Below are 55,972 nucleotides of genomic sequence, written 5' to 3' on the forward strand. Positions count from 1 at the left end.
GATAAATTTTGGATTGGCTGCCAGTGCACGGGCGATCTCTACCCGGCGGCGTTCACCACCGGACAGGGCCATACCGGCACTTTTACGGATGTGCTGGATATGGAACTCATCAAGCAGGTCTTCGAGCCTGTCCTGGCGTTCTTCACGGGTCAGCTCTGAGCGGGTTTCCAGCACGGCCATGATGTTATCTTCAACTGAGAGCTTACGGAAGATGGAGGCTTCCTGAGGCAGGTATCCGATCCCCAGTTTTGAGCGGCTGTGCATTGGCAGAATACTGATGTCTTTGTCATCAATGCTGATCATCCCTTCATCCCGCGGGACCAGACCAACAATCATGTAAAACGAGGTGGTTTTACCCGCGCCGTTTGGGCCGAGCAGGCCAACGATCTGACCGGAGTTTACCTCCAGGCTGACGTCAGACACCACTTTGCGCTTTTTATAGCTCTTCGCCAGGTTTTGTGCTTTTAGTACGGCCATGAGTTACTTTTCTGTCTGAATTTGGTTAGGTTGCAGAACCGTGGAAACGCGTTCGCCTTTCTTACCGTCCGCAACCAGCTGCTGGGAAGAAATCTGGTAGCGGATCGAGGTGCCTTTCACCAGGCTGTCGTCCTGAGCCAGGATAGCATCGCCGTTCATGGTCAGCAGATCCTTGGTAACCATGTAGCGCAGGGTCTTACCCTGACCGCTGAGAGTTTTGCCTTCATCAGTCAGCTGGGTAAAGGTCGCAGGCTTGCCGTAGGCTTCAATCTGCTCTACCTCTTCCGTTTCCTTATTACGCAGGATCACGATCTTATCGGCTTCAATATTGATGCTGCCCTGTTTAAGGGTTACGTCACCAATAAAGGTCACCCGGTTACTGATCATATCCAGGTTCTGGCTGTCTGAATCGATATAAATAGGTTGTTCCGTGTCGTTGCTCAGCGCCCATGCCGGGCTGGTGAGCAGCAGACATCCGAGTAAACTAACGAGCCTGAATTTCATATTTGCCTTGTACATGTTCAGACAGGGTGGCGATATTTTGGCTTAAGTTCCCTTTCATCGCGTTGCCTGTGTTTATAAATTGGGGACCGGTCAGGGTTACTTTCTGATCGGTATAGAAATCTTTGCTTTCCAGCTGAATATACAGCTCATCGGTGCTCATGGTATCAAATGCGGATTCCGGCAGCTGGTTTCTCATTACAACGTTGCCGCTCAGATGCAGCAGGTATTCTTTATCCAGCACACCTTTGTTGGCAGAGACTGCCCATTCGACTATTTCACCATCCCGGTAGATATCCAGTTTGAGCTTTTCAAACACCGTATTACCGCTTCTGGAATAGTGGTCCATATAGCCGGAGCGGATGACAAAGTTGCGTACTCCGCTCGGGTCATAATTGGTATTAGTCAGGGCTCTGCCACTGAATGCCGGCAGTTCCACATCCGGGGTTACCTGCATCACCTGCCTGTTGTTGTGATCCCACAGGTAATACAGGGACCAGCAGGAGGCAAAAAACATCAGCAGGTAGACGGGACGGGGCAGGGTCATATACTCAGGCCCTTATGTGCATCCAGTTCGCCGCGGGCTTCCAGGATAAGGTCACACACTTCCCGGACGGCACCATGGCCGCCGCGAATATGGGTGACGTAGTTGGCGCGTTTTGCCAGCAGCGGGTGACCATCGGCGACGCACACTTTCAGCGCGACTTTTTCCATCACCGGCCAGTCAATCAGGTCATCTCCGATATAGCCGGTCTGCTCCGGAGCAATGCCCAGTTTGTCGCAGATATCCTGATACGCCTTTACTTTATCATCCTGTCCCTGATAGATCAGTGAGATCCCCAGTGCACGCATGCGGTTTTCCACGATTTGAGAGCGGCGTCCGGTAATAATAGCGATCTCCACACCGGCGTTCATCAGGCACTTGATACCGTAACCATCCCGGGTGTGGAAGGTTTTCAGCTCTTCACCCTGGTTGCCCATGTAGATCAGGCCGTCAGAGAACACGCCGTCGACATCGCAGATCAGCAGCTTGATCTTTTCTGCGATGGCCATGATTTCCTTGCTGGCTGTTCCGTACAGGGTAGGCACCATTTCGCTCATTACATAACTCCCGCTTTCAGCAGATGATGGATGTTCAGCGCGCCGGCCAGGCGGCCTTCTTCACACAGCAGCAATCCGGTGATGCTTTTCTCCTGCATCATGTTGACCGCTTCAACTGCCAGCATGTTTGGTGACGCCATGGTTGGGTTTTGGGTCATCACCTCGCCAATCTCGGTGGTGTGAACATCAATGCGCTTATCCAGCAGGCGGCGCAGATCGCCGTCGGTAAAGATGCCCAGAACCTGGTCGTTTTCACCAACAATCGCCGTCATGCCCAGCCCTTTCTGTGAGATCTCCAGCAGGGCGTCTTTTACCAGCGCATCCGGAGATACTTTAGGCAAAGCTTCTCCGGTTTGCATAATATCGCTCAGTTTTAGAAGCAATTTACGTCCCAGTGCGCCACCCGGATGAGACAGGGCAAAGTCATCGGCAGTAAAGCCGCGTGCCTGCAGCAGGGTCACGGCCAGTGCGTCGCCCATGACCAGGGTAGCGGTGGTGCTGGTGGTTGGCGCAAGGCCAAGCGGACAGGCTTCTTCCGGGACGGAAATACACAGGTGAAGTTCCGATAATTTAGCCATGTTTGAGGATGGCTTACCAGTCATGCTGATGATTTGGATTCCGCGGCGCTTTAATACCGGGAACAGCGACAGAATTTCTGAAGATTCACCGGAGTTTGAGATCGCCAGTACCACGTCGCCCTGTTCAATCATGCCCAGGTCACCGTGGCTCGCTTCTCCCGGGTGCACAAAAAATGCCGGGGTACCGGTACTGGCCAGGCTGGCAGCTATTTTTTTTCCGATATGGCCGGATTTCCCCATCCCCATCACCACGACTTTGCCGCGGGCTTTCAGGATCAGTTCACACGCCTCGCTGAAGGTGTGGTCAATATACTGTGACAGTTGTTGCAGGCCGGCAATCTCAATTTCCAGAACCCGTTTGGCAGTATGACAGTAGTCGAATGACATGGTGTGGTTTTCCTTAATAAACAGCGATTAAGCGGCCAGATTGTAAAACAGGTAACCCTGATATGCGATAAAGAAGACAAACAGCACCGCACCTTCAATACGGTTTACGCTGCGTGATTTACCCAGCGCCATCACCACCAGCAACAGGGATACCGCCAGCATGACCCAGAAGTCCCGCCCCATTGCGTTTTCGTTAAGAAATGACGGGTTAAGGATCCCCGGGATGCCCATTACCGCCAGAATGTTAAATACGTTTGAGCCAATGATATTACCGACCGCCATGTCGTCTTCGCCTTTCATCACGCCAGCCAGTGACGCGGCCAGTTCCGGCAGGCTGGTACCGATGGCGATGATGGTCAGGCCGATCACGAGGTCACTCATGCCAAAGTACTTGGCGATGACAACTGCATTATCCACCAGCATATCGGCAGCAAACGGCAGCAGCAGCAGACCGGCGATCACCCAGAATACGGCTTTGCCGTTCGGGACGTCGTTGGGAATTTCGGCTTCCTGTTCTTCGACAAACGCATCGCCTTTTTGTTTCTCACTCTGGCTGATTCTCAGCATGGCGATAATAAAGCAGGCAAACAGCACAAACAGCAGCACGCCTTCATAGAAACCCAGGTGGTGGTCGTACATCAGCAGGCCGGCCAGTACGGTGACGACCATCATCAGTGGCAGTTCCCGGCGGATCACCGCAGAGCTGATGGAAAGTGGTTTGATCATCGCGGTGATACCCAGGATCAGTGCGATGTTGGCGATGTTGGAGCCGAGCACGTTACCCACAGCGGTATCGGTCTTACCTTCCAGCGCGGCAGTGGCGGAAACCATCATTTCCGGAGCTGAAGAGCCCATGGCCAGAATCGTCATGCCGATAACCAGTGGTGAGATACCCATATTTCTGGCGAGTGCGGCTGCGCCAAATACCAGTTTATCCGCGCTCCAGACGAGCAGTGTTAAGCCTACGACCAGCAAGGCAACAGCTTCGAGCATGACTTTCCCTTTGATGTGTGAATTTTTTGATAAGTAACCGCTGATTTTGACAAAACTGGGCTCTAAAGTACATAACCACGCGGTTAATTCTGTCTGCTATCATTGTTAAATTCTGTATGTCAGCAAAGTAAGACCGGGGTTAATTTGGCGTGAAATTCTGCTGCTTTGTTTTGAACTTCAACATCTTTGTGCTTATGATTGCTGTTCAAACCCAGCTCATGTTCATATTCAATAGGATTTTATGTCGGCTACGGACCTGGTCACTATCAATCATCTGACGTTTTCCCGTGGAAAGAGGAAGATCTTTGACGACGTCTCTTTAACAGTACCACGCGGGAAGATCACTGCCATTATGGGGCCTTCCGGGATCGGTAAAACCACCCTGCTGCGTCTTATTGGCGGGCAGATCGTGCCTGAGCTGGGAGAAATCCTGTTTGATGGCCAGGATATTCCCCGCCTGGGCCGCAGTGCGCTGTATCAGGCGCGCAAGAAAATGAGCATGCTGTTCCAGTCCGGCGCTCTGTTTACCGACCTTGATGTATATGAAAATGTGGCTTTCCCGCTGCGTGAGCACACTCAGTTGCCGGAATCACTGATCCGCACCATTGTCAGCCTGAAGCTGGAAGCGGTGGGTCTGCGTGGTGCTCAGGAACTGATGCCTGGTGAGCTGTCTGGTGGTATGGCGCGTCGCGCTGCGCTGGCAAGAGCCATCGCGCTGGACCCTGAAATGATCATGTACGATGAACCGTTTGTTGGCCAGGACCCGATCACTATGGGGGTACTGGTTTCGCTGATCAGCAACCTGAACAAGGCGCTGGGGCTGACATCTGTCGTGGTTTCCCATGACGTGCCGGAAGTGATGAGCATCGCGGATAAGGCCTATATTCTGGCGGACGGCAAAGTCATCGCCGAGGGAACGCCGCAGGCGCTGCGCGATAATCCGGATCCCCGGGTTCAGCAGTTTCTTCAGGGGCACGCAGACGGACCGGTGCCGTTTCGTCATCCGGCGCAGCCACTGAGTGAGGAGCTGTTTAACCATGTTTGATTCCCTGTTTCAGGCGGTGGCCAGTGTTGGCTCGAGAACCCTTTCCCTGTGCCGGGCATGGGGACGGGCATCGCTGATGCTGTTTGGCGCCCTGGTGGCAAAGCCGCAACCGGTGAAGCATTTTCCGCTGCTGATGAAGCAGCTGTACAGCGTTGGCGTACAGTCGGTGATGATCATCATCCTCTCCGGCCTGTTTATCGGTATGGTACTGAGCCTGCAGGGCTACGTAGTACTGATCGACTTTGGCGCAGAAGGCGCGCTTGGCCAGATGGTAGCCCTGTCGCTGCTGCGTGAGCTGGGCCCTGTGGTGACCGCGTTGCTGTTTGCCGGGAGGGCGGGCTCTGCCCTGACTGCTGAAATCGGCCTGATGAAAGCCACCGAGCAGCTTTCCAGCCTGGAAATGATGGCGGTTGACCCGCTGAGAAGGGTGATTGCACCGCGTTTCTGGGCCGGTTTTATCTCCATGCCTTTGCTGGCGCTGATATTTATGGCGGTCGGTATCTGGGGCGGGCAGCTGGTGGGCGTGGACTGGAAAGGCATCGACCACGGCAGCTTCTGGGCTTCGATGCAGGCCAGCGTTGAGCTGGGACAGGATATTGGCAACAGCCTGATCAAGAGCATGGTGTTTGCTGTCACCGTGACCTGGATTGCGCTGTTTAACGGTTATGACGCGATCCCGACTTCTGAGGGGATCAGCCAGGCGACCACCCGAACGGTGGTGCACTCATCCCTGGCTATACTGGGACTGGACTTTGTCCTTACCGCATTCATGTTTGGGAATTAAAAACGCATGCAACAAACAAAAAAACTGGAATTTACCGTGGGTGCTTTTGTGCTGGCTGGGGTGATTGCCCTGCTGGTGATGATTTTTGAAGTCGCGGATGTCAAAAGCTTTGGCAGCGGTGATACCTATCAGCTTAAAGCGGAGTTCGATAACATCGGCAGCCTCAAGCCCCGTTCACCAGTCAAAATTGGCGGTGTGGTGGTAGGCCGGGTCAGTCATATCGGACTGGATACCGAGCTGTATACACCGGTGGTCACTATGCAGATCAGCCGTGATTACGGTTATTTTCCGGAAACTTCCAGTGCCCAGATCCTGACATCCGGTCTGATCGGAGAGCAGTACATAGGCCTGGTGCCGGGCTTTGTCGATGAAGACATTGAAATGCTCAAAGACGGTGACTTTATTCCGGATACCAAGTCTGCACTGGTACTCGAAGACCTGATAGGCCAGGTGCTCTACCGGGTCGGCGGAGACAGTGCGGATAAAGGAGAAAAATAATGAAACAGTGGGCAGTTAAGTTTCTGGTTCTGGCCAGCGCGCTGTTTACCGCAGCAGGCTACGCGGTGCCGGCGCAGAAAGTGGATCAGCAGGACCCGTATCAGATGATGCGTGAAGTAGCTGAGAAAACGTTCGAGCGCCTGAAGAATGAACAGGATGTGGTTCGTGAGCAGCCTGAGCAGCTGAAAGTGATCGTCGAAGAAGAGCTGATGCCTTACGTGAACTATCGTTACGCAGCGCTCAAACTACTCGGTTCTCATCTGAAAAAAGCAGATAAGAAAGAGGTTGGTCAGTTTATTGATGCTTTCCGTTCCTATCTGGTGACCACGTACGCCCAGGTGCTGACACAGTACCGGGATCAGGAAGTGTTGTTTGCGCCAGAGCGCAAAGTGGATGAGCAGGACAGGATCATTTCCATTGCGGTGGAAATCGTCGATAAGCCAAACCCGAACATTAAGCTGGACTTCAAACTGCGCAAAGACAAGAAGAGCGGCGACTGGGCTGCCTTTGACATGGTTGCCGAGGGTGTCAGCCTGCTGTCGAGTAAACGTTCAGAGTGGAACGGTAAAATTCGTCAGCAGGGGATTGCTTCGGTAGCCGGTGAGCTGCAGGAGCTGGCTGAGCAGCCAATCGTATTTAAGGAAAGGTAAGATGGCTGGTGCGCAGTATCAGGAAAATTCAGAACAGAATCTTGAGCTTAGCGGAGATCTTGACCGTGACAGCGTTCCCGGGGTGTGGCAGGCGCTCAGCCGCTGGACACCGGTCCGTGAACAGGTCGAGGTGAATTTGTCCGCCCTGACCCGGGTTGACTCCGCCGGGCTTGCGATGTTGATCCACTTAATAGGGCATGCAAAAAAACAAAACTGTCATATAATGCTCAGCTTTGTGCCTGAGCAGCTTCGGACTCTGTGCCGTTTGAGCAACGCCGAAGTGTTTTTGTCCGAACATATTAAAAGCCAGCAGGGGTGAACCGTGGACTGCGTAGAAGTAAAAAAGTTACTGGATGATGCACTCAATCTGGAAGAAGTGCACGTAAAAGGAGAAGGCAACCACTACGAAGTGATTGCTGTAGATGCAAGCTTCGACGGTATGAACCGGGTGAAGAAGCAGCAGCTGATTTACGGCCCGCTGATGGACCATATTCAACGCAATGATATTCATGCATTGTCGATAAAGACCTACACGCCAGACGAGTGGGCACGCGATAAGAAGTTGATGTCGTTATAAGGTTTTTTAATGGAAAAGTTTCGAGTAAAAGGCGCTGGCCCACTGTGTGGTGAAGTGTCAATTTCAGGGGCAAAAAATGCGGCTTTGCCTATTTTGTTTGCCTCTATTCTGGCTGAAGAGCCGGTTGAGGTCGCCAATGTCCCTAAACTGCGTGACATTGATACCACCATGGAACTGCTGTCCCGCCTTGGGGCGAAAGTGGAGCGTAATGGCTCTGTGTATGTGGATGGCAGTGCGATTGACCAGTACTGCGCGCCGTATGACCTGGTGAAAACCATGCGCGCTTCTATCTGGGCGCTGGGTCCGCTGGTGGCCCGTTTTGGTCAGGGACAGGTCTCCCTGCCTGGCGGTTGTGCTATCGGTGCCCGTCCGGTTGATCTGCACATCCATGGCCTTGAACAGCTGGGCGCAACCATTACCCTGGAAGAGGGTTATGTAAAAGCTGAAGTTGACGGCCGTCTGAAAGGCGCACACATCGTAATGGATAAAGTCAGCGTAGGCGCGACGATCACCATCATGTGTGCTGCAACCCTGGCGGAAGGTACCACGGTACTGGATAATGCCGCGCGTGAGCCGGAAATCGTAGATACTGCGGACTTTCTGAATAAGCTGGGCGCGAAAATCAGCGGCGCAGGCACCGACACCATTACCATCGAGGGCGTTGAGCGTCTGGGCGGTGGCAAACACTCTGTGGTCGCTGACCGCATCGAAACCGGTACTTTCCTGGTCGCGGCAGCGGTATCCGGCGGTAAAGTAGTTTGCCGTAACACCAAAGCTTCCCTGCTGGAAGCCGTACTGGCCAAGCTGGAAGAAGCGGGCGCCAACGTGGAAACCGGTGAAGACTGGATCAGTCTGGATATGACCGGCCGTGAGCTGAAAGCGGTATCGGTGCGCACCGCACCACATCCGGGATTCCCGACCGACATGCAGGCTCAGTTTACCCTGCTGAATATGATGGCCAAAGGTGGCGGCGTTATTACCGAAACCATTTTTGAGAACCGTTTTATGCATGTACCTGAGCTGATGCGTATGGGTGCCAAAGCGGAAATCGAAGGCAACACCGTGATTTGCGGGGACACCGAAGGCCTGAGCGGCGCTCAGGTAATGGCAACTGACCTGCGTGCATCAGCCAGTCTGGTGATCGCCGGTTGTATTGCCAGCGGTGAGACCATCGTTGACCGTATTTACCACATCGACCGTGGTTACGATAAAATAGAGAACAAACTGGCTCAGCTGGGCGCGAACATTGAGCGCTTCCGAGAGTCGGAGTAACTCTTAAAATAAAGCCGGGGCAGACTGGAGTGAATCAGGATCTGGCACCGGCTTTTTTATTTTCCGGAGAAGCATGGGATAATGGCTCTCCCGGGGCAGAACTGGAATACCGAAATGATTGCGTTATTGCGTATTATCGCTGTGGCACTGTTTGCCGTTGTGATGTTTGTGTTTGGCTGTGGCTATTGCCTGCTGAGCCCGAGAAATCCTAAGCATGTGTTTACTTTTGGCCGTTACTTTGGCCGGATGTCGAAAATATTTGGCATCAAGCTGGAGCTGAGACTGCCGGAAGACGCTTACGAGCGTGGTCAGCACATCTATATTGCCAATCACCAGAACTCCTGGGACCTGTTCACCGTATCATCGGCGGTAACGCCAAACGTGGTAACGGTGGGTAAAAAGAGCCTGGTGTGGCTGCCGTTGTTTGGCCAGCTTTACTGGCTGACAGGCAATATCCTGATCGACCGTGCTAACCGCAGCCGTGCGATGGGTACTATTAATCAGGTAGTGGACAAGGTCAAAGAGCTTGGCGTATCAGTATGGATGTTCCCGGAAGGCACCCGTTCACGTGGCCGTGGCCTGATGCCGTTTAAGACCGGCGCATTCCACGCTGCGATTGGTGCAGGTGTGCCAATTGTACCTATCGTGTGCAGCACCACTCAGGACAACATCAAACTCAACCGCTGGGATAACGGCCTGGTGATCGTTGAAATGCTCCCGCCGGTGAGCGTTGAGGGTTATGGCAAAGAGAACGTACGTGAGCTGGCTGAGCTTTGCCGTGAGCAGATGAAAGCCAAGCTGGAAGAGCTGGATGCTGAAGTGGCTGAGCGTAACTCAGAGCGGGCGCAGGCGAAAGCGTAACAGTCTGATTTCAGATATAAAAAAGGGAGTGCCACTGCACTCCCTTTTTAGTTTTCAGGCGTATTGCTGTTGCAGGTAAATCACTTGCGCACTGCGATCGCTTCGATTTCGATCATTACATCTTTTGGCAGACGGGCGACTTCCACGCATGAGCGCGCCGGGTAGTTGGCTACCTTGTGCTCATCAAAGAAAGCGCCGTACACTTCGTTTACTGCACCAAAGTCGTTCAGATCTTTCACAAATACAGTCATCTTCACGATGTCGCTTACGTTAAGGCCAGAAGCCTCAACCACAGCTTTTACGTTATCCAGAGACTGGCGCGCCTGCTCAGCAATCGCAGCAGGTACTTCGCCGGTTTGCGGGTTTACCGGGATCTGGCCTGAAGTCAGGACCATGTTGCCCAGGTCAACACCCTGTACATAAGGGCCGATAGCTGCTGGTGCTGATTCAGTGTGCAGAACTTTAGTCATTTTATTTATCCGTTTTAGGTTAATGGAAACAGGAGTGGTAACAATTACAGATTTTTTTTAATTTGTTCAAGTACGTGATTGATTTCCTGTTCATTCATTTCGCCATCTTTGACAAACAGTACCTGACCCTGCTGGTCCAGCAGAACAATCGCTGAGCTCTCTTCATCCAGCTGCCAGGCTTTGGCTACAGTGCCTTCTTCATCCAGCACCATCGAAGACCAGGAGAACTCTTTTTTGCTGTCTTCAGCGGAAGATTTCACGAAAGAGCCGGTACCCCACATGGCGTCGTCCTGGTTGATGATGGTGGTGGTCTGGTATTTGTCAGCCGGCAGGTTGGCGGCCTTGATAGCATCAATCATCGGCGCGTTCAGTTTTTTGGCGCTTTTACGGCCTGCGATGGCCTGGATTACGCGCATTTTTCCGGTCAGTTGTTCACTGCTCCACTGCTGGTAGCGAACCTCATCGCCTTCAAGCATCAGTTCACCATGGCTGGCAACGCTGACCTGAGGCAGCTTCTGGCCGGTTTCGATATTGTGTGCCAGAGCGATGGCTGGCAGTGCGCTCAGCATCAGCGCGGCTAGGGTAACTTTTCTCATTTTGATATCCGTTATGGGAGGCTCTGAATGGCTGCTTATTTGGTGTCAGTGACCAAAGCATCATTTGTGTCTTTGATTCAACAGGGTAGCGCATTATCAGAAAAATGTTAGGCAGCGGCAATGAAATTGGCGTTAAATTTGCACTCTTCTGTCACACCGTTTTTCTGTTGACGGCAGGATCAACAGGTACGGAAGTTTCCAGTCATATCCCGGCAGAGAGGTTGCTATGGACAGAGTGTTTCAGCAATATCACCCAAGGCAGGTTGCCAAGTTTGTTAAGGTGCTGTTTAAAGGTTCTTTTTATATCGCAAACATCGGGCTTTTCTATTTTGAGCGCGGCAGGGTACAGCTGCCGGACCTGACCAATAAACGCATGCTCAGCGTGATGAAAGAGGTCAATCTGATGATCGACCAGCTTTCCGGGCATCCTGCCTGACAGGCAACGCAGGTTGAGGGCCGGGCGTCGGTTTATTGAGGAGGCATGCAAATGCCGGTACCACCAAGGCCGCAGTAACCGTCCGGATTCTTTGCCAGATACTGCTGATGGTACTCCTCGGCCAGATAATAGTGACCGGCAGGGGCAACTTCTGTGGTGACAGGACCAAGTCCGCCGGCATCGAGCTGGCACTGGTATGTCTGCATTGAGCTTTGCACCTGTTGTTCCTGCTCCGGGCTGAAAGTATATATCGCTGAGCGGTACTGAGTACCGAGGTCATTGCCCTGGCGCATGCCCTGAGTCGGGTCATGGTTTTCCCAGAACAGGTTCAGCAGTTTGCTGAGTGGCAGCTCACGGGGACTGAATATCACCCGTACCACTTCACAGTGTCCGGTCCGGCCACTGCACACTTCCTCATAAGTGGGATTGGGGGTAAATCCACCGCTGTAGCCCACGCTGGTAGAGACGATACCGGCCTGTTGCCAGAACAGACGTTCTGCCCCCCAGAAACAGCCCATGCCGAGCAGTATCTGTTGTTGTTCACCGTGCGGTGCTGCGGTAAGATCACTCTGATTTACGAAGTGTTTTCCGCTCTTCAGTATCGGTTGTTCCCGGCCAGGTAAGGCGTGCTCGCGGGCGATAAGGATGGTTTTATCTGTCATATTTGTCTTCCCTGAGTACAGTTGTCCGTTTACCGGCCGGAAACTGTGGCATTCATTCATCAATTTTGTTGTAACACACAATTATCAGTATGTTAAACCTCAAACGGCGCCTTCTGCTTCCACTATCCCTGCTCATCCTGCCATACACCGCGCAGGCTGAGGTCAGCCTTGAAATCAGGGGGCTTGACGGCGAGCTTCAGGCCAACGTGGATGCCTATATTTCTGCGATAGCGAAGAAAGACTATTCGGTTTCATTGCGTTTTCAGTCCCGCCTTGAGGATAACATCAGCAAAGCGCTGCGGGCGCTGGGACACTACAACCCGGTGATTCACTTTAACGTGGCTGAAGACCTGTCATCCCTGACTGTGGATGTGGACCCCGGCCCGCCAACCCGGCTGAGCCAGGTGCAGATCGACGTGCTGGGTGAAGCGGGCAGCGACCCTGACTTTCAGAAGTTGATCCAGGAATCTCCGGTTAAAACCGGTGCTGTGCTTAATCATGCCAACTACGATGCGCTTAAGTCCGGTATGCGTAATCTTGCACTGCAGAAAGGCTATTTTTCCGGTCAGTTTGTTTCTACCAAACTTAAAGTCTCTGCGCCCAATAATGACGCCATCATTGAGCTGATTTACGACAGCGGTATCCGCTATCACTTTGGTGATGTCTCCGTCACCGGCAGTCAGATTGAAGAGACCCGTGTGCGCTCGCTGATCCCGTTTGAAGATAACCAGCCTTACGAGGCGAAGCTGATTGGCGAGCTGAACCAGAAACTGTCGAACACCGAGTGGTTCTCTTCGGTACACGTTGAGCCGGAGCTGACAAATATTGCCACTGAACGCCGTTTGCCGGTGAAAGTGATCCTGGCGCCACAGGCGGAAAACCAGGTGGAAACCGGTTTGGGTTATTCAACCGATATTGGGGTAAAAGGCACCCTGAACTGGAAGAAACCGTGGATCAACGAGTACGGCCACAGTCTGAAAACCAGTCTGTCACTTTCGGTGCCGGAGCAGAGTGTGACTGCCAGTTACAAGATTCCGCTTGAAGATGTGCTCAATGAGTACTATCAGATCCAGTACGGGATGAAAAACACCGATAAACAGGATACCGAGAGTTTTGAGAGCAACCTGGCGCTGGAGCGTCACTGGCAGCTTGAATCCGGCTGGCACCGGACGGTGTTTGTGCGCTACCTGCTGGAAGACTATACCCAGGCCGATGTAAGTAACCGCTCACAAATGGTGTTGCCGGGGATCTCTTTCTCCCGTGCCCGAACCCGGGGCGGGGCGATGCCGTACTGGGGGGATAAGCAGGTTGTGACCATGGAGATGTCCTCAAAAGAAGCACTCTCTGATGCTGGCGTGCTTAAAGTTCAGGGCCGGACCGCCTGGGTGCGCAGCATCGGTGAAAACCACCGCGGCCTGGCCAGGATAGATGGCGGCGCTGTCTATACCGAAGATTACGACCTTGTCCCTCCTTCCCTGCGTCTCTTTGCCGGTGGTGATAACAGCCTGCGTGGTTACGGCTATGAAACCATTTCTCCCAAAGACAGTAACGGTAAGCTGACCGGCGCGCAGTATATGGTCACCTCCACCCTGGAGTATCAGTACCGGGTGTATGGCGACTGGTGGCTGGCGGCATTTGTCGATGGCGGTGATGCCTGGAACAAGATGCCGGAGTGGAAATATGGCAGTGGTGTGGGTGTACGCTGGGCATCGCCGGTAGGACCTATTCGTCTCGACTTTGCCTGGGCGGATACCGCCAAAGAATGGAGCGACTTCCGGATCCACTTTACCCTGGGGCCTGAACTATGACCAAACGACTGGCTAAGTGGCTGGTTCGTCTGGCTATCGCAATTCCTTCCACAATTCTGGTTCTGCTTCTGATGCTCGGCGCTTTGCTGCTGACTCCGCCAGGCCTGAAACTCATTATCTGGGGGGCGGAGAAAGCTCTGCCCCAGTTGCAAATCGCCCGCTCCGAAGGGGCATTGCTGAGTGGTTTTCATCTCTATGAGGTGAAGTTTAACGATCCTGCTCTGTTTATTGAGCTGAGCGCCCGGGAACTGGAGCTGAACCTGGATGTGGGCTGCCTGACGACACCCGCAGTGTGTGTCGACAAACTGGCGCTTAACGGGCTCGATTTTGTTTTGAGTGATGTGGCGCCCGGTGATGACTCTGCCCCGCCATCTGAGCCGGTGACCGAAGTGGTTCTGCCCCTGCCGGTAGAGATAAGTGAAGTCATACTCGACGACATTAAGCTCGATATTCTGGGCACCAAAATCGCCTGGCAGACTTTTCACAGTGGTATCGGTATGACCGGCCGGGTCGCGACCCTGAGTCCGACCGAGTGGCAGAGCATTGAACTGACCCTGCCAGAATCTGAGCCCGATCCTGAACCGTCACAGCCTGTTACCTCTGAGCCAGCGCCGGTTAAACTGCCGGAAGTACTGATCCCGCTGGATGCGCATATTGAGCAAATCAACGTATGGGATTTTCGTATGCATGGCGACTCGCCGGTGGTGGTCAATCACCTCGGGCTGCGCGGTTTTGCGGCCGATCATCTGGTGAAAGTAGGCAAGCTGGAACTGGACATCCCTGAGGTGAATGCCGATCTCAGTGGTGATATCGAACTCATTGGCGGATATCCTCTGGATGCCGCACTGAACGCCCGGCTGAAACAGACCGAACTCAAAGGCCAGAAACTGGCCATGAACGTTACCGGAAGCGTTGAGCAGCTCAGCCTGGATGCGAAGCTCAGTGGCGTGATCCCGGCTCTTCTGAAAGGGGAGCTGTCACCACTGGACCCGGATCTGCTGTTTGACGCGACCCTGTCTGAGGCCAGTGTGCAGTGGCCGCTGACCGGAGAGGCGGATTATCAGGCGCAGATCAGCCGCTTTAACGCCAGCGGCAGCCTGAAAGGGTATCAGCTGGATGGCAGGCTCCAGGCACAGGGCAAAGAGAGCCCGGACCTGGCACTGACACTGGCCGGTAAAGGCGATCTGGGCGAGCTTGACCTTAAGCTGGTGAAGCTGGGCACCCTGGGTGGTCAGGTGCTTGGCGATGCCTGGGCCAGCTGGGAGAAGCAGGTGCGCTGGCGGGCCCACCTGACGCTGGAAAACATTCAGCCAGGTCTGCAATGGCCGGAAGCTGAAGGTAATATCAGCGGCTCTCTGGCGACCAGTGGCTACCTGACAGACAAAGGGGGCTGGTTTGCGGATCTGCCACTTCTGGCCCTGCAGGGGGATTTCCGTGGTTACCCGCTGAAAATCAATGGTGACATTCAGGCTCAGGATTTGGCCGGAAAGGGTGACATTAAGCTGGTGACTGACAGTATCAGCCTTGCCCATGGCCCGAATACCCTGTTTGCCAGCGGCAGGCTGGATAAAGAGTGGCGAATGGAGCTGGCGCTGAACCTGCCCGACTTTGCCAAATCGGTGCAGGACCTTGAGGGGCACGCCCGGGGCGATGTTACGGTACGTGGCCCGCTGAAAACCCCGCGTATTGGTCTGGATCTGAATATAGGAGATGCGGACTGGAAACAGGAAGCGACCATTAAGCGCCTCAGCCTGAAAGGCCAGCTTACGCCACTGCCGGTTCCAACCGGCGATCTGACCCTGAAAGCAGACGGTCTGGCGTATCAGGATCAGAGTGTGGATTCCGTTACGCTCGCTTTCGACGGAAACGAGCAGCAGCATCAGCTGACGCTGGATCTGCTGTCCGAGATAGCAGAGGCGAGCCTGGCGATTGACGGTTCACTCACTCAGGAGCCACATCTGGCCTGGAGCGGGGCGTTGTCGCGCGCCAGACTGAAAACCGTTCAGGGGCCATGGCAGCTGGAGAATCCGGCGAAAGTGAGCTTTGACGGCAGCAACAACCGGGTTTCGGTTCAGGCACATTGCTGGCTTCAGGCGGACTCATCCCTCTGCCTGAGCGAAGATATTGACGTGGGTGAAAGCGGTGAAGCCTCATTGGCGCTGAACAATTTCAGCTTTGCTCAGCTGGCGCAGCTGTTGCCGGCTAAAACCCTGCTTCAGGGCGGGGCAAATGCCAGCGTGTGGGCCAAATGGGCACCAGGCCAGCTGCCGGAAGTCAAAGCAGAGGTCGGGTTATCTGAAGGGCAGGTGACCCGTCAGCTGGAAGCACCGCTGACCGTGGGCTGGCAAAAAGTCAGTCTGGGTGCGGAGCTGAAAGAAGACAGGCTGAGTCTGAGCTGGCTGCTGGATCTGACCGATAACGGCAGCCTTAAGGGCCGGGCGGCAATCGATCAAGTGCAGGCGGATGAGCCGAACATTGAAGGTGAACTGGCGCTGGCCGGTCTGCATCCGGGAATGCTGAAACCGCTGCTTGGCGAGTTCAGCAGGCTGGATGCGGACATTCACTCTGACCTGAAATTCTCCGGTCCGGTACGTCATCCTAAGGTGTTTGGTGACTTTACCGTTGAGAAGCTGACCGCAACCGGTGAGATCACCCCGGTGGATATTGAAAACGGTAAACTGGAAGCGAAGTTTAATGGTTACTCCGGTACCCTTACAGCCAGTATTCCTACCCCTGATGGGGTGCTGAACCTTGACGGTGACGGAGACTGGCATGATCTCAGCGCCTGGAACACCCGGGTAAAAGTGTTTGCTGACGAAATAAACGTGAATCTGCCGCCGGTGGTACAGATGAAAGTCATACCGGATATGACTATCACTGCTAACCCTCAGCTGGCGCGGATTGATGGTGACATCGCGCTGCCGTGGGCCCGGATTGAAGTGGAAGAGCTGCCGGAGAGTGCGATTGGCGTATCTGCTGATGAAGTGATGCTGGATGAAAACTATCAGGTAGTGGAGCGTGAGCAGGCGTTACCGATGACGGTGGAAACCAACATCAATATCAAAATCGGCGATGACTTTAAGCTTAAGGCGTTTGGCCTGGAAGGCGGTCTGAAAGGTCAGCTGAAAGTGTCTCAGAAAGACAAAGGTCCGTATGTGGTCGGCGAGGTGAACATCACCGACGGTACTTACCGCTCCTTTGGTCAGGACCTGCTGATCAATAAAGGTAAGATCCTGATGAATGGCCCGGTTGACCTGCCATACGTCTCGATTGAGGCGATCCGTAACCCGGATAATACCCGCGATGGCGTAACGGCCGGTATCCGGGTTGACGGCCCGGCCAGTGAGCCTTCGGTGACGATTTTCTCAGACCCGTCTATGCCACAGGCGAACCAGCTCTCCTATCTGCTGCGTGGTCAGGATATCGACGCAGAAACCGGCGGCAATATGATGACCACCACCCTGATCGGCCTGAGTCTGGCCAAAAGCGGTAAGTTAGTGGGTGAGCTCGGGCAGGCCTTCGGGGTGCAGGATCTGCAGCTCGATACAGCCGGTTCCGGTGATGAATCTCAGGTTACTGTGAGCGGGTACATCCTTCCGGGCTTGCAGGTGAAGTACGGAGTTGGCATATTTAACTCACTTGGTGAGTTTACCGTTCGTTACCGCCTGATGACCGACCTGTATCTGGAAGCGGTCTCCGGCACCACCAGTGCGGTTGATTTGCTTTACCAGTTTGAGTTTGATTAGAGGCGTGATATGGAACAGTTGGTCTTTGTATACGGAACGCTCCGTCAGGGAGAAGAGAATCACCATTTTCTGGAAGGGTGTGAACTGGTGGCGCAGTACCGTACCGCAGCTGATTACGCGCTTTACGATCTGGGGAGCTATCCCGGATTGTCTGAAGGTCAGCAGGAAGTGTGTGGGGAGATCTACCGTATTACCCCACAAACCCTGGTCCGGCTCGATCATCTGGAAGACGTACCTTACGAGTATCGCCGGGAGAAGATCGATACCCCTTACGGTGAAGCCTGGATTTACCTGTACCAGGATGGCAGTAAGCTTTCTGAACGAATCGATTCCGGTGACTGGTGTCAGCGTTTTTAACCTCTTAAGATTCAAACAAAAACAGCCGGGAACTCCCGGCTGTTTTTTTATTCTTCCTTACTGGCGGTCCATATCCCGGTAGAACTCAAGAAAGGATTCGACTTTGCGCACCATATTTTTTGAGCCGACGAAGAATGGCACCCGCTGGTGCAGTTCGGTCGGTTCAATATCCATGATCCGGCGCGCACCGTCTGAGGCCATACCGCCTGCCTGCTCAATCAGGAATGCCATTGGGTTGCACTCATACAGCAGGCGCAGCTTACCATTAGGGTAGGCTTCGGTGCTCGGGTAGAGGTAGATGCCGCCGTGAAGCAGGTTGCGGTGGAAATCCGACACCAGCGAACCGATATAACGTGAAGTATATGGGCGGCCTTTTTCCGGCACACTCTCCTGGCAGTACTTGATGTACTTCTTCACACCGGTCGGGAACTTGATGTAGTTACCTTCGTTGATCGAGTAGATACGGCCATCTTCCGGGGTCTGCATGCTTTCGTGAGACAGGCAGAACACACCAAGGGACGGGTCGTAGGTAAAGCCGTGTACGCCTTTACCCGTGGTGTATACCAGCATGGTCGAAGAACCGTAGATGATGTAACCCGCTGCGACCTGCTTGTTACCCGGCTGAAGGAAGTCTTCTTCGGTCGGGGTGGTGCCAATCGGGGATACCCGGCGGTAGATGGAGAAGATGGTACCAACGGAAACGTTTACGTCTATGTTCGAAGAACCATCCAGTGGATCCATCAACACCACGTATTTGGCGTTTTTGTTCAGCTCTTTATTGAACACCACCGCTTCGTCTTCTTCTTCACTGGCGACGCCACATACCTGGTCGCGGGCCTCCAGTGCAGCCTTAAATTTGTCATTGGCATAGACATCCAGCTTTTGCTGGGCTTCGCCCTGAACGTTTTCTGAGCCAACTGCACCGGCAATATCCACCAGGCCAGCTTTGTTGATTTCGCGGTTAACAATTTTAGCAGCCAGTTTAATCGAACCGAGCAGAGAGGAAAGTTCGCCGCTGGCATGGGGGAAATCATGCTGTTTCTCGACGATAAACTCACCTAAGGTACGAATTTCAGACATCTTTTTTCCTTTTTAACAGATGTTGGGGGTTATTCTGACGTAACTCACTTGAATGGGGAGGGGGTTTTAGCCAAGATAAGCACAGTTCCACAGCCAGGCGAAAGTTGTGTCAGTTACATTGCGATAACCTTCTTTGGGTTATTCGTCAGTTCTCATATTGTATCGCCCTGATCTTTTTAATGGTAATGAAGTAACTCAGTTGTTAACGGGGTGTTTCGGCTTCTCCGGCCGGTTTTCGCAGGCAGTGATATGCCACTCAATAACGCCGCAAGCTGTCGCTTCGGTGAGCAAACAGGACGTCTTTTTATGCATATTCATATTCTCGGTATCTGTGGCACATTTATGGGCGGGATTGCCATGCTGGCCCGTCAGCTCGGACACAAAGTGACCGGCAGTGACGCTAATGTCTACCCGCCGATGAGCACCATGCTGGAAGAGCAGGGGATTGAGATCATCCAGGGATTTGATCCGGCTCAGCTGAAGCCGGAGCCAGACCTGGTGGTGGTTGGTAACGCCATGAGCCGGGGAAATCCGTGCGTTGAGCACGTGCTGAACCACAACCTGAGATACACATCCGGCCCTCAGTGGCTGCAGGATCACCTGCTGCATGACCGCTGGGTTTTGGCAGTCGCAGGTACTCACGGCAAGACGACTACTTCCAGTATGCTGGCGTGGATTTTAGAGGATTGCGGCTATCAGCCAGGCTTTCTGGTTGGTGGCGTTCTGGGCAACTTTGGCATCTCCGCCCGGCTGGGTGAGAGTATGTTCTTTGTGGTCGAAGCCGATGAATATGACAGTGCTTTTTTCGACAAGCGATCTAAGTTTGTTCACTACCATCCGCGCACTCTGGTGCTGAACAATCTGGAGTTTGACCACGCCGATATCTTTGACGATCTGGAAGCGATTAAGCGCCAGTTCCATCACCTTGTGCGTACCGTGCCGGGTAACGGCCGGTTGCTGGTTCCTGAGCAGGATGAAGCCCTGCATGACGTGCTGGAGCGCGGCTGCTGGACGGAGAAAGAGCTGGTCAATGGCCGTGGTGACTGGCAGGCGCATAAACATCAGCGCGATGGCAGTGACTTTGACGTTTCGTTCAAAGGCGAAGTCGTGGGCCGGGTGCAATGGGATCTGGTCGGAGAGCACAACGTCAGCAATGCGCTGATGGCGGTGGCGGCTGCCCGCCATGTTGGTGTGACCCCGGATCTGGCCTGTGAAGCCCTGGGCCGGTTTATCAACACCAAACGCCGTCTGGAGCACAAAGGTTCAGTGAACGACATTGAGCTCTACGATGATTTTGCCCATCACCCAACCGCGATCAGGCTGACGCTGCAGGGGCTGAGAGACAAAGTGGGCAACGACCGCATTCTTGCGGTACTGGAACCCCGCTCCAGCACCATGAAGCTGGGCGTTCATAAGGACGATTTGGCTGGTGCCCTCAGTCAGGCTGATGAAGTGTTTATGTTCCAGCCCGACAACATTCAGTGGGAAGTGAGCGAAGTGACCGACCGCTGCCTGCAAACCGCACACCATGAGCACGACCTGGACCGTTTGGTCAGCAGGGTGACAGAGAGTGCCCGCGCAGGCGATAAGATCCTGGTGATGAGCAATGGAGGATTCGGCGGTATTCACCAGAAAATCCTGGACCAGCTGGCTAATCGCTGAGTTAAGCGCGAAAATAGAGATCAGACTCCGGAAAAGAGAGGCAGTGTGGAGTGAGTCGAATATGCTCCTCCCAGGACCCAGGACCCAGGACCCAGGACCCAGGACCCAGGACCCAGGACCCAGGACCCAGGATCACTGTCTCCACCAAAAAGTTGAACTATGAAAGATAAAAACAAATCCATCACCCTTGCCTGGACCGGTGCCTCCGGTGCCCCTTATGGTCTTAAGCTGCTGCAGACCCTGCTGGCAGCAGAGTACCAGGTTTACCTGCTTATCTCATCGGCCGCGCGGGTGGTGTTGGCGACCGAGCACGGCCTGAAACTGCCGGCCGGGCCGGACGCGGCTAAAAAAGCCCTGGTGGAGCACCTTGGCTGTGAAGCGGACAGGCTGACGGTTTGTGGCAAAGAGGACTGGTTCTCACCGGTCGCTTCTGGCTCGGCTGCGCCAAAACAGATGGTGGTCTGCCCGTGCAGTGCCGGCAGCGTAGCGGCGATCGCCCACGGCATGTCGGACAATCTGACTGAACGGGCGGCAGATGTGGTGCTCAAAGAGCGCGGCCAGCTTATTCTGGTGGTGCGCGAAACCCCGCTTTCCACTCTGCATCTTGAGAATATGCACAAGCTCTCTCAGATGGGGGTGACCATTATGCCGGCGTCCCCGGGTTTTTATCATCAGCCGAAGTCGGTTGAGGATCTGGTCGATTTTATGGTGGCGCGCGTGCTGGATCACCTCGGTATCGACAACACGCTTATCCCCCGCTGGGGTTATGACAGCCGCGGCTAAAATCAACCCGGCATATAGCAGCTTTGTGAAGATAAGGTTACAATGCGTCTGAACTCAACGGGGTGCCGCGTACGAGCGTGGCTGAGAGAATACCCGTCGACCTGAACCAGATAATGCTGGCGTAGGAATTGAGTAACTGATCTCAACCCCTGTGCCGCTCACCTATCAAGGAGCGAACAGTGAACAAAACACTGCTGCCGGTAGCTATTGCTGCCGCATTCTCATCTGCTGCGCTGGCAGCCCAACCAACCCTGACCGTTTATACCTACGACTCTTTTGCCGCTGACTGGGGCCCGGGCCCGGTTATAACCAAAGCGTTTGAAGCTGAGTGTGACTGCACCCTGAATCTGGTGGCGCTGGATGATGGCGTTTCCATTCTTAACCGCCTGCGCCTTGAAGGTAAGAACAGCAAAGCGGACGTGGTTCTGGGGCTGGATAACAACCTGATCGACGAAGCAAAGAAAACCGGCCTGCTGGCTGAGCACAGTGTCGACACCGCTAAACTGACCCTGCCAGGTGGCTGGCAGGACAAGACTTTTGTACCTTATGACTACGGCTATTTTGCGTTTGTTTACAACAAGCAGAAGCTGACGAACCCGCCGGCGAGTCTGAAAGAGCTGATCGAAGAGCGTGATGACCTGAAAGTGATCTACCAGGACCCGCGCACGTCTACGCCGGGTCAGGGCCTGATGCTGTGGATGAAGTCGGTGTATGGCGATGGTGCGTCTTCTGCCTGGCAGCAACTGGCAAAGAAAACCGTGACCGTCACCAAGGGCTGGAGCGAAGCTTACTCTATGTTCCTGAAAGGGGAGTCGGACATGGTGCTTTCGTACACCACCTCGCCGGCTTATCACCTGATCGCTGAGAGCGATGATAACTACGCCGCGGCGGACTTTGCTGAAGGTCACTACACCCAGGTGGAAGTCGCCGCTAAAGTAGCTTCTTCGCAGCAGCCTGAGCTGGCTGAGCGCTTTATGCAGTTTATCCTGAGCGATGCCTTCCAGGGTGCGATGCCTACTGGTAACTGGATGTACCCGGTGACCGGTGTGGCTCAGCCTAAAGGTTTTGAAAGTCTGACCCTGCCACAAAAAGCACTGGCGTTCAGCCCGGAAGAAGTGGCGAAAAACCGCCGTTCGTGGATCCGTGAATGGCAGTCGGCGCTGGTTAACTGATCCGATAAAGTCAATCCCGGCCATGCCCTGGAGGCATGGCCATTTTTTTGAGTGAGATATGGGCAAGATACCCAAAACAGGGCTGGTGGTTGTACTGGCGATCCTGCTGCTGGTCGGGCTGGCACTGACCAGCCTGATCCGCTTTGCACCCGGGCTGAATCCGGCGCAGGTGATTGGCGACCCTTACTACCTGCATGTAACCCGGTTCAGTTTTTATCAGGCGCTGCTCTCAACCCTGCTCAGCGTCGGCTTTGCGCTGCCGGTCGCCCACGCCCTGTCCCGGCGGCACTTTCGTGGCAAAGGGCTGCTGCTCAAACTTTTCTCCTCAACCCTGGTTTTGCCGGTGTTGGTGGGGGTATTTGGCCTGCTGGCCATCTATGGCAACAGTGGTCTGCTGGCCGGGCTGTTTGACTGGGACCTCTCCATTTACGGCCTGAGCGGTATTCTGCTGGCACATGTGTTTTTCAACCTGCCTTATGCGGCGCGCCTGCTGCTTCAGTCTCTGGAATCGGTGCCTGCAGAGCAGCACAAGCTGGCCGCGCATCTTGGGATGAGCGCCTGGCAGAAGTTTCGTTTTGTGGAGTGGCCGCGCCTGCGCCAGCAGCTTCCGCATGTGGCCGGGCTGGTGTTTATGCTCTGCTTTACCAGTTTTGCCACTGTGATGGCGCTGGGGGGCGGGCCTAAATCGACCACCATTGAGCTGGCCATCTATCAGGCGATCAAATACGACTTTGACCTGCAGGCCGGTGCGCTGCTGGCATTGTGGCAGATGGGGCTGTGTGCGCTGCTGGCGCTGGCGGTACAAAAGCTGGCCCGTCCGTTGCCGCCGGACGCAGCCAGCCAGGCGCTGGCGCCGGATTACAGCCGCGATTGCGTTAAAACCCTGCTGTGGGACTGGGGCTGGATAGGCGGCGCGGCTCTGCTGGTGCTCCCGCCGCTGGCGGCGGTGTTGCTGGCCGGACTGAACAGCCAGCTTGGCAGCGTGCTTGGCAGCGGTGCATTCTGGCGTGCGCTGGCGACCTCTGTGTCGATTGCGCTGTGTGCCGCTGTTCTGGCTCTGGGATGCGGTTTTGCGGTGCTGCTCAGCAGCCGGGCGCTGCGTTTGTCGGACAAAGCATTCTGGGCTGATAAAACCGAGCTGGTGGCGACCATGATCCTGGTGACGCCCGGGCTGGTGTTAAGTACCGGTCTGTTTCTGATGCTGCGGGAGTGGGGTGATATCAGCCGCACCGGAGTGGTGGTTGTTGTTCTGGTTAACGCCCTGATGGCACTGCCCTATGTGGTCAAAGCCCTTGCCCAGCCGATGCTGCACCTGGCGCAGCGCTACCGGTTTTTAAGCGCCAGCCTTGGGATCAGGGGGCTCAATCATCTTCGCCTGATCGAGTGGCGGGCGCTGAAAAAGCCAATATGCCACTCGCTGGCGCTGGGTTTCATGCTCTCTATGGGCGACCTCAGTGCCATCGCCCTGTTTGGCAGCCAGGATTTGCGAACCCTGCCATTGTACCTGTTTCAGCTGATGGGCAGTTACCAGATGGAGGCGGCCGCTGTGGTCTCTCTGGTATTGTTTGCCCTTTCTGTAGGCAGTTTTACCCTGATTGAACGTCTGTTAACCGGAGGCCGCAAAGCGTGACTCAACTGACTCTCGATAATGTTTTGTACCGTTATCAAAATGAAGCCTTTAACTTTGATCTTAAGGTGGACAGTGGTGACATTCTGGCACTGCTTGGGCCAAGCGGGGCGGGCAAATCGACCCTGCTGGCGCTGGTGGCCGGTTTTATCGAACCGCTCAGCGGAGATATTTATGCGGGCACGCGGCGCCTGAACGGGCTGGCGCCTTATCAGCGTCCGCTGGCGATGCTGTTTCAGGAGCATAATCTGTTTGCCCATCTCAGCCTGAGAGACAATATCGCTCTTGGGCTGCATCCGGGGCTGAAGCTTTCAAAAGAGCAGTGGCAACAGGCAGAGCAGGCGGCAGAGCTGGTGGGTATTGGCGCTTTGCTGGACCGGCTGCCTGAAGAGGTTTCCGGTGGTCAAAAGCAGCGGGCGGCATTGGCGCGCTGTTTTGTTCAGTCGTGTTCGCTGTGGCTGCTGGATGAGCCATTTTCAGCGCTCGACCCGGTGATCCGCGAAGAGATGCTGGGGCTGGTCAAAAATCTGGCCCGGGAAAAGCAGCTCAGCGTAGTCATGGTGACTCACCACCTGAGCGATGCCAGGGCGGTGGCGGATCGTTTTGCGTTTATGGCGGATGGCAGGGTGAAGGTGAGCGGAAGCATTGAAGCGCTCAGCCCGGACCACAGTGACCCTCAATTGAGCGCGTTTGTAAGAGCGGGCGGGTAGAAGTACCTGCGAGATTAAGCTCAATGGCTAAAGGCAGCCGGGAGTTGCCAGGCAAACTCTCCGCGCCAGGACGGCGCGGTGAAGCCCCATGGATGGGTTTATGCGTGTTTGCCTGGCGGCTCCCGGCTGGATCTCCGTACTTTTTACAGATTCTCCTCCGCAAACTCAGCCAGACGGCTGCGCACTACGCCATTCAGGTGCACATTGGCACTGCCTTCAAAGTTCTTAAACCGCTCCACCATATAGGTCAGCCCGGATGTCACCGGCGTCAGGTATGGTGAGTCGATCTGAGCCAGGTTACCTGAGCAGACGATCTTGGTACCCTCACCACAGCGGGTGATGATGGTTTTGATCTGTGAAGCGGTCAGGTTCTGGCACTCATCGAGCAGCACAAACGCATTCTGGATCGAACGGCCGCGCATAAAGTTGATCGACTTGAACTGAATATTGGCTTTGTCGCAGATGTACTTCAGCGAGCCTTCGGTGCAGTGGTCGTTTTTGTGCAGCGCTTCCAGGGTATCGGTTACCGCTGCCAGCCACGGCAGCATTTTCTCTTCTTCGCTGCCAGGCAGGAAGCCGATGGACTCACCGATATCCGGGGTGTTTCGGGTAACGATGATCTTATCGAACATACCGCGCTCAATGGTCATCTCCAGTGCTGCCGCCATCGCAAGCATGGTCTTACCACTACCAGCCGCGCCGGTCAGGATCACCATATCGATATCCGGGTCGAGCAGGGCGTCCATAGCCATTCCCTGGTAGACGTTTTTCGGCCGGATGTCCCACGCCTGGCGGCACAGCATCCGCTCCAGGCCGATATCACGAATCGTGACCGCTTCACCGTTACTGTCCTCCACCCGGGCAGCAAAATCACTGTCGTCATCGATCAGATACTGGTTGATGTAGGTGGGCTCAAGGTGGCCCTGGCTGATGGTGTGCCAGGTTTTCCCTCCAAGGGTTTTGCTTTCGACTTTTTCCACATTATCCCAGAAATTGCCCTGATATTTGTGGAAGCCTTTGGTCAGGAACTGAACGTCATCGATCAGCTGGTCGGTACGGTAATCCTCGACAAAGCGGACCCCGGCTCCTTTGGCGCGCAGACGCATGTTGATGTCTTTGGTCACCAGTACTACTTCACGTGGTGAACGTGTGTTCTGAAGGTAGATCACCGCGTTGAGGATCCGGTTGTCGCCCTCTTTGTCGGTGAAAGCCCGCACGGTCTCCTGCAGCCCGAAGTCGGACAGAATCGCCAGAGTGCCGCTCGATTTTCCGTTGCGGTTGAGGGAAATCCCTTCGGAGATCTGATCCGGAGTGGCATCGTGAAAGATGTTCTCCAGCGCCCGGATCGCCACGCGCGCATCGCGGGCCACATCCCGTTTACTGTCTTTTATCCGGTCGAGTTCTTCTAAAACGGTCATCGGAATGACCACGTCGTGTTCCTGGAAGGAATAGATAGCGAAAGGTTCATGAAGCAGGATGTTGGTGTCGAGCACAAACAATTTCCGGTCGGTATCGCCCATAAGCGTCTCCTTTTCCGCGCCAGCGGATGCTTAGCCAAGCATCGTTTGTCAGCAGAGGTCGTGTTTAACCACGCGGAAGACCTTTCCGGTATCAGGCTCCCTCTAAACAGCGACATACTGCAAACCCGTTTAGATACCAAGCCTCTGCAATCCGTATGCCATACAGACAGAGACTTAACTCAAGTATATGTAAATTCTCGGTGTTTAGAATTAGTTTGATCACATCTTCTTTACACTTTTATGGCATTTGCGGGAGCGTTAAAAAAAAGCGTCAATTTCACCGCTTTGGGCGTGACCTGTATCACGCCATCAAGTAAGATTAGCGCCCTTTTTTGCGGTGCAGAATCGCCTTTCAGGTATTTCAAATATACTTACCCTGCACCGCGGTAAATTTTGGTTTAAGAGGAACTCAGTCACATGGCATTTGCTTTAGGTCAACGCTGGATTAGTGATACAGAAAGCGATTTGGGTTTGGGTACGGTAGTTGCGCTGGACGCCCGTACGGTTACCCTGATGTTTGCAGCATCTGAAGAGAACCGCGTGTACGCGCGAAGCGATGCCCCGGTAACCCGAGTGACCTTTAACGCCGGTGATGTGATCGACGCGCAGGAAGGCTGGTCGCTGAAAGTGACCGATGTACAGGAAGACAATGGCATCCTGACCTACATGGGTGTCCGTCAGGATAATGATGAAGAAACCCTGCTGCGCGAGATTTTCCTGTCGAATCAGATCCGTTTTAACAAGCCACAGGACAAGCTGTTCGCCGGTCAGATCGACCGTATGGACAACTTTGTGCTGCGCTATCGTGCATTGCATAACCAGCACCAGCAACACAGAAGCCCGATGCGTGGCCTGTGTGGTATGCGTGCCGGTCTTATCCCTCATCAGCTTTACATTGCCCATGAAGTGGGCCGCCGCCACGCGCCACGCGTACTGCTGGCGGATGAAGTAGGCCTGGGTAAAACCATCGAAGCGGGCATGATCATTCACCAGCAGGTGCTGGCCGGCCGTGCTGAGCGTATCCTGATCCTGGTGCCGGAAACCCTGCAGCATCAGTGGCTGGTTGAGATGATGCGCCGCTTTAACCTGCACTTCTCTGTATTTGACGAAGAGCGCTGTGTGGAAGCGTTCGCCGAGTCAGACAACCCGTTTGATACCCAGCAGCTGGTGCTTTGTTCGCTGGACTTCCTGCGCAAGAGCAAAAAGCGCTTTGAGCAGGCGCTGGAAGGTGACTGGGATCTGCTGGTGGTGGATGAAGCGCACCACCTTGAGTGGAGCCAGGAAAAACCGAGCCGTCAGTACCAGGTGGTGGAAGGACTGGCTGAGCGTACCCCGGGTGTGCTGTTGCTGACCGCAACCCCTGAACAGCTTGGCCACGAGAGCCACTTTGCCCGTCTGCGTCTGCTCGATCCGGACCGTTTCTACGATTACAGCACTTTTGTTGCCGAAGAGCAGCAGTACGCGCCGGTCGCTGATTCCGTGGCGACCCTGTTTGCCGGGCAGAAGCTGGCGGATGAAGCCAAGAATCAGATCACTGAGCTTTTGTCTGAGCAGGACGTTGAGCCGCTGTTTCGTATCATCGAAGGCAGTGACGACGAAGAGCAGAAAGCAGCGGCCCGTCAGGAGCTTATCGACAATCTGATGGACCGTCATGGTACCGGCCGGGTGCTGTTCCGTAACACCCGTGCAGCGATTAAAGGTTTCCCGGTGCGTAATGTGCACCTGATGCCAATGCCGATCCCGTCTCAGTACACCACCGCGATGCGCGTGGCAGGCATGCTGGGTGGCAAGATGTCTGCTGAAGCGCGTGCGATGAAAATGCTTTACCCGGAAGAGATCTTCCAGGAGTTCGAAGGCGACAGTGCCAGCTGGTGGCAATTTGATTCGCGTGTTGACTGGCTGCTTGAGAAAATCAAAGCCAAACGCGGCGAGAAGATCCTGGTGATCGCTTCCCGTGCCGGTACTGCGCTGCAGCTGGAGCAGGCACTGCGCGAGCGTGAAGGTATTCGTGCGACTGTATTCCACGAAGGTATGTCGATTCTGGAGCGCGATAAAGCCTCGGCTTACTTTGCTCAGGAAGAGGGCGGTGCTCAGGTGCTGATCTGTTCTGAGATCGGTTCTGAAGGGCGTAACTTCCAGTTTGCTAACCAGCTGGTGATGTTTGACCTGCCGATGAACCCGGACCTGCTGGAGCAGCGTATCGGTCGTCTTGACCGTATCGGTCAGCAACAGGATATCGATATCTTTGTCCCGTACCTGGAGGGGACCTCTCAGGCGATTCTGGCGCGCTGGTTTGATGAAGGCCTGAGTGCCTTCCGTGAAACCTGCCCGACTGGCCGTGCAGTATACGACGAGCACCTGGATGACCTGATTGCCATGCTGGCCAGCGGTGAGACGGATAATCTGGACGAAGTGATCGAAACGTCGCACAAGATGAACCTTGAGCTGAAAGCCAAAATGGAGCAGGGCCGTGACCGCCTGCTGGAGATGCACTCTAATGGTGGTGACAAAGCCGCGCAGATCGTTGAACAGATCGCCGCGACCGATGGTGACACCAACCTGGTGACCTTTGCCCTGAGCCTGTTTGATACCATCGGCCTGAACCAGGACGACAAAGGTGAGAACGCGCTGGTGGTTACCCCGTCTGAGCACATGATGGTACCGAGCTACCCGGGCCTGCCGTATGAAGGCGCGACCATCACCTTTGACCGTGATACCGCGCTGTCCCGTGAAGATATGCACTTTATGAGCTGGGAGCACCCGATGATCCAGGGTGGTATTGACCTGCTGCTGAGTGAAGGCGTGGGCACCTGTGCGGTTTCCCTGCTGAAGAACAAAGCGCTGCCGGTAGGTACCATGCTGCTGGAAATGGTTTACCTGGTGGATGCTCAGGCACCGAAGAGCAGTGGTCTTGCCCGCTTCCTGCCGAAGACACCGATCCGCATGATGCTGGACGGTAAAGGCAACGATCTGTCGGCCCAGGTGGAGTTTGAGAGCTTTAACCGTCAGCTGAGTCCGGTGAACCGCCACATGGCCAGCAAACTGGTGAACTCGGTTCAGGGTCAGATCCATCAGCTGATCTCCGCCGGTGACAAACTGATTGAGCCGCAGCTGGAGAAAGTGCGTGAGCAGGCGATGGCGGAAATGCGCAGTTCGCTTAATGCAGAGCTGGAGCGTCTTCAGGCACTGAAAGCGGTGAACCCGAACATCCGTGATGAAGAACTGAGTGCCATTGAAACCCAGATTGAAGCACTGAGCGGTTATATCGCCCAGGCGCAGCTGCAGCTCGATTCGCTGCGTCTTATCGTGGTCAGTCACAACTGATCACACAAACTGGTATAGTAGGGACGGCTTTGCAGGCCGTCCTTTTTTTATTTGTAAAGAGTGATGAGTAATGGCCGTACTTGAGTACAACCCGCCGGTTGATCCCTGGATCGATATTACCTTTGAAGATGAGCATATCGTTATCGTCAACAAGCCGTCTGGCCTGCTGTCAGTGCCGGGCAAAGCCCCTGAGCATCACGACAGTATGTGGAGCCGGCTGAAAGAGCAGTACCCGGAAGCGGAAGTGGTGCACAGGCTGGATATGTCGACCTCCGGGCTGATGGTGTTTGCCAAACACAAGCACGCTGAGCGGGCTCTGAAAAAACAGTTTCAGTACCGCCTGACCCATAAAATCTATTATGCCCGGGTATGGGGGCAGCCGGAGCAGGATGAAGGCGTGGTTGACCTGCCGCTTATCTGCGACTGGCCGAACCGCCCGCTGCAAAAAGTCTGTTATGAGGACGGGAAAAAGGCCATTACCCGCTACCAGGTTGTTAAACGTGAAGAGAACACCTGCGTGGTCAGACTGCTGCCGGTCACCGGCCGCTCGCATCAGCTGCGGGTTCACATGCAGGCGCTGGGCTACCCGATCGTCGGCGATAAGTTCTATTCAGACGGCGACGCACTGGCGTTCTCAGACCGGCTGCAACTGCACTCTGCCGAGCTGACCTTTTATCACCCGCGCAGCCACTGGCTGAAAGCCATGTTTGTGCCGTGTGACTTTTACCCTGAAGCCGAAGCGGTGGCGCTGGAGATCTTTGACCCGGAGCGAAAGCTGCCCGATTACAAAACCCTGAATTCGAAATAAGGAGAGACGAATGAAGATCGTGTTTCTCGACCGGGATACCATTCCCGCTCATATTCATATCCCCGAACCTGGTTTTGAACACGGGTGGGTCTCGTATCCTGCCACTGCGCCGGAGCAGGTGGCCGGACGGATTGAAGGTGCAGAGGTGGTGATCACCAATAAAGTGGTGCTGGACCGCAAAACACTGGAGAACGCAGGCAGCCTGAAGCTGGTGGCGATCTCTGCAACCGGTACCAATAACGTTGATCTTGAGTGTTGCCGGGAACTGGGGATCGCCGTGACCAACATTCAGGGCTACGCCACCCGCTCGGTGCCTGAGCACGTCATCGCGATGATGTTTGCCCTGCGCCGTAATCTGATGGGTTACCATCAGGACATCGCAGGGGGAGAGTGGCAGCGTCAAAACAAGTTCTGTTTCTTCACCCACCCGATTGGGGATATCGCTGGCTCCACACTGGGCGTTATTGGCTCCGGTGCTCTGGGACAGGCGGTCGCCACCCTTGGCCGCGCGCTGGGCATGGAAGTGCTGTTTGCTGAGCGAAAGGGCGCTGCTGAGTGCCGCCCGGGTTATCTGCCGTTTGAGCAGGTGCTGGCGCAGGCTGATGTGCTGACCCTGCACTGCCCGCTTAATGACGAAACTCTTAACCTGATTGCCACGCCAGAATTTGAGCAGATGAAAGACTCTGCCATTCTGATCAACACCGGTCGCGGTGGTCTTGTCGATGAGTACGCTCTGGCAGAGGCTCTGAAATCCGGCCAAATCGCAGGCGCCGGCGTGGACGTGTTTACCAGCGAGCCAGCCCCAACGGATAACCCGCTTATCGCCAGCGCAAATCTTCCCAACCTTATCCTCACCCCACACGTCGCCTGGGGTTCAGACAGCGCGCTTAGTAAGCTGTGTGAGATCCTGATAGAGAATATCGAGGGGTTTGTGAAAGGGGAGAGGGTGAACAGGGTAGTATAAGAGGCTCTTGGCCCTGGGCACCAGGCTCTGGGGGAGTGTGTTGTTAGCTGGGGAAACAGCCAGATAGTGCGCTTGACGTTGGGCCAGGGGAGCGCAGAATTCTGCAGCGCCCAGCGCCCAGCGCCCAGCGCCCAGCGCCTATTCTTTACGGCTTTACTACCAACACATTCACTTTCGAGTTGTTCACCACTTTGGTGGCTACCGAACCGAGCACCACTTTATCGATTTTCGAGCGTTTGTGGCTTGGCATGATGATAAGGTCGGCTTCCAGTTTCTGGGCGTAGTCCAGGATGGTGGTGTAGGGCTTGCCTTCAGCCACATAGCAACTGCTTTCCACCCCTTCAGGTACATGGGTGTCCGAAAACTGCTGAAGCTGGTTTTTGACATCTTCTTTCATCTTGTGTGCAGCGTCGCGCGGAAAGTAAGTGGCGACCATTGACATGTGAATACCGGGCAGCACATTCAGCAGGTGCAGCCGGGCACCGCTTTGCTGGGCATGCCATACCGCCAGTGCCACCGCTTTATCAGAAAAGCCTTTTTCGTTCAGGTCGACAGGGATCAGAATGTTCTTATACATATTATCTTCTCTTTTGTGGATCACGTGGATCCAATTACAACAAAGGTGTGCGAGGGCGTGCTGACCTTTCTGGGTCGAATTTTGTTCAATCTAAACGAGTTCAGAGCAAGGAATGAGGAGCGTGGCATAGTAACTCTATGTGAGTGACGAATGACGCCGCGCTGGACTCGTTTAGATGAACCCGTTGGGCAGCCTTTGTCGCTACTTTCTACTGCGTTATCACATACTTGTATAGATGGCTATACGGCGTATGCGCTGCCTTGTATAAAGAAGCGACAAAGGCTGCAAAAGTGACCCAGAAAGGTCAGCACGCCCTTAGGTGCACCTTAGAGCATAGCCAATTATGCAGGGACTGTCTCAGCCCTGGCCCGGCGTTTTTGATTTGCTGCGAGCAGGAGCACCAACAGAACCGCAGGCAGGAATACCCACTCTTTCATCGGCCGGTCCGCTTCCAGCACCACGGCTTTGATCTGCCAGTCGAAGTCGATGCCTGACGCTTCCGCCGGACTGCCAAATTCAACCATATCGACCACCATCTCGCTGTCGACCATGTTCAGCATTAGGCCCATGGAAGCCACGCGCTCCTCACCGGTTACCGCACCGTCCTCAAACGGCAGTCGGACGGTTTTTTCCTGATATTCACCTTCCAGGTTTTCACCACCAACGCGCAGTTCAAGCGCCTGGCCAATTGGCATCTGCTCAGCAATGTCGACGATCTCCAGGCCGGAATGGTACTCCTTGGCCGGGTAGACCATGTCCCACCAGAAACCCGGACGGAAGAAGGTGAAGGTCAGCAGCAGAAGCAGCACGGTTTCCCACCACTTGTTGCGGGTAAACCACCAGCCCTGGGTTGCAGCTGAGAACAGCAGCATCGCTATGATCGCTGAGATCACCGTCAGGGTCAGGTGCCACCAGGTGTCGATGCCCATCATCAGCAGCTGAGTATTGAAGATGAACATGAACGGCAGGATCGCAGTTCGGATATCGTAGGTAAAGCCCTGGATACCGGTCCTGATAGGATCGGACTTGGCTATCGCGGCAGCAGCAAATGCGGCCAGACCTACCGGCGGCGTATCATCGGCCAGAATACCGAAATAGAACACAAACAGGTGAACAGCGATCAGCGGGATGATCAGGCCATGGGCTGCGCCAAGGGTCACGATCACCGGCGCCATCAGGGTTGATACCACGATATAGTTCGCCGTGGTTGGCAGGCCCATCCCCAGCACCAGGCTGATCACTGCGGTAAACAGCAGCATCAGGATCACGCTGCCCCCGGAGATAAACTCGACAAAGTCAGTCATCACCAGGCCGATACCGGTCAGGGTGACCACACCGACCACGGTACCTGCAGCTGCAGTTGCCACACCGATACCAATCATATTACGCGCACCAGAGACCAGTGCTTCGGTCAGGTCAATAAAGCCCTGTCGGGTTTGTTCTGCAATGTCATCGTGTTTGCTGAAAAGCGCAATCAGCGGGCGCTGGGTGATCAGGATAAAGATCATAAATACCGTTGCCCAGAAGGCAGACAGACCCGGAGAGAAGCGTTCAACGGTCAGGCACCATACCAGCACCACGATCGGCAGCAGGAAGTGCAGGCCGGATTTGATCGTCGGACCCGGGTCCGGCACTTCATCCAGCTCGGTCTCCAGGTTCTGCTCACTGTGGTAGCGGGCAGAGATAGAGACAAGCCCCACATAGGAAGCCAGCAGGGCGACCGTGACGATAGGTGTCGCTGCTGCGCCGAATACATCTTTGGTCCAGCCAACGCCGTAGTACACAACGGCACTGATGACACACAGACCCAGAATGGTACCGGTAAACGACAGCAGGCTCTGCACAAGTGTCGGGTTGTGGCGGCGTGGAAGACCGGTCATACCCGCTTTACACGCTTCAAGGTGGACGATGTAGAGCAGGGCGATATAGGAGATCAGCGCAGGCAGCAGCGCCGCCTTGATCACTTCCACATAGGAGATGCCCACGTATTCCACCATCAGGAAGGCGGCTGCGCCCATGATAGGCGGCGTCAGCTGACCATTGGTGGATGCGGCTACTTCTACGGCGCCGGCTTTGGTACCCGGGAAACCCACCCGCTTCATCAGCGGAATGGTAAAGGTCCCTGTGGTTACCACGTTGGCAATTGAAGAGCCGGAGACAAGCCCGGACAGGCCCGAGGCTACAACGGCCGCTTTCGCCGGACCGCCCTTCATGTGGCCGAGCAGGGAAAACGCAACGCGAATAAAGTAAGCGCCGGCACCCGCGCGCTCCAGCATGGCGCCAAACAGCACAAACAGGAATACAAACGAGGTGGAGACACCCAGAGCCACACCGAAGACCCCTTCGGTCGTCAGCCACAGGTGAGACATGGCTTTGTTAAGGCTCGCGCCTTTGTGGGCGATCACATCCGGCATGTAGGGACCGCCGAAGGTGTAAAGCAAAAAGACGGCGGCAACCACCATCAGAGGTGGACCCAGTGCGCGGCGGGTCGCCTCGAGCAGCAGTATCATACCGCTGACCGCCATTACAATATCAAAGCTGGTTGGCGCACCTGAGCGTTCGGCCAGCTGGGTATAAAACAGGTAGATATAGCCTGCAGAGAAAGCGCCCAGTGCGGCCATTATCCAGTCAATCAGCGGGACGTGGTCACGGGGAGAGTTCTTCATTGCCGGATAGGCAGTAAACGCCAGAAAGATAGCAAATGATAAGTGTATCGAACGGGCTTCGGTATCATTGAGTACCGCAAAATTAAAAATGAACGGCAGTGGAGAGGCATACCACAGCTGGAACAGCGACCAGCAAAGTGGTACGAACCAAAGGATTTTTCCGGGAATTCCCTGAGGATTGCGGGCACCGGTATCGGCCTGCGCCACCATTTCCTGGACATCCTGAGATGGTGTCGATGTCTGCGTCATGTACGTCATCCTTTTCACATCGGGATCTCACAATCCGGAGATCCAACAGCCAGGCTATCACTAAAGTGTAGCGTGTTTATTAAGCACTCTTTGCTTTTTAAGGTGCAAAGAGCTGCACCCTGCAGGTTGCGGGTGTTGTTTATCGTTATAGGCAGAATAAATCAGCGCAGAGCAGGTGGTTGCCCACCTGCTCCTGAGAGAAGGGTTACTTGAGTAAGCCCACTTCTTTGTAGTATTTCTCAGCACCCGGGTGAAGAGGGATAGAGAGGCCGGCCTGGACCATATCTTCTTTCTTCAGGTTGGCGAATGCCGGGTGCAGGCGCTTGAAGGTGTCAAAGTTTTCAAACACTGCCTTGGCCACGTTGTAAGCCACTTCATCAGAGATGTCGGTGGTGGTTACCATGGTTGCAGCCACACCAAAGCTGTTCACATTGCTGTCTGTACCGCGGTAAGTACCGGCGGGCAGGTTGCTGAACGCGTAGTATGGGTTGTCGTTTACGATTTTATCGATTTCAGGACCGGTCACTGATACCAGTTTCGCGTCACATGAAGTCGTCGCTTCTTTGATTGAGCCATTCGGGTGACCAACCACGTAAACAAAGGCGTCGATCTTGTTGTCACACAGTGCCTGTGAGCGCTCGGAGCCTTTCAGTTCTGAAGCCAGTTTGAAGTCTTCCAGCTTCCAGCCCATTGCGTCCATCACCACGCCCATAGTCGCGCGGTCACCGGAGCCCGGGTTACCAATGTTTACGCGTTTGCCTTTCAGATCTTTGATACCGTTGATGCCGGCATCAGCACGTGCGATCACGTTGAAAGGTTCGGTATGCAGAGAGAATACTGCACGCAGCTTTTTGTACGGACCCTGGTCGGCAAACTTGCTGGTACCGTTGTAGCCGTGGTACTGCCAGTCAGACTGTACAATACCGAAGTCCAGCTCACCGGCACGGATAGTGTTTACGTTGTAGATAGAGCCGCCGGTAGATTCAACCGAGCAACGAATATTGTGTTCCTTACGGCCTTTGTTGACCAGCTTACAGATAGCACCACCAGTCGGGTAGTAAACACCGGTTACGGAGCCGGTACCGATAGTGATGAATTCCTGAGCCTGCACACTGCCCGCGCCCATTACAGCCGCAGCAATCGCCGTGATTTTCACAAGATTTTTAAATGCCATGAATTTCCCTTCCTTTTTTCGTTATCCACCCACAGACAGTTGCTCTCGCCGGTGGGGTTTCCTGCGTGGAAACGGCAACTTTCTCCGCATAAAAGCTGAAAAAGTGGCTGAATAATAGCAAAAAAACGGCGCGAAATTACAATCTTGTTAAGATTTTTAGCGAATAAGTCTGAGGTGTTAATAGAACTTTTCGTAGTGGGGTGATATTAAAGTTCTTATATTTCAAATGGTTAAAATTAACCAACTGAATGAGATGAAATTTTCCTAAACGTGAACAAGGTCACGGAAATAAAATGATTTCCATGACCTATGGTTAATAACAACAGGTTTCACCCGGTGTATTCAAACAGTTCACACACAGAATTGAAGAGAGTTTCGGTGGAGATTTGCAGCGTTGGAGTAATAAAAATGGTGTCATCACCTGCTACCACACCCAGAATGCCTTCAGCCTTGCCTAATGAGTCAAGCAGGCGGGCGATGAGTTGTGCTGCGCCCGGGCCGGTGTGAATAACGACGATGCTGTTGTTGTAATCCACGTCCAGTACCAGTTCGCGCAGCGAGCTGGATGCTGTCGGTACCCCAAGTTCTGCCGGAAGACAGTAAACCATCTCCATTTTGGCGTTACGGGTACGGACCGCGCCAAACTTGGTCAGCATACGGGACACCTTGGACTGGTTAATGTTATCAAACCCTTCATGCTTCAGCGCATCAACGATTTCACCCTGAGAACCAAAGCGTTCTTCTTTAAGCAGGGCTTTAAAAACACGGACCAGGTTATCTTGTTTGTCGGTATTTCGCATAGGGACTCTTGTCACTGACTTATAAAAACCGCGTCATTTTTGCATAAAAAGACAACCGGTACCAAACCGGGCCTTCAAATCTGTCGGTGAGCTCAATTGTTTGTTGACCCATCTCTTAACTAACCCCTTGTCTTTGCATGGTTTTCATCGCAACATGAGCGTCAGATTTGTAGCACGATTCGGGCGAGTTGCGCGAGGTCGCAAAGCTGACGTTAATTAATTGTAATAAGAACCCGGTTGCTATAGCGTTTTACTTATCCCCGCTTTTTAACCTTAACGTGAAACACAAAAGATATAACCCAAGGAGAACAACAATGAAAGTTGCCGTAATAGGTGCCGCAGGTGGCATCGGACAAGCTCTGGCTCTGCTTTTGAAAAACCGCATGCCAGCGGGTTCTGACCTGGCTCTGTATGATATTGCCCCGGTGACTCCGGGTGTGGCGAAAGATCTCAGCCACATTCCGACGCCGGTGAACATTGAAGGTTTTGCCGGTGAAGATCCGACCCCGGCACTGGAAGGAGCAGATGTCGTTTTGATCTCTGCGGGTGTCGCGCGTAAACCAGGTATGGACCGCGCCGATTTGTTTAATGTGAATGCGGGGATTGTGAAGTCTCTGGCGGAGAAAATTGCCGAAGTATGTCCGAAAGCCTGTGTGGGTATTATCACTAACCCGGTGAACACCACAGTGGCGATTGCTGCGGAAGTGCTGAAGAAAGCCGGTGTTTACGACAAGCGTAAGCTGTTTGGTGTGACCACGCTGGACGTGATCCGCTCTGAAACTTTTGTTGCTGAACTGAAAGACAAAGATCCGGGCGATATTCGTGTGCCGGTTATCGGTGGTCACTCTGGTGTGACGATTCTGCCATTGCTGTCTCAGGTTGAGGGGGTGGAGTTCTCTGACGAAGAGATTGCTGCGCTGACCAAGCGTATCCAGAATGCGGGTACCGAAGTAGTGGAAGCCAAAGCCGGTGGCGGCAGTGCAACTCTTTCCATGGGGCAGGCAGCATGTCGCTTTGGTCTGGCACTGGTTAAAGGCCTTCAGGGTGAAGAAGGTGTGGTTGAGTGCGCTTATGTGGAAGGTGAGGGTGAAAACACCCGCTTCTTCGCTCAGCCGGTGAAACTGGGCCGTGAAGGGGTAGAAGAAGTGTTGAGCTATGGCGAGCTGAGCGCGTTCGAGCAGGCTGCACTGGATGGTATGCAGGAAACCCTGAACAGCGACATTGCAATTGGTGTAGAGTTTGCCGGTTAAGCGATAAGCTGGTTTAAATGACAAAGCGCTCCATCATGGAGCGCTTTTCTTATATATAGAGAAAAAGAAAAACAGGCAGGTTATTTGTTTCTTTCTACTGCGAGGTGCGCAAGGGCGATCAGTGCCTGTTTGTATTCCGACTCCGGCAGTATCTCCAGCTCGGCAATCGCTTTGTCTGCTTCCTGGTGCGCTATTTGGGTAGTGTACTCCAGTGAGCCTGTCTGGCGCATCGCTTCCAGGATAGCGTCAAGTTTTTCCATGCCATTAGCTTTTTCAATCGCTTCGCGGATCATCGAGCGCTGCTCTTCATTGCCGTTGCGCATCGCGTACAGCAGTGGCAGGGTCGGTTTGCCCTCCGCCAGGTCGTCGCCAACGTTCTTGCCCATCTCTTTACCGTCAGCCGTGTAGTCCATCACATCGTCGATCAACTGGAATGCGGTGCCGAGGTACTTACCGTAGTTCTGCAGAGCGGTTTCCACTTCTTCAGATGCGTCAGATAAAATCGCGCCAACCTGAGTGGCCGCTTCAAACAGGCGTGCGGTCTTGGAGTAGATCACCTGCATGTAGCTTTCTTCAGTTGTATCCGGGTCGTTACAGTTCATCAGCTGCTGGACTTCACCTTCGGCGATCACGTTTACCGCTTCGCTCATCAGCGCGAGGATCTTCAGGGATCCCAGGCTGGTCATCATCTGGAATGAGCGGGTGTAGATGAAGTCACCGACCAGCACACTGGCGGCATTACCAAATGCGGCATTGGCGGTAGCTTTACCGCGGCGCATGTCTGACTCATCGACCACATCGTCGTGCAACAGGGTAGCGGTATGAATAAATTCAATAAATGCAGCGGCAGTGGTGTGGGCTTCCCCCTGATAGCCAAGCGCTCTTGCCGACAAAACTGCCAGCAATGGGCGCAGACGCTTGCCGCCGCCACTGACAATATAGAATCCCAGCTGATTGATTAGAGATACGTCTGAGTTGAGCTGGGCTAGAATTGTTTCGTTCACTTTTGCCATGTCATCGGCAGTGAGTGCTTGGATAGCTTTAAAATCCATTGTACTTCCGGCTGAGGTTAGAACCTGCAAGGCTTATCGTTTTTTAGTAATTGGTGAATATTACACTAAAATTCATTGCGAAATGTATCTTTCAAAGGCATGATTAGCGCACTTTTCTTTGGCGATTAGCTTTTCGCCAATTTTTTAAAATTATGGCTTGTCATAGGGGCATCTCTTCTGTAGAATCTGCGCCCTATTGATGATTAGTTTAGCGCACACCCGATATACTCAGACAATGAGTTCAGGCTGTGCGGAAAAAGCGGAGTAAAATATGTACGCTGTTTTCCAATCTGGTGGTAAACAACACCGTGTAAGCGAAGGTCAAACTCTTCGTTTAGAAAAATTAGACGTTGAAACTGGCGCGTCTGTTGAATTCGATAAAGTTCTTCTTGTAGCTAACGGTGAAGAAATCACTGTTGGTGCTCCTCTGGTAGAGGGCGGCAAGGTAACTGCTGAAGTGGTTAAGCACGGTCGTGGCGATAAAGTAAAAATCGTTAAGTTCCGTCGTCGTAAGCACTCTCGTAAGCAACAAGGCCATCGTCAGTGGTTCACTGAAGTGAAAATCACTGGCATCAACGCTTAATCTTTATTAGGAGAGTTTAACAATGGCACACAAAAAAGCTGGCGGTTCTACTCGTAACGGCCGCGATTCAGAAAGTAAACGTCTTGGTGTTAAGCGTTTCGGTGGCGAATCTGTTCTTGCAGGTAACATCATCGTACGTCAGCGCGGTACTAAGTTCCACGCTGGTAACAACGTAGGCTGCGGTAAAGACCACACTCTGTTCGCTCTGACTGACGGTAAAGTTAAGTTCGAAGTGAAAGGTCCTAAGAACCGTAAGTTCATTAGCATCGAAGCTGAATAATTTTAGTTTCTGGCTGAATTCAAAAACCCTGCCGAATCGGCGGGGTTTTTTATTTATGCAGGGATAAAAGAAAGTAGTTTTGGCATCAGGTGTAAGTAGCTTACTTGCAGAGCCCAGAGCCCAGAGCCCAGAGCCCAGAGCCCAGAGCCCAGAGCCCAGAGCGCAACTTCCTTTTAGTCCTGAATGCGGTTCGACAAGATCCAGGTGATCGATCTTACATTCGGATCTGCTAAAATTGATACCATTCTCAAAAGAGTGGTTAGCACGCAAGAATAGCGGAGTTAAAGATGAAATTCGTTGATGAAGCGGTAGTAAAAGTCCAGGCGGGCGACGGCGGTAACGGTGTCGTGAGCTTTTGGCGTGAAAAATTTGTCGCTAAAGGTGGTCCTGACGGTGGTGATGGTGGTGATGGCGGTGATGTTTACATCCTGGCGGACGAGAACCTGAACACCCTGATCGATTACCGTTTCCAGCGCTTCTATGAAGCGGAGCGCGGTGAAAACGGCCGTGGTGGTAACTGTACCGGTAAGCGCGGTAAAGATAAGGTACTGCGCGTTCCTGTCGGTACCCGTGCAGTCGATATTCATACCAATGAAATCGTGGCTGAAGTTGCTGAGCATGGCAAAAAAGTGATGGTTGCCAAAGGTGGCTGGCACGGTCTGGGTAACACCCGTTTTAAATCTTCGGTAAACCGCGCGCCGCGTCAGAAGACCATGGGTACCAAAGGCGAAATGCGTGAGCTGCGTCTGGAGCTGCTGTTGCTGGCTGACGTAGGTATGCTTGGTCTGCCAAACGCAGGTAAATCGACCTTTATCCGCGCGGTATCGGCAGCCAAGCCTAAAGTGGCTGACTATCCGTTTACTACCCTGATCCCAAGCCTGGGTGTGGTAAGTGTTGTTCCTGAGAAGAGCTTCGTGGTAGCTGATATCCCGGGTCTTATCGAAGGCGCGGCAGACGGTGCTGGTCTGGGTATCCGCTTCCTGAAACACCTTGAGCGTTGCCGGGTGCTGCTGCACATGATCGACATCATGCCGATCGACCAGTCAGATCCAATCCAGAATGCCCTGACTATTATGGATGAGCTTGAGCAGTACAGTGAGAAGCTGGCTGGCAAGCCACGCTGGCTGGTGTTCAACAAAGTTGATCTTATGCCTGAAGAGGAAGTCAACGAGAAGATCCAGGAGATCCTCGAAGCGCTTGGCTGGGAAGATCAGTACTTCAAGATCTCTGCGGTGAACAAGAACGGCACCAAAGAGCTGTGTTACAAGCTGGCCGACTTTATGGAAACCCTGCCACGCGAAGTTGAAGAGCAGAGCGAGGAAGAGAAAGTCGAGTTTATGTGGGATGATTACCACAAAGACGCGATGAGCGGTGACCAGGTGATCACAGAAGACGACTGGGATGACTGGGATGACGAAGAAGATGACGGCCACGTTATCTACGTTCGTGACTGAGCCTCTGAGCGCTTAAAACGCTGACTTAAAAAAATGCCGCCTTTCCGGGCGGCATTTTTGTTATTATATTGACCCCGCTTAATGGAATGTCTCAGTAATATATGGAATGTAATCAAAGATCTGTCTCCCGGTTGATAGCCCAGGCCGGGCAGATGCTGCTGGCGCACGGGGCGGAGAGTACCCTGGTAGGAGATATCATGCGCCGTATTGGTCTTGCCAGCGGTATGGATGAAGTGGAAGTCTCCCTTTCTGCCAGTTCACTGGTGGTCACTACCTTAATGCATGATCATTGCATCACCACCGCCCGGCGTTGCCCGGATAAAGGGATTAACATGCGGGTTATCACCCAGGTGCAGCGGATCTGCATTCTGATGGAGAAAGGCCTGCTGGACCCGGTTTCGGCTCAGGAAAAGCTGAATCAGATCAACCCGGAGCGTTACAACCGCTGGCTGGTAGTTTTCATGATTGGCCTGTCGTGCGCAGCATTCAGCCATCTTGCCGGTGGTGACCGGGTTGTATTCGGCGTCACTTTTGTGGCTTCATCACTGGGGATGATCGTCCGTCAGGAGCTGGGCCACCGTCATTTTAACCCTCTGCTGAATTTCTCCGTTACTGCTTTTGTGACCACCCTTATTTCTGCTCAGGCGATGGTGTTTGAAGTCGGCGATCAACCGTTTATCGCAATGGCTTCCTCTGTACTTATGCTGGTTCCCGGTTTCCCGCTGATCAACTCGGTGGCGGATGTCATTAAAGGCTATATCAATATGGGCATTGCCCGCTTTGTGATGGCCAGCCTGCTTACTCTGTCTACCTGTCTTGGCATTATGGGCGCGATGAGCCTGGTTGGCGTATGGGGGTGGGTAGGATGATGGCTCTTATTCTGGCACTGCTTGAAGATATGCTGTTCGCCGCGATCCCGGCTGTGGGATTTGCACTGGTATTTAATGTGCCGACCAAGGCCCTGAAATATTGCGCGCTGGGCGGGGCGATTGGTCACGGCAGCCGCTTTTTGATGATGCACTACGGTGTGCCGATTGAGTGGGCGACTTTCTTTGCCGCGACCCTGGTCGGTATGATCGGGGTGCACTGGTCTCACCGTTTTCTGGCTCATCCCAAGGTCTTTACCGTGGCGGCCCTGATCCCTATGGTTCCCGGTGTATACGCCTTTAAAGCCATGATCGCCCTGGTTGAGATTAACCATGTCGGGTTTACCCCGGAACTGATGGGCGTGCTGGTTTCCAACTTCCTCAAAGCCATGTTTATTATCGCCGGGCTGGCGATTGGCCTCGCTATGCCAGGTTTGCTATTCTACCGCCGCAAACCAGTCGTGTAAGGAGCAACCAGATGAAAGTAAGTATGATCGCCGCGATGGCTAACCAGCGCATTATTGGCAAAGACAATCAGATGCCGTGGCACCTGCCGGCGGATTTTGCCTGGTTTAAACGCTGCACTATGGGCAAGCCGGTGGTAATGGGCCGTAAAACCTATGAGTCGATCGGTCGGCCGCTCCCGGGCCGCCAGAATATCGTGATCAGCCGCGACCCTGAACTGGTTATCGAAGGTGTAGATACCACCACCAGCCTGGATAAAGCTTTTGAGCTGGCCGGCAGCGTGGACGAAGTGATGGTGATCGGTGGCGGCTCTGTCTACGCAGAATGCCTGCCCCGCGCAGACCGTCTCTACCTGACTCATATTGACGCAGACATCGAAGGGGATACCCAATTCCCGGACTGGGGCCAGGGCTGGTCACAGAGCTATTCAGAACGCTACAGCGTGGATGAGAAGAATGCGTACGATATGGAGTTTGTGGTTTTAGAAAGGCGCTAGGTACTAGGCGCTGGGCCCTGGGTGAGCTCGCGATAGGTTACATGGGAAAACGAAGCTATTGTGTTGAAAGTAAGACCAGGGTCAGAAACAGTGGTTGCAGAGCCCAGAGCCCAGAGCCCAGAGCCCAGAGCCCAGAGCCCAGAGCCCAGAGCCCAGAGCCCAGAGCCCAGAGCCCAGAGCCCAGAGCCCGTTAATCCACCGCCTTCTGCGTAAAGTAAGTCTTATCCTCCCACCTCAGCATAGTAAGTTCTCCCCCCCACACACAGCCGGTGTCCAGGCCGATGGTGTGTTCGTCTTCGTGACCCATCAGGGCCGCCCAGTGGCCAAACAGAACAGGTTTTTCCAGCTTAATCCGGTCGGGGTGGCGGAACCAGGCGGTCAGGTGCTCCTTCCCGGCTTCTTCCGGTGAGAGCTTGCACAGCATGTCCAGACGGTGATCGGGCCACACGAAACGCATTCGGGTAAAGGCGTTGATGATGTAGCGATAGCGTTCGATACCGCTCAGGGATTCATCCCAGCTTTCCGGCGTGTTGGCGTACATGTTTTCCAGCAGCCATACCCATTGGTCACTCTGCAGCACAGTTTCTACTTCACGGGCGCTCTTCCGTGCGGTGCTCAGATCCCACTGGGGGGAAATGCCGGCGTGACACATGACGAACTCATCGTGCTCGGCCATGAGTGGCTGATGGCGCAGCCACTCCATCAGCTCTTCGCACTGCGGGCTCTCAAAAATCTGCGCGGTTTTGTCTTTCTTTTTTACCCGGTTAAACCCGTGCCAGACCGCCAGAAGATGCAGGTCATGGTTGCCGAGCACCACCCGGGCACTGTCACCGAGCTCTTTGACGAACTGCAGGGTTTGCAGGGATTTGGGGCCGCGGGCGACCAGATCTCCGGCCAGCCAGAGGCAGTCCTTTTTTGGTTTGAATTTCGCTTGTTTTAAAAGCAGGGTCAGCTCATCAAAGCAGCCCTGAATATCTCCGACGATGTAATTGGCCACCGTGTCCTCTGGAATTAATTAATGATGTTAGGCATGGCAAGGCGAAACGGGTCGACTTCCGCTTTAAACTTTACGCCCTGTTCGGTTTGCATATTGTAGTAGCCCTGCATGACACCCATTGGGGTTTCGATGGCTGTCGCGCTGGCGTAGCTGTATTCGTCACTGGCTAAAATGATCGGCTGCTCACCGACTACACCGCTGCCTTCAATAGAGAGCTGTTTGCCGTTGGCGTCGGTGATCAGCCAGTGGCGGGAGATCAGCTGAACCGGGTGCGGGCTGAGGTTTTTGATTGTGATCAGGTAGGCAAACACATAACGTTGTTTGTCAGGTTCGGATTGCTCAGGGACATACTTGGTCTGCACCTGGCATTTGATACACGGTTGAACTGCGTCCATGTAACCTCCTTGGTATCCGTTTCCTTTACTTACAGAATAGGCTAACCGTTTGAATTAACAAACAGGCCAGCGTGTGCTGGCCTGTATTATTTTGAACTGATGCTTGTCCCGGAGGATAAATCAGGCGTGGTTGGCATCCAGCCAGTTCGCCATCGCCACAAACTGTTCCAGCGTCAGGTTTTCCGGACGCATCGCCGGGTTAACACCCAGCTCTTCCAGTACTTCCGGGCTCAGCAGGCTCTTGTAACAGTTACGCACGGTTTTACGGCGCTGGTTAAAGCCTTCACGGCACACGCGGTCAAGCCATTTCAGGCTGGTTGCCGGGTGAGGCAGCTCTTCATAAGGCATCAGGCGAACAACCGCGGAGTCGACTTTTGGTGGCGGAACAAACGCCGTTGGTGGCACTTCCAGTACCGGTACCACTTTACAGAAGTACTGCGCCATCACGGTCAGACGGCCGTAGGCTTTGCTGCCAGGCGCTGCTGCCAGACGGTTCACTACCTCTTTTTGCAGCATGAAGTGCATGTCCTGAATCTCTTTATGAAACTCGAACAGGTGGAACATCAGCGGGGTAGAGATGTTGTACGGCAGGTTGCCGAAAATGCGCAGTTTGTTGTTTGGCTTCACCAGTTGGGTAAAGTCAAAACGCATCGCATCACCTTCGTGGATGGTCAGCTTCTCCGCCAGATCGGGGTGATTGCGCAGGCGTTCAGCCAGGTCACGGTCAAGCTCGATAACGGTAAACTTGTCGACCAGCTTGCCAACCGGCTCAGTGATCGCGCCAAGACCCGGACCAATCTCCACCAGGTTCTGGCCTGGCTTTGGATTGATCGAAGAAACGATGCCATCGATGATGTATGGATCGTTCAGAAAGTTTTGACCAAAACGTTTACGCGCTTTGTGTCCCAGGTGGACATCATTTCTCATTGCTTTTTCTCTGCTAAATCTATCGCATAATTCAGTGCGGTTTGGAAGCTCCCTGTATCCGCGAGGCCTTTCCCGGCCAAATCCAGCGCTGTACCATGGTCTACCGAAGTGCGAATAAATGGTAAACCCAGGGTGATGTTCACGGAGCGGCCAAAGCCTTTGTATTTTAGTACAGGTAACACCTGATCGTGATACATCCCCAGTACAGCGTCCGCCTGCTGTAAATATTTCTGATTAAAAATGGTATCAGCCGGTAACGGCCCAACCACGTCGATACCCTGCTGCTGCAGTTTTTCCAGCGTTGGTGTAATGGTATCGATCTCTTCGCTGCCAAGGCAGCCATCTTCACCCGCATGCGGATTCAGGCCACAGACGAAGATTTTCGGTTCCGGAATCGCAAATTTGCTGACCAGATCCTGATGCAATATATGGACGATGCTCTCCAGCCGTTCACTGGTGACAGCTTTGGACACGTACGCCAGTGGGATATGGGTAGTGACCAGCGCGACGCGCAGTCCTTCGGTCGCCAGCATCATGACCACCAGTGGTGTATTGGATTTTTCAGCAAAGAACTCGGTATGTCCGCTGAATGCCACTCCCGCCCGGTTGATCACCCCTTTGTGCACAGGGCCGGTGACAATAGCATCAAATTCGCCCTGCATACAGCCCAAAGCGGCTCTTTCCAGGGTTTTTAATACATACCGGCCATTGGCTTCATCCAGCTGACCTGCGGTAACCGGAGCGTCTGCCGGGATATGGTCTACGAGCAGGCGGCCAGCCGACTGGGAAACCGGAAGGCTATCTGACTGATAGTCCACGAGTTCGACTTCGATGCCCAGCTGCAATGCGCGCTCAGCCAGCATTTGTTTGTCAGCGCAGACGACAATTTGGTGATCCCAGTCTTCCCGGGACAGGGCCAGAACCAGGTCCGGCCCGATACCAGCCGGCTCCCCGGCAGTGACAACGATTCTCTTAGTTGTCATCGTTCTCTCCCAGGATTTCGATGTAAGCGCCGGCTTTGATTTCCTGCATCCAGGCACCGACTTCTTCATTAAACTTACGGCTCATCAGAATACGGTAGGCTTTGTTTTTCATCGCCGAATCGGTGCGGTCTACCTGGCGGCGATCCATGACTTCAACGATGTGCCAGCCGTGCACGGTTTTAAATGGTTCGCTGATCTGGCCTGCAGGCAGGGTTTCCACCTGGTGTTTGAACTCAGGTACGTACAGATCCGGAGTCTGATAGCCCAGTTCACCATTGTTGGCCGCTGAGCCCGGGTCTGCGCTGTACTGCTGAGCCAGCTCGCCAAAGGTGCGCTCTCCGGCATTGATCTGGCGGATCATCTCATTCAGTTCTTTCTTCGCTCCGTCATCACTCAGGATCACCGAGGTCTTAATCAGAATATGGCGTGCGTTCACTTCGGTTACTGAAATGGTTTCCAGGCCTTTGACATCATCGATTTTCAGGATATGGAAGCCGATACCGCTGCGGAACGGGCCAATAACGCTGTCTTTGCCCTGAGTGGTGATTTGGTCGGCAAAGATGGTTGGCATCTCTTCTTTACGCAGCCAGCCCCAGTCACCGCCCTGCATGGCTTTCGGACCTTTGGAGTAGCTGAAGGCCAGGGTCTGGAAGTCATCACCCTGTTTCAGTTTCTTCACCAAATCTTTGGCCTGCTCTTCCACTTCCTTTTTGCTTTGCTGGTCATTGAAGCGCAGCTGGATATGGCTGATTTTGTATTGCACGCTGGCGTTGGTTTCCTTGGCCAGGATATTCGCCAGGTTGTCGACTTCCGCCGGCAGGATGTTGATACGGCGGCGCACCTGGGCGTTACGCGCTTCTGAAGCGGCGATCTCTTTACGGATCTGTTCGCGGAAATCAGACCAGGCCAGGCCTTCGGCTTCCACCGACTGGCGCAGTTGCTCCTGAGTCATGTTCTTTGAAGCGGCGACCTCTTTCAGGGCCAGCTCCAGACGGTTGTCGTCAATGCGCACCCCCATCTGCTCAGCCTGCTGGGTCTGAATGGTATCGAGGATCAGTTTGTCCATCACCTGCTCACGCAGGATTTTCTCATCCGGCAGGGCCTGGTTTCCGGCTTTGGCATTGGCCTTAATGGTTTTCAGCGCAGCATCCAGCTCACTTTGCAGGATTACGCCCTCATTGACGATAGCGACAACTTTATCCAGCTCTACGGCTTGTGTTGTTGTCTGCCCGGCGGTCGCGTGAGGGAGCATCGCCAGGCCGCTCAGTGACAGGGCCAGGGTTGCCAGGTTTTTTTTCCACATTTTCATCTGTAGTAATTCCAAATTCTGCGTTCTAGTTGTTCAGGTAGAAAGGCCGGCCATAGCCAAGCGCGTTATCGGTAGACTGAATGGAGCTCAGTTCGGTGCCAAAGCCGCGAATACCGATGTTGAATTTCAGGTTGTTTTCGTAGGTTGGGGTGGTGCCCTGGGTTCCAACGCCGCCTTCCCAGTCACGAAGCTGCTGGGTATAGGCGATAGCGACAAACCAGCAGTCGCTGGTGTATGCCAGCTTGGCCAGGCTCTCCAGTTTGACGTTTTCGGTCAGGTCATGGAAGTACTGGATTTCTGCCCGCCAGTTGCGGGTAAGGTCCATACCGGTCAGCAGACCCGCCTGCGAGATGCCGTCTCGGGTGTACTTGTTTTCAACCTGGTCACTTTGATCAATAAAGCCGACATACTGGCTGATGTAATCCTTGGATACATAGCGGTAGTTACCCTGGACGTAGCCTTTGTCAAAACGGTACTCCAGCGCGCTGTTGCCCAGCTGAATGGCGCTGGTCTTAACGTCATACTGAATACCGCCGTGGTAGAACAGATAGTCATTAAAGTTAAAGTCACTCTCTATCGCCCAGGCCGAGTAGGCGGTGAGGTCTTCTGCACCGTTGTCCGACTCCGGCTGCAGATAGTAGATCTGACCGAACGAAATGTTCAGCCGCTCTTTGTAGTCACCGTCATAGAAGCGGGTGGTGGCACCATAACTGATCTGGTTGGCCGGGTTAATATAGTCGACCCCGCTGTACTTGCGGCTGCGGAACAGGCCGTAATAGTCGGTCTGCAGCAGTGTGGTGTCGTACAGGGCGATGTTATCCTGGTTAACTTTTGGGATATACAGGTACTGAACCTGAGGCTCCAGGGTCTGGGTATAACTGCCCGCATCCCGCTCCAGGTTGAGCAGGCCGTTGATGCGTACTTCCGGCAGGGTGCGGGTGACCTGTTCTTCCAGGCTTTCATTGCCTTTAATACTGTCGTCAAACTCCTGCTGGTAGTAAGTAGTCAGCATCCGCGCTTCACCGGTCAGGCTGCCCCACGGGCGGGTCAGCGGGATCTGGATCCCTGGCTCAACGTGGACCCGGGTCGCGGTTGGCTTTGTTTCATCAATGTTTTCAAACCGGCTGATATGACTGATAAGGTCAAAGTTCACCCCGCTGTAAAAGCCGGGTGCATAGAAGTTGTATTTCAGCTGAGGCAGCAGCTGGTAGGGCTGGTTACTGCCTTCATCCAGGATTTGGAAGTCTTTGACTTTCAGCTCTACATCCCAGTTTTGCTGGCGGTAGCTGGCGCTTCCCATCTGAAGGAGCTGGCCGTCTTCACGGTTACCCACACTGGAGTCCAGATCCTTGAAATAGTCGGCATCGCTGACCCGGGAGTAGTCGATATTGACTTTCCAGTTCTCAGCGATAATGCCGTCGTGTTTATATCCAAATGCCCAGCGGTGATGTTCACGCTCTGACTGCTCATCGCGCTTGATGTACTCCCCCTGCAGGGAGCCGCTGCCGTATTCGGTCAGATAGCGGAAATTCGCGTCAAACTGGGTGCCGCGGCGTTCCATATAGTTGATGGTGGTGGTCAGGTCGTAGTTAGGGGCCAGGTTCCAGTAGATAGGTGCCTTTACTTTCAGGCCATCTTTGGTGTCCAGCGAGACGCTTGGAAACAGCAGGCCGCTTTTGCGCTTACCACCGACCGGCATGCTCATATAGGGCACGTAGAATACAGGTACATCCAGCACTTCAAAACGGGTGTGGTAGAAGTAGGCCTGCTCTTCGTCTTTATCCACTTCAATGGAGCCGGCTTTCAGCATCCAGGCGTTGTCACCTTCCGGGCAGGAGGTCAGAGAGCCGTCTTCGAGCTCATAGACTTTCTGACCGGATTTGAGCACCATCGCCGCTTCACCACGGCCCGACTCACACAGGAACTGATAGCTGGAGTTCTCCATCCGGGTTTCTTCAGTTTCCAGGTAGGCCGTCACTTTATCTGCGTTGGCTTTAACCTGGCCGTCGCGGAAGCGAACATCGCCTTCTGCGATCATCACCTGTTCCACCGGTTTGTGGGTAATGGTATCGGCTTCAATCTGGCGCACGCCCTGGGTTACGATGACATTCCCTTCATACACTGCCTGGGTATCTGCCTGTGCCTCTGCCCGGTCTGCATCGATATAAATGGGTTCATCATTGATATCTTTCTGACCGCTTTTGGTCTGCTGGCATTGATCCTGGGGGGACATTTGCTGCAAACTGTCTGAGTTTTGGTCTTCAGCCTGGGTCGCTGGTGCGCACAGAGCGGCACTGACTGAAATGGCAAGAAGAGTGCGGGAAGTACGAAGCATCGGGTTGAACTATCCTGTGAAACTTGAATCCATTAGGTTACGGTCGGAAAAGATTTCCAGCGAAAAGGTCCTTTATCATAAAGGATTATTGCTTTCACCGACACTATAAGACCGCATTCCACAATAAAAATTCAGAGATTGAGAGCACAATAATGCAGATTTTCGGCAAAATTCTCGGCGTATTTTTTGGTTCGCTGTTAGGGGGACTGCTGGGGGCGGTGTTTGGCCTGTTTATCGGCCACCAGTTTGATAAAGCCAGGGCGTTGCAGCATGGCGGATTTGGTCAGGGACCTTTGGGAGGCGGCTTCCGCCGCTCTTCGGCTCAGGATCAGGCGGAGTTTTTCCGCAGCGCATTTGCGGTCATGGGACACGTGGCGAAAGCGAAAGGTCAGGTGACCAAAGAAGAAATTCAGCTCGCCAGCACCATGATGGCGCGGATGAACCTCCATGGTGAGCAACGCCGTGCCGCTCAGGATGCATTTCGTGAAGGGAAAGACAGTGACTTCCCATTGCGTGATGTACTGGAGAAAGTGCGCCTTTCTTCGGGCGGGCGTCACGACCTGCTGCAGTTTTTCCTGGAGTTACAGATTTCTGCCGCGTTTGCCGATGGTGAAGTTCATCCGAGTGAGCGCGACGTACTGCACGCAGTTGCCCGCGGTCTGGGCTTTTCTTCTGCTCAGCTTGAGCAGCGCCTGCATATGCAGGAGGCGGCGTTTCGCTTCCAGCGCGGTGGGTTTGGTCAATCCGGCCAGTCTCAGGGACCGGGTGGCTGGCAGCAGGCACCATCACGTAATCAGCTGGCTGACGCATACAGCGTACTGGGTATTGATGAAGACGCAGATTCGAAGAGCGTTAAACGTGCTTACCGCAAGCTGATGAACGAGCACCACCCGGATAAACTGGTGGCCAAAGGTCTGCCACCGGAAATGATGGAGATGGCCAAAGAGAAAGCCCAGGAGATCCAGTCGGCCTACGATTTGATCAAAAAAGAGCAGGGCTTTAAATAAGGAGTGTTTATGTACACGGATGTATTGAGTTTCTGGTTTGATGAACTGACGCCGAAGCAGTGGTTTGTCGCCGACAAAGAGCTGGATAAAGAAATAGCCAGCCGGTTTGGCGAGCTGCACCGTCAGGCCGCGGCCTGTGAGCTGTTTGCCTGGCGCCAGAGTCCGTTTGGCCGCTTGGCAGAAATTATCGTTCTGGATCAGTTTTCCCGCAATATTTACCGTGGTACACCACAGGCCTTTGCTTCAGACCCGCTGGCGCTTGCCCTGGCTCAGGAGGCGGTGCGCTGCGGAGACGATCAGGTGCTGGATCAGAGCAGGCGAAACTTTCTCTGTATGCCATTTATGCACAGTGAGTCCGTACTGGTTCATGAGCAGGCCGTAGCCCTGTTTCAGGCCAACGGTGATTCCAATACGCTGGATTTTGAACTGCGCCATAAAGCCATCATAGACAGATTTGGCCGCTATCCTCACCGCAACGATATTCTTGGGCGCATTTCAACGCCGGAAGAGGCAGAGTTCCTTACTCAACCTGGTTCGGGTTTTTAATTCGCCTGGTTTAACGACCAGTCATAATCGTAACTGATACGCCCGGGGAGCTCAGGCAGGTCCGGGCGGTATCTTCTCAGGTGCTCCAGCAGTGCCTGTTCGCTCTCGCCAAAATCTTCTTCAAACCACTCATAAATGGATGAAAGCTCAAGACCTTTGTCTGTGACCCTGACACCCTTATCACTGTTGATAAAGGCCCTGGCCGCACTTTCAAGAAGTTGTTCGCTATTGTTTGCACTGAACGCTTCAGGCTGAAGGTTAGGGCAGCCCAGGCTGGCGCAGTTGACCGCATAGTGGGTGCGGGGATCTTTCCAGATTGGGCGAAGGATCCTGTGCTCAATATCGTTCAGCGTCAGTACCTGTCCGTTTACCGTCACCACCTCTTCATCCCAGGGGCCGAAACTGAACAGGCCACCCAGTTTGGTGATCGATTTCACCGGGTACTCATCAAGGATCAGTTTTACTGTAATGGCGTTGTACATATTGACCCAGTAGGCATACTGCTCAGCCCTGGAATAAGCTTTTGGATCATGGGTGGCCAAATGCTTTATGTAGTCACCAAGCGCCTGTTTATCAGCCTCAGAAACGCCGGAATAATTGAGCAGCTGGTGTTCGCTATCCCTTATCAGATAACGGCTGAGGAAGTTTTGCCACGCCTGGTGTGAGATGGTTTGCTGACTATTTGGGTTGCCATGATCCCAAAGCTCCCACAGCTCAGATTTTGGGGCAGACCAGACGGAAAAGCTCAGCAGACAAATTAACAAGGCGAAGTGTTTTTTCAGGCTCACAGCGGCGGCTCCTGTTTGGGGTTTTCTATATGACCCGGTAAGCGCTGGAAAACTTACATAAAAAAAGCGGCCGGTGGCCGCTCTAATCAAAAGCATTCATAATCAGCGAAGAAATGCCGGAATATTCTGCTCGTATTGCGCAATTTTATCTTCGTGCTGCAGGGTCAGGCCGATATTATCCAGACCGTTCAGCAGGCAGTGACGGCGAAACTCATCGATCTCAAAGGTGTAAGTTTTGCCGTTGGCGCGTACTTCCAGCGCTTCCAGGTCTACGGTGATCTCTGCGCCTTCGTTTGTTTCGACAAACCGGAACAGTTCATCGACTTCCTGTTCGGTCAGGCGGACCGGAACCATCTGGTTGTTGATCGAGTTACCGTAAAAAATATCGGCAAAGCTCGGCGCAATCATGGCGCGGATCCCGTAGTCAGCCAGTGCCCACGGAGCGTGCTCCCGCGATGAGCCGCAGCCGAAGTTCTCCCGGGCCAGCAGTATGCTCGCGCCCTGATAGCGGGGAGCGTTCATCACAAACTCAGGGTTTGGCTGCTCACCGGCATCGTCCAGAAAGCGCCAGTCGTGGAACAGGTGCTTACCAAAACCAAGCCGTGACACTTTTTGCAGGAACTGCTTGGGAATGATCGCGTCGGTATCGACGTTGGCTGCATCCAGGGGAACCACCAGGCCGGTATGTTGTTTAAATTCTGCCATCTCTGCTCTCCTTACAGCTCACGAATATCGACAAAATGACCCGCGACAGCAGCGGCTGCTGCCATAGCCGGGCTGACCAGGTGGGTACGGCCATCGCGTCCCTGGCGGCCTTCAAAGTTACGGTTTGAAGTCGACGCGCAGCGCTCTCCAGGCCCAAGGCGGTCGTTGTTCATCGCCAGACACATGGAGCAGCCCGGCAGACGCCACTCAAAACCCGCTTCGATAAAGATTTTATCCAGCCCCTCGGCTTCTGCCTGGGCTTTTACCTGCTCAGAGCCTGGTACGATCAGCGCCTGTACGTGCGCAGCAACTTTCTTACCTTTGGCCACAGCTGCTGCTGCGCGCATATCTTCGATGCGTGAGTTGGTGCACGAGCCGACAAAGACTTTGTCGACAGGGTAATCAGACAGTTTTTTGCCCGCTTCCAGGCCCATATAAGCCAGGGCTTTTTCCGCGGATGCGCGCTCTACCGGGTCACTGAAATCGGCCGGAGCAGGAATAGCCTGATCTACCGCGATCACCTGGCCCGGGTTGGTACCCCAGGTCACCTGAGGTTTGATTTCTGCCGCCTCAAGGGTAACAACCGCGTCAAACTGTGCGTTATCGTCTGACTTCAGACCTGACCAGTACGCAACGGCTGCATCCCAGTCTGCGCCGGTTGGGGCAAATTTACGGTCTTTGATGTAGTCAAAAGTGGTTTGGTCCGGTGCGATAAGTCCGGCTTTGGCACCCAGCTCGATCGCCATATTACATACCGTCATCCGGCCTTCCATAGAAAGGTCGGTGATCGCTTCGCCGCAGAACTCGACCACATAGCCGGTTCCGCCGGCAGCGGTGGTTTTGCCGATGATCGCCAGCACGATATCTTTGGCGGTAATGCCATCAGCGACTTTGCCTTTGACCTCGATCTTCATGGTTTTGGCGCGCGCCTGTTTCAGGGTCTGAGTCGCCAGTACGTGCTCAACTTCAGAAGTACCAATACCAAATGCCAGCGAGCCAAATGCGCCGTGGGTTGCGGTGTGTGAGTCACCACAAACGATAGTCATACCCGGCAGGGTAATGCCCAGCTCCGGCCCCATGACGTGGACGATGCCCTGGTACTTGTGGTTCAGGTCATACAGGGTGACACCGAACTCTTCGCAGTTTTTTGACAGTGTTTCCATCTGGATACGCGCCATTTCACCGGAAGCGTTGATATCTTTGGTGGTGGTAGAGACATTGTGGTCCATGGTGGCAAAAGTTTTGCCTGTCTGGCGAACTTTACGTCCTTTCTCGCGCAGGCCGTCAAACGCCTGAGGAGAAGTCACTTCGTGAACCAGATGACGGTCGATATACAGGATAGGGTTTTCACCTTCTGCGGCAACGGCCACGTGTGCGTCGTAGATTTTTTCGTATAGTGTTTTCGACATTGTGTTTGCTTCCTTATGACCGGCAGCGGCCTGCGCTGCCGGAAAATCCTTAAGACTGAGCGATATAAGCGGCGATCCTGTCACCCATTTCAGAGGTCGACAGAGCTGGTTTGCTGCCGGCCAGATCCGCGGTCAGTTCGCCTGCTTCCAGCGTTTTGGATACTGCGTTCTCGATATCCTGAGCTGCGTTTTCCTCGCCCAGACTGTAGCGCAGCATCAGGGCTGCAGACAGGATCTGGGCAACCGGGTTAGCGATGTTTTTACCTGCGATATCCGGCGCGCTGCCACCTGCCGGCTCATACAGACCAAACTTGCTCTCGTTCAGGCTGGCTGAAGGCAGCATGCCCATTGAGCCGGTGATCATGGCGCACTCGTCTGACAGGATGTCTCCGAAGATGTTCGAGCAGAGCATCACATCGAACTGAGCCGGGTCTTTGATCAGCTGCATGGTCGCGTTGTCGATGTACATGTGGGTCAGTTCCACGTCCGGGTACTCTTTGGCGATCTCTTCCACCACTTCACGCCACAGGATAGAGCTCTGCAGAACGTTGGCTTTGTCTATCGAGCACACCTTTTTACGGCGCAGGCGGGCAGATTCAAATGCGATACGGGCGATACGCTCGATCTCAAAGCGGTGATACACCTCGGTATCGAACGCTTTTTCGTTGGCGCCTTCGCCTTCGCGTCCTTTTGGCTGGCCGAAGTAGATGCCGCCGGTCAGCTCACGCACGACCACGATATCGAAGCCACGCTCAGAGATATCGGCACGCAGCGGCGAGAAAGCTTCCAGACCTTTATGGATCTGCGCCGGACGCAGGTTACAGAACAGCTGAAAGTGCTTTCGCAGTGGCAGCAGCGCACCGCGCTCCGGCTGCTCGTTTGGTGGCAGGTGTTCCCATTTCGGGCCGCCAACCGAGCCAAACAGCACCGCATCTGCATCTTCACAGCCTTTCAGGGTTGAATCCGGCAGCGGGCAGCCGTGGTTGTCGATAGCAATACCGCCGACATCGTGCTGTTCGCGCTCAAAAGAGATACTGTGTTTCTGCTCAATCGCATCCAGTACTTTGTGCGCCTGTTGCATCACTTCCGGTCCGATACCGTCTCCCGGTAATACAGCGATTTTGTAGCTTTTGCCTGCCATGGTGGGTTTGTCCTTTTTTAATAAGTTGTGTTTGAATTTATTAACTGGGTTTTGGGAAAATTGGGTCCT

At 54.0% G+C, this 55,972-nt stretch carries 55 protein-coding genes and 1 riboswitch (1 of these 56 running past the window's edge); of the genes, 29 read left to right on the plus strand and 26 right to left on the minus strand.

What is annotated here, in order from left to right:
• The 6 genes in view from lptB to ACVB80_RS14030 are tightly spaced (at most 27 nt apart) and all read right to left on the minus strand, a layout consistent with a single transcriptional unit that may run on beyond the window.
• Nucleotides 1-477 carry the 5' portion of an LPS export ABC transporter ATP-binding protein gene (lptB, locus tag ACVB80_RS14005; RefSeq protein WP_481081907.1) on the minus strand. 249 nt of this gene lie to the left of the window's left edge, so only the first 477 of its 726 coding nucleotides appear in the window; the start codon lies at nt 475-477; its stop codon lies off the left edge, out of view.
• Between the two features lie 3 nt (nt 478-480).
• The gene (lptA, locus tag ACVB80_RS14010; RefSeq protein WP_481081908.1) at nt 481-981 is read right to left on the minus strand and encodes a lipopolysaccharide transport periplasmic protein LptA; all 501 of its coding nucleotides are present in this window, start codon (nt 979-981) and stop codon (nt 481-483) included.
• Nucleotides 962-1,525, minus strand: coding sequence for an LPS export ABC transporter periplasmic protein LptC (gene lptC, locus ACVB80_RS14015; protein ID WP_481081909.1), 564 nt, complete (start codon nt 1,523-1,525; stop codon nt 962-964). The genes lptA and lptC overlap by 20 nt, the downstream gene beginning before the upstream one ends.
• Nucleotides 1,522-2,079 (minus strand): 3-deoxy-manno-octulosonate-8-phosphatase KdsC, encoded by a 558-nt coding sequence (gene kdsC / locus ACVB80_RS14020; protein WP_481081910.1) that lies wholly within the window; start codon nt 2,077-2,079, stop codon nt 1,522-1,524. Before kdsC ends, lptC begins: the two co-directional genes overlap by 4 nt.
• Nucleotides 2,079-3,044 (minus strand): KpsF/GutQ family sugar-phosphate isomerase, encoded by a 966-nt coding sequence (locus ACVB80_RS14025; protein WP_481081911.1) that lies wholly within the window; start codon nt 3,042-3,044, stop codon nt 2,079-2,081. The genes kdsC and ACVB80_RS14025 overlap by 1 nt, the downstream gene beginning before the upstream one ends.
• A 27-nt stretch (nt 3,045-3,071) precedes the next feature.
• Complete coding sequence (locus tag ACVB80_RS14030; protein WP_481081912.1) at nt 3,072-4,037, minus strand: calcium/sodium antiporter; 966 nt, start codon at nt 4,035-4,037, stop codon at nt 3,072-3,074.
• Nucleotides 4,038-4,278: 241 nt separating this feature from the next.
• Here ACVB80_RS14030 and mlaF point away from each other — a divergent pair, with 241 nt between their 5' ends.
• The 8 genes from mlaF (at nt 4,279) to ACVB80_RS14070 (ending at nt 9,724) form a co-directional block, all read left to right on the plus strand.
• Entirely contained in the window at nt 4,279-5,082 is an 804-nt protein-coding gene (gene mlaF / locus ACVB80_RS14035) for a phospholipid ABC transporter ATP-binding protein MlaF (protein ID WP_481081913.1), read from the plus strand.
• Entirely contained in the window at nt 5,075-5,866 is a 792-nt protein-coding gene (mlaE, locus tag ACVB80_RS14040) for a lipid asymmetry maintenance ABC transporter permease subunit MlaE (RefSeq protein WP_481081914.1), read from the plus strand. The genes mlaF and mlaE overlap by 8 nt, the downstream gene beginning before the upstream one ends.
• 6 nt (nt 5,867-5,872) lie before the next feature.
• Nucleotides 5,873-6,364 (plus strand): outer membrane lipid asymmetry maintenance protein MlaD, encoded by a 492-nt coding sequence (mlaD, locus tag ACVB80_RS14045; protein WP_481081915.1) that lies wholly within the window; start codon nt 5,873-5,875, stop codon nt 6,362-6,364.
• A complete protein-coding gene (locus tag ACVB80_RS14050; protein WP_481081916.1) occupies nt 6,364-7,014 on the plus strand; it encodes an ABC transporter substrate-binding protein in 651 nt (216 codons plus the stop codon). Before mlaD ends, ACVB80_RS14050 begins: the two co-directional genes overlap by 1 nt.
• 1 nt (nt 7,015) lies before the next feature.
• Complete coding sequence (locus tag ACVB80_RS14055) at nt 7,016-7,333, plus strand: STAS domain-containing protein (RefSeq protein ID WP_481081917.1); 318 nt, start codon at nt 7,016-7,018, stop codon at nt 7,331-7,333.
• A 3-nt stretch (nt 7,334-7,336) separates the two neighbouring features.
• Nucleotides 7,337-7,591, plus strand: a complete 255-nt coding sequence (gene ibaG / locus ACVB80_RS14060) for a BolA family iron metabolism protein IbaG (protein ID WP_481081918.1) — start codon at nt 7,337-7,339, stop codon at nt 7,589-7,591.
• A gap of 9 nt (nt 7,592-7,600) precedes the next feature.
• Complete coding sequence (murA, locus tag ACVB80_RS14065; RefSeq protein WP_481081919.1) at nt 7,601-8,863, plus strand: UDP-N-acetylglucosamine 1-carboxyvinyltransferase; 1,263 nt, start codon at nt 7,601-7,603, stop codon at nt 8,861-8,863.
• Between the two features lie 114 nt (nt 8,864-8,977).
• On the plus strand, nt 8,978-9,724 hold the full coding sequence (locus tag ACVB80_RS14070) for a 1-acylglycerol-3-phosphate O-acyltransferase (RefSeq protein ID WP_481081920.1): 747 nt from the start codon (nt 8,978-8,980) through the stop codon (nt 9,722-9,724).
• Between the two features lie 80 nt (nt 9,725-9,804).
• Here the strand turns inward: ACVB80_RS14070 and ACVB80_RS14075 are convergent, their stop codons facing one another.
• Together ACVB80_RS14075 and ACVB80_RS14080 are read right to left on the minus strand one after the other, a co-directional pair.
• Nucleotides 9,805-10,194, minus strand: coding sequence for a RidA family protein (locus ACVB80_RS14075; protein WP_481081921.1), 390 nt, complete (start codon nt 10,192-10,194; stop codon nt 9,805-9,807).
• A 44-nt stretch (nt 10,195-10,238) separates the two neighbouring features.
• On the minus strand, nt 10,239-10,790 hold the full coding sequence (locus ACVB80_RS14080) for a YtfJ family protein (protein WP_481081922.1): 552 nt from the start codon (nt 10,788-10,790) through the stop codon (nt 10,239-10,241).
• A 226-nt stretch (nt 10,791-11,016) separates the two neighbouring features.
• Between ACVB80_RS14080 and ACVB80_RS14085 the strand changes: the two genes are divergently transcribed.
• Complete coding sequence (locus tag ACVB80_RS14085; protein WP_481081923.1) at nt 11,017-11,226, plus strand: DUF1107 family protein; 210 nt, start codon at nt 11,017-11,019, stop codon at nt 11,224-11,226.
• A 32-nt stretch (nt 11,227-11,258) separates the two neighbouring features.
• Here the strand turns inward: ACVB80_RS14085 and msrA are convergent, their stop codons facing one another.
• Nucleotides 11,259-11,888: a peptide-methionine (S)-S-oxide reductase MsrA gene (gene msrA, locus ACVB80_RS14090; RefSeq protein WP_481081924.1), complete on the minus strand. Its 630-nt coding sequence runs from the start codon at nt 11,886-11,888 to the stop codon at nt 11,259-11,261.
• Nucleotides 11,889-11,977: 89 nt separating this feature from the next.
• Between msrA and tamA the strand changes: the two genes are divergently transcribed.
• From tamA to ACVB80_RS14105, 3 genes are read left to right on the plus strand one after another with little or no spacing between them, the layout of a single operon-like run.
• Nucleotides 11,978-13,696, plus strand: a complete 1,719-nt coding sequence (gene tamA / locus ACVB80_RS14095; RefSeq protein ID WP_481081925.1) for an autotransporter assembly complex protein TamA — start codon at nt 11,978-11,980, stop codon at nt 13,694-13,696.
• Nucleotides 13,693-17,442 (plus strand): autotransporter assembly complex protein TamB, encoded by a 3,750-nt coding sequence (tamB, locus tag ACVB80_RS14100; protein WP_481081926.1) that lies wholly within the window; start codon nt 13,693-13,695, stop codon nt 17,440-17,442. The genes tamA and tamB overlap by 4 nt, the downstream gene beginning before the upstream one ends.
• A 9-nt stretch (nt 17,443-17,451) precedes the next feature.
• Complete coding sequence (locus tag ACVB80_RS14105; protein WP_481081927.1) at nt 17,452-17,799, plus strand: gamma-glutamylcyclotransferase family protein; 348 nt, start codon at nt 17,452-17,454, stop codon at nt 17,797-17,799.
• Between the two features lie 57 nt (nt 17,800-17,856).
• Here the strand turns inward: ACVB80_RS14105 and fbp are convergent, their stop codons facing one another.
• On the minus strand, nt 17,857-18,879 hold the full coding sequence (gene fbp, locus ACVB80_RS14110) for a class 1 fructose-bisphosphatase (RefSeq protein WP_481081928.1): 1,023 nt from the start codon (nt 18,877-18,879) through the stop codon (nt 17,857-17,859).
• Between the two features lie 306 nt (nt 18,880-19,185).
• Between fbp and mpl the strand changes: the two genes are divergently transcribed.
• The 5 genes from mpl (at nt 19,186) to thiQ (ending at nt 24,833) form a co-directional block, all read left to right on the plus strand.
• Nucleotides 19,186-20,541: a UDP-N-acetylmuramate:L-alanyl-gamma-D-glutamyl-meso-diaminopimelate ligase gene (mpl, locus tag ACVB80_RS14115; RefSeq protein WP_481081929.1), complete on the plus strand. Its 1,356-nt coding sequence runs from the start codon at nt 19,186-19,188 to the stop codon at nt 20,539-20,541.
• Between the two features lie 159 nt (nt 20,542-20,700).
• On the plus strand, nt 20,701-21,324 hold the full coding sequence (locus ACVB80_RS14120) for a flavin prenyltransferase UbiX (protein ID WP_481081930.1): 624 nt from the start codon (nt 20,701-20,703) through the stop codon (nt 21,322-21,324).
• A gap of 48 nt (nt 21,325-21,372) precedes the next feature.
• Nucleotides 21,373-21,469, plus strand: a riboswitch (TPP riboswitch).
• Between the two features lie 34 nt (nt 21,470-21,503).
• Nucleotides 21,504-22,496 carry a thiamine ABC transporter substrate binding subunit gene (gene thiB / locus ACVB80_RS14125; RefSeq protein ID WP_481081931.1) on the plus strand — a complete coding sequence of 331 codons (993 nt, stop codon included), beginning with the start codon at nt 21,504-21,506 and terminating at the stop codon, nt 22,494-22,496.
• Nucleotides 22,497-22,554: 58 nt separating this feature from the next.
• Nucleotides 22,555-24,126, plus strand: coding sequence for a thiamine/thiamine pyrophosphate ABC transporter permease ThiP (gene thiP, locus ACVB80_RS14130; RefSeq protein WP_481081932.1), 1,572 nt, complete (start codon nt 22,555-22,557; stop codon nt 24,124-24,126).
• Nucleotides 24,123-24,833: a thiamine ABC transporter ATP-binding protein gene (gene thiQ / locus ACVB80_RS14135; RefSeq protein ID WP_481081933.1), complete on the plus strand. Its 711-nt coding sequence runs from the start codon at nt 24,123-24,125 to the stop codon at nt 24,831-24,833. The genes thiP and thiQ overlap by 4 nt, the downstream gene beginning before the upstream one ends.
• A gap of 143 nt (nt 24,834-24,976) precedes the next feature.
• Here the strand turns inward: thiQ and ACVB80_RS14140 are convergent, their stop codons facing one another.
• Nucleotides 24,977-26,353 carry a PhoH family protein gene (locus ACVB80_RS14140; RefSeq protein WP_481081934.1) on the minus strand — a complete coding sequence of 459 codons (1,377 nt, stop codon included), beginning with the start codon at nt 26,351-26,353 and terminating at the stop codon, nt 24,977-24,979.
• Nucleotides 26,354-26,770: 417 nt separating this feature from the next.
• Here ACVB80_RS14140 and rapA point away from each other — a divergent pair, with 417 nt between their 5' ends.
• From rapA to ACVB80_RS14155, 3 genes are all read left to right on the plus strand, one after another.
• Nucleotides 26,771-29,677 carry an RNA polymerase-associated protein RapA gene (gene rapA / locus ACVB80_RS14145; protein ID WP_481081935.1) on the plus strand — a complete coding sequence of 969 codons (2,907 nt, stop codon included), beginning with the start codon at nt 26,771-26,773 and terminating at the stop codon, nt 29,675-29,677.
• A 70-nt stretch (nt 29,678-29,747) separates the two neighbouring features.
• Complete coding sequence (rluA, locus tag ACVB80_RS14150; RefSeq protein ID WP_481081936.1) at nt 29,748-30,485, plus strand: bifunctional tRNA pseudouridine(32) synthase/23S rRNA pseudouridine(746) synthase RluA; 738 nt, start codon at nt 29,748-29,750, stop codon at nt 30,483-30,485.
• A gap of 10 nt (nt 30,486-30,495) precedes the next feature.
• On the plus strand, nt 30,496-31,449 hold the full coding sequence (locus ACVB80_RS14155) for a D-2-hydroxyacid dehydrogenase (RefSeq protein ID WP_481081937.1): 954 nt from the start codon (nt 30,496-30,498) through the stop codon (nt 31,447-31,449).
• A 145-nt stretch (nt 31,450-31,594) separates the two neighbouring features.
• On the opposite strand, the gene ACVB80_RS14160 is transcribed toward ACVB80_RS14155, so the two are convergent.
• The 4 genes from ACVB80_RS14160 to argR form a co-directional block, all read right to left on the minus strand.
• Entirely contained in the window at nt 31,595-32,026 is a 432-nt protein-coding gene (locus ACVB80_RS14160) for a universal stress protein (RefSeq protein ID WP_481081938.1), read from the minus strand.
• A gap of 341 nt (nt 32,027-32,367) precedes the next feature.
• Nucleotides 32,368-34,941: a TRAP transporter permease gene (locus ACVB80_RS14165; protein WP_481081939.1), complete on the minus strand. Its 2,574-nt coding sequence runs from the start codon at nt 34,939-34,941 to the stop codon at nt 32,368-32,370.
• Between the two features lie 205 nt (nt 34,942-35,146).
• Complete coding sequence (locus tag ACVB80_RS14170; RefSeq protein WP_481081940.1) at nt 35,147-36,115, minus strand: TAXI family TRAP transporter solute-binding subunit; 969 nt, start codon at nt 36,113-36,115, stop codon at nt 35,147-35,149.
• Between the two features lie 329 nt (nt 36,116-36,444).
• The gene (gene argR, locus ACVB80_RS14175) at nt 36,445-36,915 is read right to left on the minus strand and encodes a transcriptional regulator ArgR (protein WP_481081941.1); all 471 of its coding nucleotides are present in this window, start codon (nt 36,913-36,915) and stop codon (nt 36,445-36,447) included.
• A 314-nt stretch (nt 36,916-37,229) separates the two neighbouring features.
• On the opposite strand from argR, the gene mdh reads away from it, so the two are divergent.
• Nucleotides 37,230-38,165 carry a malate dehydrogenase gene (gene mdh / locus ACVB80_RS14180; protein ID WP_481081942.1) on the plus strand — a complete coding sequence of 312 codons (936 nt, stop codon included), beginning with the start codon at nt 37,230-37,232 and terminating at the stop codon, nt 38,163-38,165.
• Between the two features lie 80 nt (nt 38,166-38,245).
• Here mdh and ispB read toward each other — a convergent pair whose 3' ends face one another.
• The gene (ispB, locus tag ACVB80_RS14185) at nt 38,246-39,217 is read right to left on the minus strand and encodes an octaprenyl diphosphate synthase (RefSeq protein ID WP_481081943.1); all 972 of its coding nucleotides are present in this window, start codon (nt 39,215-39,217) and stop codon (nt 38,246-38,248) included.
• A 271-nt stretch (nt 39,218-39,488) separates the two neighbouring features.
• Here ispB and rplU point away from each other — a divergent pair, with 271 nt between their 5' ends.
• From rplU to folA, 6 genes are all read left to right on the plus strand, one after another.
• The gene (gene rplU, locus ACVB80_RS14190) at nt 39,489-39,800 is read left to right on the plus strand and encodes a 50S ribosomal protein L21 (protein WP_481081944.1); all 312 of its coding nucleotides are present in this window, start codon (nt 39,489-39,491) and stop codon (nt 39,798-39,800) included.
• 22 nt (nt 39,801-39,822) lie between these two features.
• A complete protein-coding gene (gene rpmA / locus ACVB80_RS14195) occupies nt 39,823-40,080 on the plus strand; it encodes a 50S ribosomal protein L27 (RefSeq protein ID WP_047876379.1) in 258 nt (85 codons plus the stop codon).
• Between the two features lie 287 nt (nt 40,081-40,367).
• Nucleotides 40,368-41,534: an Obg family GTPase CgtA gene (cgtA, locus tag ACVB80_RS14200; protein ID WP_481081945.1), complete on the plus strand. Its 1,167-nt coding sequence runs from the start codon at nt 40,368-40,370 to the stop codon at nt 41,532-41,534.
• A 101-nt stretch (nt 41,535-41,635) separates the two neighbouring features.
• A complete protein-coding gene (locus tag ACVB80_RS14205; RefSeq protein ID WP_481081946.1) occupies nt 41,636-42,403 on the plus strand; it encodes a threonine/serine exporter family protein in 768 nt (255 codons plus the stop codon).
• The gene (locus tag ACVB80_RS14210) at nt 42,385-42,867 is read left to right on the plus strand and encodes a threonine/serine exporter family protein (RefSeq protein ID WP_481081947.1); all 483 of its coding nucleotides are present in this window, start codon (nt 42,385-42,387) and stop codon (nt 42,865-42,867) included. Before ACVB80_RS14205 ends, ACVB80_RS14210 begins: the two co-directional genes overlap by 19 nt.
• A gap of 11 nt (nt 42,868-42,878) precedes the next feature.
• Nucleotides 42,879-43,361 (plus strand): type 3 dihydrofolate reductase, encoded by a 483-nt coding sequence (folA, locus tag ACVB80_RS14215; protein WP_481081948.1) that lies wholly within the window; start codon nt 42,879-42,881, stop codon nt 43,359-43,361.
• A 190-nt stretch (nt 43,362-43,551) separates the two neighbouring features.
• Here folA and apaH read toward each other — a convergent pair whose 3' ends face one another.
• From apaH to lptD, 6 genes are all read right to left on the minus strand, one after another.
• Nucleotides 43,552-44,358 (minus strand): bis(5'-nucleosyl)-tetraphosphatase (symmetrical) ApaH, encoded by an 807-nt coding sequence (gene apaH / locus ACVB80_RS14220; RefSeq protein WP_481081949.1) that lies wholly within the window; start codon nt 44,356-44,358, stop codon nt 43,552-43,554.
• Nucleotides 44,359-44,372: 14 nt separating this feature from the next.
• The gene (gene apaG, locus ACVB80_RS14225; protein WP_481081950.1) at nt 44,373-44,753 is read right to left on the minus strand and encodes a Co2+/Mg2+ efflux protein ApaG; all 381 of its coding nucleotides are present in this window, start codon (nt 44,751-44,753) and stop codon (nt 44,373-44,375) included.
• Between the two features lie 120 nt (nt 44,754-44,873).
• Nucleotides 44,874-45,680: a 16S rRNA (adenine(1518)-N(6)/adenine(1519)-N(6))-dimethyltransferase RsmA gene (gene rsmA / locus ACVB80_RS14230; RefSeq protein WP_481081951.1), complete on the minus strand. Its 807-nt coding sequence runs from the start codon at nt 45,678-45,680 to the stop codon at nt 44,874-44,876.
• Nucleotides 45,677-46,663: a 4-hydroxythreonine-4-phosphate dehydrogenase PdxA gene (pdxA, locus tag ACVB80_RS14235; RefSeq protein ID WP_481081952.1), complete on the minus strand. Its 987-nt coding sequence runs from the start codon at nt 46,661-46,663 to the stop codon at nt 45,677-45,679. The genes rsmA and pdxA overlap by 4 nt, the downstream gene beginning before the upstream one ends.
• Nucleotides 46,653-47,972, minus strand: coding sequence for a peptidylprolyl isomerase SurA (gene surA / locus ACVB80_RS14240; RefSeq protein ID WP_481081953.1), 1,320 nt, complete (start codon nt 47,970-47,972; stop codon nt 46,653-46,655). Before surA ends, pdxA begins: the two co-directional genes overlap by 11 nt.
• Before the next feature lie 25 nt (nt 47,973-47,997).
• Nucleotides 47,998-50,307 carry an LPS assembly protein LptD gene (gene lptD / locus ACVB80_RS14245; RefSeq protein WP_481081954.1) on the minus strand — a complete coding sequence of 770 codons (2,310 nt, stop codon included), beginning with the start codon at nt 50,305-50,307 and terminating at the stop codon, nt 47,998-48,000.
• A gap of 152 nt (nt 50,308-50,459) precedes the next feature.
• On the opposite strand from lptD, the gene djlA reads away from it, so the two are divergent.
• A complete protein-coding gene (gene djlA, locus ACVB80_RS14250; RefSeq protein ID WP_481081955.1) occupies nt 50,460-51,314 on the plus strand; it encodes a co-chaperone DjlA in 855 nt (284 codons plus the stop codon).
• A gap of 9 nt (nt 51,315-51,323) precedes the next feature.
• Nucleotides 51,324-51,860, plus strand: a complete 537-nt coding sequence (locus ACVB80_RS14255) for a DUF924 family protein (RefSeq protein WP_481081956.1) — start codon at nt 51,324-51,326, stop codon at nt 51,858-51,860.
• Here ACVB80_RS14255 and ACVB80_RS14260 read toward each other — a convergent pair.
• The 4 genes from ACVB80_RS14260 to leuB form a co-directional block, all read right to left on the minus strand.
• Nucleotides 51,857-52,642, minus strand: a complete 786-nt coding sequence (locus tag ACVB80_RS14260; protein ID WP_481082069.1) for a DUF547 domain-containing protein — start codon at nt 52,640-52,642, stop codon at nt 51,857-51,859. The genes ACVB80_RS14255 and ACVB80_RS14260 overlap by 4 nt on opposite strands.
• A 108-nt stretch (nt 52,643-52,750) precedes the next feature.
• Nucleotides 52,751-53,353, minus strand: coding sequence for a 3-isopropylmalate dehydratase small subunit (leuD, locus tag ACVB80_RS14265; protein WP_481081957.1), 603 nt, complete (start codon nt 53,351-53,353; stop codon nt 52,751-52,753).
• A gap of 11 nt (nt 53,354-53,364) precedes the next feature.
• Nucleotides 53,365-54,762 (minus strand): 3-isopropylmalate dehydratase large subunit, encoded by a 1,398-nt coding sequence (gene leuC / locus ACVB80_RS14270; RefSeq protein ID WP_481081958.1) that lies wholly within the window; start codon nt 54,760-54,762, stop codon nt 53,365-53,367.
• 49 nt (nt 54,763-54,811) lie between these two features.
• Nucleotides 54,812-55,903, minus strand: coding sequence for a 3-isopropylmalate dehydrogenase (leuB, locus tag ACVB80_RS14275; protein WP_481081959.1), 1,092 nt, complete (start codon nt 55,901-55,903; stop codon nt 54,812-54,814).
• Between the last annotated feature and the right edge of the window lie 69 nt (nt 55,904-55,972).

Source organism: Vibrio sp. 9-16B-A1, from assembly GCF_056726165.1.

What these genes read in the sequence shown, in the direction of transcription:
- apaG (WP_481081950.1), bottom strand. Translation starts at nt 44,753, where the DNA reads ATGGACGCAGTTCAACCGTGTATCAAATGCCAGGTGCAGACCAAGTAT.
- msrA (WP_481081924.1), bottom strand. Translation starts at nt 11,888, where the DNA reads ATGACAGATAAAACCATCCTTATCGCCCGCGAGCACGCCTTACCTGGC.
- ACVB80_RS14155 (WP_481081937.1), top strand. Translation starts at nt 30,496, where the DNA reads ATGAAGATCGTGTTTCTCGACCGGGATACCATTCCCGCTCATATTCAT.
- mdh (WP_481081942.1), top strand. Translation starts at nt 37,230, where the DNA reads ATGAAAGTTGCCGTAATAGGTGCCGCAGGTGGCATCGGACAAGCTCTG.
- leuB (WP_481081959.1), bottom strand. Translation starts at nt 55,903, where the DNA reads ATGGCAGGCAAAAGCTACAAAATCGCTGTATTACCGGGAGACGGTATC.
- ACVB80_RS14075 (WP_481081921.1), bottom strand. Translation starts at nt 10,194, where the DNA reads ATGACTAAAGTTCTGCACACTGAATCAGCACCAGCAGCTATCGGCCCT.
- lptC (WP_481081909.1), bottom strand. Translation starts at nt 1,525, where the DNA reads ATGACCCTGCCCCGTCCCGTCTACCTGCTGATGTTTTTTGCCTCCTGC.
- ACVB80_RS14050 (WP_481081916.1), top strand. Translation starts at nt 6,364, where the DNA reads ATGAAACAGTGGGCAGTTAAGTTTCTGGTTCTGGCCAGCGCGCTGTTT.
- rplU (WP_481081944.1), top strand. Translation starts at nt 39,489, where the DNA reads ATGTACGCTGTTTTCCAATCTGGTGGTAAACAACACCGTGTAAGCGAA.
- ACVB80_RS14165 (WP_481081939.1), bottom strand. Translation starts at nt 34,941, where the DNA reads ATGACGCAGACATCGACACCATCTCAGGATGTCCAGGAAATGGTGGCG.
- folA (WP_481081948.1), top strand. Translation starts at nt 42,879, where the DNA reads ATGAAAGTAAGTATGATCGCCGCGATGGCTAACCAGCGCATTATTGGC.
- ACVB80_RS14170 (WP_481081940.1), bottom strand. Translation starts at nt 36,115, where the DNA reads ATGGCATTTAAAAATCTTGTGAAAATCACGGCGATTGCTGCGGCTGTA.
- lptD (WP_481081954.1), bottom strand. Translation starts at nt 50,307, where the DNA reads ATGCTTCGTACTTCCCGCACTCTTCTTGCCATTTCAGTCAGTGCCGCT.
- mlaD (WP_481081915.1), top strand. Translation starts at nt 5,873, where the DNA reads ATGCAACAAACAAAAAAACTGGAATTTACCGTGGGTGCTTTTGTGCTG.
- tamA (WP_481081925.1), top strand. Translation starts at nt 11,978, where the DNA reads ATGTTAAACCTCAAACGGCGCCTTCTGCTTCCACTATCCCTGCTCATC.
- tamB (WP_481081926.1), top strand. Translation starts at nt 13,693, where the DNA reads ATGACCAAACGACTGGCTAAGTGGCTGGTTCGTCTGGCTATCGCAATT.
- ACVB80_RS14205 (WP_481081946.1), top strand. Translation starts at nt 41,636, where the DNA reads ATGGAATGTAATCAAAGATCTGTCTCCCGGTTGATAGCCCAGGCCGGG.
- rapA (WP_481081935.1), top strand. Translation starts at nt 26,771, where the DNA reads ATGGCATTTGCTTTAGGTCAACGCTGGATTAGTGATACAGAAAGCGAT.
- rsmA (WP_481081951.1), bottom strand. Translation starts at nt 45,680, where the DNA reads ATGAGAAATGATGTCCACCTGGGACACAAAGCGCGTAAACGTTTTGGT.
- mlaF (WP_481081913.1), top strand. Translation starts at nt 4,279, where the DNA reads ATGTCGGCTACGGACCTGGTCACTATCAATCATCTGACGTTTTCCCGT.
- ispB (WP_481081943.1), bottom strand. Translation starts at nt 39,217, where the DNA reads ATGGATTTTAAAGCTATCCAAGCACTCACTGCCGATGACATGGCAAAA.
- mlaE (WP_481081914.1), top strand. Translation starts at nt 5,075, where the DNA reads ATGTTTGATTCCCTGTTTCAGGCGGTGGCCAGTGTTGGCTCGAGAACC.
- mpl (WP_481081929.1), top strand. Translation starts at nt 19,186, where the DNA reads ATGCATATTCATATTCTCGGTATCTGTGGCACATTTATGGGCGGGATT.
- ACVB80_RS14080 (WP_481081922.1), bottom strand. Translation starts at nt 10,790, where the DNA reads ATGAGAAAAGTTACCCTAGCCGCGCTGATGCTGAGCGCACTGCCAGCC.
- ACVB80_RS14140 (WP_481081934.1), bottom strand. Translation starts at nt 26,353, where the DNA reads ATGGGCGATACCGACCGGAAATTGTTTGTGCTCGACACCAACATCCTG.
- pdxA (WP_481081952.1), bottom strand. Translation starts at nt 46,663, where the DNA reads ATGACAACTAAGAGAATCGTTGTCACTGCCGGGGAGCCGGCTGGTATC.
- surA (WP_481081953.1), bottom strand. Translation starts at nt 47,972, where the DNA reads ATGAAAATGTGGAAAAAAAACCTGGCAACCCTGGCCCTGTCACTGAGC.
- ACVB80_RS14210 (WP_481081947.1), top strand. Translation starts at nt 42,385, where the DNA reads ATGGGGGTGGGTAGGATGATGGCTCTTATTCTGGCACTGCTTGAAGAT.
- argR (WP_481081941.1), bottom strand. Translation starts at nt 36,915, where the DNA reads ATGCGAAATACCGACAAACAAGATAACCTGGTCCGTGTTTTTAAAGCC.
- ACVB80_RS14160 (WP_481081938.1), bottom strand. Translation starts at nt 32,026, where the DNA reads ATGTATAAGAACATTCTGATCCCTGTCGACCTGAACGAAAAAGGCTTT.
- rluA (WP_481081936.1), top strand. Translation starts at nt 29,748, where the DNA reads ATGGCCGTACTTGAGTACAACCCGCCGGTTGATCCCTGGATCGATATT.
- murA (WP_481081919.1), top strand. Translation starts at nt 7,601, where the DNA reads ATGGAAAAGTTTCGAGTAAAAGGCGCTGGCCCACTGTGTGGTGAAGTG.
- ACVB80_RS14255 (WP_481081956.1), top strand. Translation starts at nt 51,324, where the DNA reads ATGTACACGGATGTATTGAGTTTCTGGTTTGATGAACTGACGCCGAAG.
- fbp (WP_481081928.1), bottom strand. Translation starts at nt 18,879, where the DNA reads ATGTCTGAAATTCGTACCTTAGGTGAGTTTATCGTCGAGAAACAGCAT.
- ACVB80_RS14120 (WP_481081930.1), top strand. Translation starts at nt 20,701, where the DNA reads ATGAAAGATAAAAACAAATCCATCACCCTTGCCTGGACCGGTGCCTCC.
- kdsC (WP_481081910.1), bottom strand. Translation starts at nt 2,079, where the DNA reads ATGAGCGAAATGGTGCCTACCCTGTACGGAACAGCCAGCAAGGAAATC.
- ACVB80_RS14055 (WP_481081917.1), top strand. Translation starts at nt 7,016, where the DNA reads ATGGCTGGTGCGCAGTATCAGGAAAATTCAGAACAGAATCTTGAGCTT.
- djlA (WP_481081955.1), top strand. Translation starts at nt 50,460, where the DNA reads ATGCAGATTTTCGGCAAAATTCTCGGCGTATTTTTTGGTTCGCTGTTA.
- ACVB80_RS14025 (WP_481081911.1), bottom strand. Translation starts at nt 3,044, where the DNA reads ATGTCATTCGACTACTGTCATACTGCCAAACGGGTTCTGGAAATTGAG.
- thiP (WP_481081932.1), top strand. Translation starts at nt 22,555, where the DNA reads ATGGGCAAGATACCCAAAACAGGGCTGGTGGTTGTACTGGCGATCCTG.
- ACVB80_RS14030 (WP_481081912.1), bottom strand. Translation starts at nt 4,037, where the DNA reads ATGCTCGAAGCTGTTGCCTTGCTGGTCGTAGGCTTAACACTGCTCGTC.
- leuD (WP_481081957.1), bottom strand. Translation starts at nt 53,353, where the DNA reads ATGGCAGAATTTAAACAACATACCGGCCTGGTGGTTCCCCTGGATGCA.
- ACVB80_RS14105 (WP_481081927.1), top strand. Translation starts at nt 17,452, where the DNA reads ATGGAACAGTTGGTCTTTGTATACGGAACGCTCCGTCAGGGAGAAGAG.
- ACVB80_RS14070 (WP_481081920.1), top strand. Translation starts at nt 8,978, where the DNA reads ATGATTGCGTTATTGCGTATTATCGCTGTGGCACTGTTTGCCGTTGTG.
- leuC (WP_481081958.1), bottom strand. Translation starts at nt 54,762, where the DNA reads ATGTCGAAAACACTATACGAAAAAATCTACGACGCACACGTGGCCGTT.
- lptA (WP_481081908.1), bottom strand. Translation starts at nt 981, where the DNA reads ATGAAATTCAGGCTCGTTAGTTTACTCGGATGTCTGCTGCTCACCAGC.
- ACVB80_RS14085 (WP_481081923.1), top strand. Translation starts at nt 11,017, where the DNA reads ATGGACAGAGTGTTTCAGCAATATCACCCAAGGCAGGTTGCCAAGTTT.
- cgtA (WP_481081945.1), top strand. Translation starts at nt 40,368, where the DNA reads ATGAAATTCGTTGATGAAGCGGTAGTAAAAGTCCAGGCGGGCGACGGC.
- rpmA (WP_047876379.1), top strand. Translation starts at nt 39,823, where the DNA reads ATGGCACACAAAAAAGCTGGCGGTTCTACTCGTAACGGCCGCGATTCA.